The sequence below is a fragment of the Rhizobium atlanticum genome (genome assembly GCF_030182485.1).
In the GTDB taxonomy this organism is placed as follows: Bacteria; Pseudomonadota; Alphaproteobacteria; order Rhizobiales; family Rhizobiaceae; genus Rhizobium.
In genome coordinates this window covers 1-57,671 of record NZ_JAQJCJ010000014.1, presented here as the reverse complement: position 1 = coordinate 57,671, position 57,671 = coordinate 1, and the positions used below count along the sequence as shown (strand labels likewise).

50 protein-coding genes (1 of these 50 running past the window's edge) are annotated in these 57,671 nt (G+C 62.4%); 20 read left to right on the top strand and 30 right to left on the bottom strand.

Going from position 1 to position 57,671, the window contains the following annotated elements; translation table 11 throughout:
• Positions 1-643 carry the 3' portion of a 4-hydroxybenzoate octaprenyltransferase gene (ubiA, locus tag PH551_RS20625; protein ID WP_285194710.1) on the top strand. It extends 317 nt beyond the left edge of the window, so the window shows 643 of its 960 coding nt (coding positions 318-960); its start codon lies beyond the left edge, outside the window; its stop codon occupies positions 641-643.
• Positions 644-736: 93 nt separating this feature from the next.
• Here the strand turns inward: ubiA and PH551_RS20620 are convergent, their stop codons facing one another.
• A complete protein-coding gene (locus tag PH551_RS20620) occupies positions 737-1,303 on the bottom strand; it encodes a DUF6101 family protein (RefSeq protein ID WP_285194709.1) in 567 nt (188 codons plus the stop codon).
• 301 nt (positions 1,304-1,604) lie between these two features.
• On the opposite strand from PH551_RS20620, the gene PH551_RS20615 reads away from it, so the two are divergent.
• Positions 1,605-4,940 carry a DUF1217 domain-containing protein gene (locus PH551_RS20615; protein ID WP_285194708.1) on the top strand — a complete coding sequence of 1,112 codons (3,336 nt, stop codon included), beginning with the start codon at positions 1,605-1,607 and terminating at the stop codon, positions 4,938-4,940.
• Positions 4,941-5,170: 230 nt separating this feature from the next.
• On the opposite strand, the gene PH551_RS20610 is transcribed toward PH551_RS20615, so the two are convergent.
• The 3 genes from PH551_RS20610 to PH551_RS20600 all read right to left on the bottom strand — a co-directional run bounded on the left by PH551_RS20610 (position 5,171) and on the right by PH551_RS20600 (position 8,294).
• The gene (locus PH551_RS20610) at positions 5,171-6,607 is read right to left on the bottom strand and encodes an FAD-binding oxidoreductase (RefSeq protein ID WP_285194707.1); all 1,437 of its coding nucleotides are present in this window, start codon (positions 6,605-6,607) and stop codon (positions 5,171-5,173) included.
• A 29-nt stretch (positions 6,608-6,636) separates the two neighbouring features.
• A complete protein-coding gene (locus PH551_RS20605) occupies positions 6,637-7,617 on the bottom strand; it encodes an L-threonylcarbamoyladenylate synthase (RefSeq protein ID WP_285194845.1) in 981 nt (326 codons plus the stop codon).
• A 68-nt stretch (positions 7,618-7,685) separates the two neighbouring features.
• Entirely contained in the window at positions 7,686-8,294 is a 609-nt protein-coding gene (locus PH551_RS20600) for a DUF6656 family protein (RefSeq protein WP_285194705.1), read from the bottom strand.
• A gap of 403 nt (positions 8,295-8,697) precedes the next feature.
• On the opposite strand from PH551_RS20600, the gene PH551_RS20595 reads away from it, so the two are divergent.
• A complete protein-coding gene (locus PH551_RS20595) occupies positions 8,698-9,942 on the top strand; it encodes an aromatic ring-hydroxylating oxygenase subunit alpha (protein ID WP_085779976.1) in 1,245 nt (414 codons plus the stop codon).
• Between the two features lie 117 nt (positions 9,943-10,059).
• On the top strand, positions 10,060-10,527 hold the full coding sequence (locus PH551_RS20590) for a BA14K family protein (RefSeq protein WP_285194704.1): 468 nt from the start codon (positions 10,060-10,062) through the stop codon (positions 10,525-10,527).
• A 114-nt stretch (positions 10,528-10,641) separates the two neighbouring features.
• Here the strand turns inward: PH551_RS20590 and PH551_RS20585 are convergent, their stop codons facing one another.
• Positions 10,642-10,905 carry a DUF982 domain-containing protein gene (locus tag PH551_RS20585; protein WP_285194702.1) on the bottom strand — a complete coding sequence of 88 codons (264 nt, stop codon included), beginning with the start codon at positions 10,903-10,905 and terminating at the stop codon, positions 10,642-10,644.
• Positions 10,906-11,352: 447 nt separating this feature from the next.
• Positions 11,353-12,348, bottom strand: a complete 996-nt coding sequence (locus tag PH551_RS20580; RefSeq protein ID WP_221139129.1) for a transporter — start codon at positions 12,346-12,348, stop codon at positions 11,353-11,355.
• Positions 12,349-12,553: 205 nt separating this feature from the next.
• On the opposite strand from PH551_RS20580, the gene PH551_RS20575 reads away from it, so the two are divergent.
• The 3 genes from PH551_RS20575 (at position 12,554) to mcpU (ending at position 17,378) form a co-directional block, all read left to right on the top strand.
• Complete coding sequence (locus PH551_RS20575; protein ID WP_285194699.1) at positions 12,554-14,329, top strand: acyl-CoA dehydrogenase family protein; 1,776 nt, start codon at positions 12,554-12,556, stop codon at positions 14,327-14,329.
• A gap of 10 nt (positions 14,330-14,339) precedes the next feature.
• Entirely contained in the window at positions 14,340-15,092 is a 753-nt protein-coding gene (locus PH551_RS20570; protein WP_285194698.1) for a crotonase/enoyl-CoA hydratase family protein, read from the top strand.
• 204 nt (positions 15,093-15,296) lie between these two features.
• The gene (mcpU, locus tag PH551_RS20565; RefSeq protein ID WP_285194697.1) at positions 15,297-17,378 is read left to right on the top strand and encodes a methyl-accepting chemotaxis protein McpU; all 2,082 of its coding nucleotides are present in this window, start codon (positions 15,297-15,299) and stop codon (positions 17,376-17,378) included.
• A gap of 64 nt (positions 17,379-17,442) precedes the next feature.
• Here the strand turns inward: mcpU and PH551_RS20560 are convergent, their stop codons facing one another.
• On the bottom strand, positions 17,443-18,693 hold the full coding sequence (locus PH551_RS20560) for a class I SAM-dependent RNA methyltransferase (RefSeq protein WP_285194696.1): 1,251 nt from the start codon (positions 18,691-18,693) through the stop codon (positions 17,443-17,445).
• Positions 18,690-19,475, bottom strand: a complete 786-nt coding sequence (locus PH551_RS20555; protein ID WP_483315436.1) for a TlyA family RNA methyltransferase — start codon at positions 19,473-19,475, stop codon at positions 18,690-18,692. Before PH551_RS20555 ends, PH551_RS20560 begins: the two co-directional genes overlap by 4 nt.
• A gap of 225 nt (positions 19,476-19,700) precedes the next feature.
• On the opposite strand from PH551_RS20555, the gene PH551_RS20550 reads away from it, so the two are divergent.
• The gene (locus PH551_RS20550; RefSeq protein WP_285194695.1) at positions 19,701-21,644 is read left to right on the top strand and encodes a methyl-accepting chemotaxis protein; all 1,944 of its coding nucleotides are present in this window, start codon (positions 19,701-19,703) and stop codon (positions 21,642-21,644) included.
• Positions 21,645-21,913: 269 nt separating this feature from the next.
• Here PH551_RS20550 and dxs read toward each other — a convergent pair whose 3' ends face one another.
• The gene (gene dxs, locus PH551_RS20545; protein ID WP_285194694.1) at positions 21,914-23,830 is read right to left on the bottom strand and encodes a 1-deoxy-D-xylulose-5-phosphate synthase; all 1,917 of its coding nucleotides are present in this window, start codon (positions 23,828-23,830) and stop codon (positions 21,914-21,916) included.
• Between the two features lie 264 nt (positions 23,831-24,094).
• Between dxs and PH551_RS20540 the strand changes: the two genes are divergently transcribed.
• Positions 24,095-26,074, top strand: coding sequence for a phospholipase D-like domain-containing protein (locus PH551_RS20540; RefSeq protein WP_285194693.1), 1,980 nt, complete (start codon positions 24,095-24,097; stop codon positions 26,072-26,074).
• Between the two features lie 33 nt (positions 26,075-26,107).
• Here the strand turns inward: PH551_RS20540 and PH551_RS20535 are convergent, their stop codons facing one another.
• From PH551_RS20535 to PH551_RS20520, 4 genes are all read right to left on the bottom strand, one after another.
• Positions 26,108-27,031, bottom strand: coding sequence for a pirin family protein (locus PH551_RS20535; RefSeq protein ID WP_285194691.1), 924 nt, complete (start codon positions 27,029-27,031; stop codon positions 26,108-26,110).
• An 89-nt stretch (positions 27,032-27,120) separates the two neighbouring features.
• A complete protein-coding gene (locus PH551_RS20530) occupies positions 27,121-27,888 on the bottom strand; it encodes an SDR family NAD(P)-dependent oxidoreductase (RefSeq protein ID WP_285194689.1) in 768 nt (255 codons plus the stop codon).
• 87 nt (positions 27,889-27,975) lie between these two features.
• Positions 27,976-28,227, bottom strand: a complete 252-nt coding sequence (locus tag PH551_RS20525; protein WP_039618216.1) for an exodeoxyribonuclease VII small subunit — start codon at positions 28,225-28,227, stop codon at positions 27,976-27,978.
• A 2-nt stretch (positions 28,228-28,229) separates the two neighbouring features.
• Entirely contained in the window at positions 28,230-29,165 is a 936-nt protein-coding gene (locus PH551_RS20520; protein ID WP_085777183.1) for a histone deacetylase family protein, read from the bottom strand.
• 266 nt (positions 29,166-29,431) lie between these two features.
• Between PH551_RS20520 and PH551_RS20515 the strand changes: the two genes are divergently transcribed.
• Positions 29,432-29,833, top strand: coding sequence for an acyl-CoA thioesterase (locus PH551_RS20515; RefSeq protein WP_085777184.1), 402 nt, complete (start codon positions 29,432-29,434; stop codon positions 29,831-29,833).
• Between the two features lie 293 nt (positions 29,834-30,126).
• On the opposite strand, the gene PH551_RS20510 is transcribed toward PH551_RS20515, so the two are convergent.
• Positions 30,127-30,777 (bottom strand): GntR family transcriptional regulator, encoded by a 651-nt coding sequence (locus PH551_RS20510; protein ID WP_097597731.1) that lies wholly within the window; start codon positions 30,775-30,777, stop codon positions 30,127-30,129.
• 165 nt (positions 30,778-30,942) lie between these two features.
• Here PH551_RS20510 and PH551_RS20505 point away from each other — a divergent pair, with 165 nt between their 5' ends.
• The 3 genes from PH551_RS20505 to PH551_RS20495 all read left to right on the top strand — a co-directional run bounded on the left by PH551_RS20505 (position 30,943) and on the right by PH551_RS20495 (position 35,321).
• The gene (locus PH551_RS20505; protein WP_285194686.1) at positions 30,943-32,367 is read left to right on the top strand and encodes a malonyl-CoA decarboxylase; all 1,425 of its coding nucleotides are present in this window, start codon (positions 30,943-30,945) and stop codon (positions 32,365-32,367) included.
• Positions 32,364-33,878, top strand: a complete 1,515-nt coding sequence (locus PH551_RS20500) for a malonate--CoA ligase (protein WP_285194684.1) — start codon at positions 32,364-32,366, stop codon at positions 33,876-33,878. Before PH551_RS20505 ends, PH551_RS20500 begins: the two co-directional genes overlap by 4 nt.
• Before the next feature lie 93 nt (positions 33,879-33,971).
• Positions 33,972-35,321, top strand: a complete 1,350-nt coding sequence (locus PH551_RS20495; protein ID WP_285194683.1) for an SLC13 family permease — start codon at positions 33,972-33,974, stop codon at positions 35,319-35,321.
• A 93-nt stretch (positions 35,322-35,414) separates the two neighbouring features.
• On the opposite strand, the gene PH551_RS20490 is transcribed toward PH551_RS20495, so the two are convergent.
• Positions 35,415-35,801, bottom strand: a complete 387-nt coding sequence (locus PH551_RS20490) for an ectoine synthase (protein WP_085779980.1) — start codon at positions 35,799-35,801, stop codon at positions 35,415-35,417.
• A 232-nt stretch (positions 35,802-36,033) separates the two neighbouring features.
• Between PH551_RS20490 and PH551_RS20485 the strand changes: the two genes are divergently transcribed.
• Both PH551_RS20485 and PH551_RS20480 read left to right on the top strand, forming a co-directional pair.
• Positions 36,034-36,927, top strand: a complete 894-nt coding sequence (locus PH551_RS20485; protein WP_285194681.1) for a LysR substrate-binding domain-containing protein — start codon at positions 36,034-36,036, stop codon at positions 36,925-36,927.
• Between the two features lie 598 nt (positions 36,928-37,525).
• A complete protein-coding gene (locus PH551_RS20480) occupies positions 37,526-38,665 on the top strand; it encodes an acyltransferase family protein (protein WP_285194680.1) in 1,140 nt (379 codons plus the stop codon).
• 196 nt (positions 38,666-38,861) lie between these two features.
• On the opposite strand, the gene PH551_RS20475 is transcribed toward PH551_RS20480, so the two are convergent.
• The 3 genes from PH551_RS20475 to PH551_RS20465 are packed head-to-tail and all read right to left on the bottom strand — an operon-like array spanning position 38,862 to position 40,732.
• Positions 38,862-39,425, bottom strand: coding sequence for a biotin transporter BioY (locus tag PH551_RS20475; protein WP_285194679.1), 564 nt, complete (start codon positions 39,423-39,425; stop codon positions 38,862-38,864).
• Between the two features lie 24 nt (positions 39,426-39,449).
• The gene (locus PH551_RS20470; RefSeq protein ID WP_285194678.1) at positions 39,450-40,058 is read right to left on the bottom strand and encodes an energy-coupling factor transporter transmembrane component T family protein; all 609 of its coding nucleotides are present in this window, start codon (positions 40,056-40,058) and stop codon (positions 39,450-39,452) included.
• Positions 40,058-40,732 carry an energy-coupling factor ABC transporter ATP-binding protein gene (locus PH551_RS20465; protein WP_285194677.1) on the bottom strand — a complete coding sequence of 225 codons (675 nt, stop codon included), beginning with the start codon at positions 40,730-40,732 and terminating at the stop codon, positions 40,058-40,060. Before PH551_RS20465 ends, PH551_RS20470 begins: the two co-directional genes overlap by 1 nt.
• A gap of 312 nt (positions 40,733-41,044) precedes the next feature.
• Between PH551_RS20465 and PH551_RS20460 the strand changes: the two genes are divergently transcribed.
• On the top strand, positions 41,045-42,235 hold the full coding sequence (locus tag PH551_RS20460) for a winged helix-turn-helix domain-containing protein (RefSeq protein WP_285194676.1): 1,191 nt from the start codon (positions 41,045-41,047) through the stop codon (positions 42,233-42,235).
• A 321-nt stretch (positions 42,236-42,556) separates the two neighbouring features.
• On the opposite strand, the gene ribB is transcribed toward PH551_RS20460, so the two are convergent.
• Positions 42,557-43,660 carry a 3,4-dihydroxy-2-butanone-4-phosphate synthase gene (gene ribB, locus PH551_RS20455; protein WP_085777193.1) on the bottom strand — a complete coding sequence of 368 codons (1,104 nt, stop codon included), beginning with the start codon at positions 43,658-43,660 and terminating at the stop codon, positions 42,557-42,559.
• An 8-nt stretch (positions 43,661-43,668) separates the two neighbouring features.
• Entirely contained in the window at positions 43,669-44,766 is a 1,098-nt protein-coding gene (aroC, locus tag PH551_RS20450) for a chorismate synthase (RefSeq protein ID WP_285194675.1), read from the bottom strand.
• Positions 44,767-45,133: 367 nt separating this feature from the next.
• Here aroC and PH551_RS20445 point away from each other — a divergent pair, with 367 nt between their 5' ends.
• Entirely contained in the window at positions 45,134-45,394 is a 261-nt protein-coding gene (locus PH551_RS20445; protein WP_003569889.1) for a DUF1344 domain-containing protein, read from the top strand.
• A gap of 292 nt (positions 45,395-45,686) precedes the next feature.
• Here PH551_RS20445 and PH551_RS20440 read toward each other — a convergent pair whose 3' ends face one another.
• The 4 genes from PH551_RS20440 to PH551_RS20425 form a co-directional block, all read right to left on the bottom strand.
• Positions 45,687-46,277: a histidine phosphatase family protein gene (locus PH551_RS20440; protein WP_285194674.1), complete on the bottom strand. Its 591-nt coding sequence runs from the start codon at positions 46,275-46,277 to the stop codon at positions 45,687-45,689.
• A gap of 20 nt (positions 46,278-46,297) precedes the next feature.
• Positions 46,298-47,116 carry an enoyl-ACP reductase FabI gene (gene fabI, locus PH551_RS20435; protein ID WP_285194673.1) on the bottom strand — a complete coding sequence of 273 codons (819 nt, stop codon included), beginning with the start codon at positions 47,114-47,116 and terminating at the stop codon, positions 46,298-46,300.
• 121 nt (positions 47,117-47,237) lie between these two features.
• Positions 47,238-48,389 carry a DnaJ C-terminal domain-containing protein gene (locus tag PH551_RS20430; RefSeq protein ID WP_285194672.1) on the bottom strand — a complete coding sequence of 384 codons (1,152 nt, stop codon included), beginning with the start codon at positions 48,387-48,389 and terminating at the stop codon, positions 47,238-47,240.
• A gap of 330 nt (positions 48,390-48,719) precedes the next feature.
• Positions 48,720-49,178 carry an RT0821/Lpp0805 family surface protein gene (locus PH551_RS20425; RefSeq protein ID WP_064800911.1) on the bottom strand — a complete coding sequence of 153 codons (459 nt, stop codon included), beginning with the start codon at positions 49,176-49,178 and terminating at the stop codon, positions 48,720-48,722.
• A gap of 65 nt (positions 49,179-49,243) precedes the next feature.
• Between PH551_RS20425 and pdxH the strand changes: the two genes are divergently transcribed.
• Positions 49,244-49,864: a pyridoxamine 5'-phosphate oxidase gene (pdxH, locus tag PH551_RS20420; RefSeq protein ID WP_085777196.1), complete on the top strand. Its 621-nt coding sequence runs from the start codon at positions 49,244-49,246 to the stop codon at positions 49,862-49,864.
• 8 nt (positions 49,865-49,872) lie between these two features.
• Here the strand turns inward: pdxH and PH551_RS20415 are convergent, their stop codons facing one another.
• Positions 49,873-50,910: a polysaccharide deacetylase family protein gene (locus PH551_RS20415; RefSeq protein ID WP_285194670.1), complete on the bottom strand. Its 1,038-nt coding sequence runs from the start codon at positions 50,908-50,910 to the stop codon at positions 49,873-49,875.
• A gap of 216 nt (positions 50,911-51,126) precedes the next feature.
• On the opposite strand from PH551_RS20415, the gene PH551_RS20410 reads away from it, so the two are divergent.
• On the top strand, positions 51,127-52,410 hold the full coding sequence (locus PH551_RS20410) for a D-alanyl-D-alanine carboxypeptidase family protein (RefSeq protein WP_285194669.1): 1,284 nt from the start codon (positions 51,127-51,129) through the stop codon (positions 52,408-52,410).
• 76 nt (positions 52,411-52,486) lie between these two features.
• Positions 52,487-52,804, top strand: coding sequence for a nucleoside triphosphate pyrophosphohydrolase family protein (locus PH551_RS20405; RefSeq protein ID WP_285194668.1), 318 nt, complete (start codon positions 52,487-52,489; stop codon positions 52,802-52,804).
• 126 nt (positions 52,805-52,930) lie between these two features.
• Here the strand turns inward: PH551_RS20405 and PH551_RS20400 are convergent, their stop codons facing one another.
• The 5 genes from PH551_RS20400 to PH551_RS20380 all read right to left on the bottom strand — a co-directional run.
• On the bottom strand, positions 52,931-53,944 hold the full coding sequence (locus PH551_RS20400; RefSeq protein WP_285194667.1) for an inorganic phosphate transporter: 1,014 nt from the start codon (positions 53,942-53,944) through the stop codon (positions 52,931-52,933).
• Entirely contained in the window at positions 53,944-54,585 is a 642-nt protein-coding gene (locus PH551_RS20395) for a DUF47 domain-containing protein (RefSeq protein ID WP_285194666.1), read from the bottom strand. Before PH551_RS20395 ends, PH551_RS20400 begins: the two co-directional genes overlap by 1 nt.
• A 164-nt stretch (positions 54,586-54,749) precedes the next feature.
• Positions 54,750-55,241, bottom strand: a complete 492-nt coding sequence (locus tag PH551_RS20390; RefSeq protein ID WP_285194665.1) for a GNAT family N-acetyltransferase — start codon at positions 55,239-55,241, stop codon at positions 54,750-54,752.
• Positions 55,242-55,257: 16 nt separating this feature from the next.
• Positions 55,258-56,673, bottom strand: a complete 1,416-nt coding sequence (tldD, locus tag PH551_RS20385) for a metalloprotease TldD (RefSeq protein ID WP_285194664.1) — start codon at positions 56,671-56,673, stop codon at positions 55,258-55,260.
• Between the two features lie 462 nt (positions 56,674-57,135).
• Positions 57,136-57,671 (bottom strand): invasion associated locus B family protein (locus PH551_RS20380; RefSeq protein WP_285194663.1); only part of this gene is annotated, 536 nt, incomplete at its 5' end.

Here is a 57,671-nt window from a genome sequence, read left to right as displayed (position 1 = left end):
GCGCACCCGTTCGCGTCCGCTGCCCTCCGGCCGCGTCACCCGCGGCCGCGCGAAGATCTTCATCGGCATTCAGGCGCTGGTCGGCCTCTTCGTGCTCTTGCAGTTCAACTGGTTCACCGTCTTTCTCGGCCTGCTTTCGCTCGGCATCGTGGCACTTTATCCCTATGCCAAGCGCTTCACCGACTGGCCGCAATTTTATCTCGGCCTTGCCTTTTCCTGGGGCGCGCTGATGGGCTGGGCCGGCATTCTGGGCGGCCTCTCCTTTGCCGCCATCCTGCTTTATGCCGCCTCCGTCGCCTGGACGATCGGTTACGACACCATCTATGCACATCAGGACAAGGAGGATGACGAACTGATCGGTGTCCGCTCCACCGCGCGCCTCTTCGGCGATAAGACGAGGCAATGGCTGATCGGCCTTTATGGGCTGACGCTGGTGCTGATGTTTGCGGCCTTCGCGCTCGCCGGCGCCAATCTCATCGCCTTTCTGGCCTTGTTCGGCGCGGCCGCCATGTTCGCCTGGCAGATCATCCGCCTTGATATCAACGATCCCGCCCAATGCCTGGCGCTCTTCAAGTCGAACAACCGCGTCGGCCTGACCATCTTCGCCGGGCTGTTCTTTTCGCTTCTCTTTGCCATTCCCTGAATGGAATGGTTCGTGAAACGATAAACCCGGCGCGAGGGCCGGGTTTCGCTTCTTCCAGATCTTCCTGCCGAGATGGCACAGTCGCGATTTCGGTCAGTTGCGGGCGATGATTTCCTTGCCTTCGATCTTCATGGCGACGCCCAGCTGCCCGGTGGTGCGACGCACGAGGAAGCGCGGACGGCGATTGGCGAAGTAGGAATGACGGCGACGCGGCTTGAGGTCACTGGTGCGCAGCGCCCCGATATGGTCTTCGAGCGGCCGGGCGACGCCATCTGCCTCGACCATCAGCATCGGAATGCGGAAGGCCTCCGACCAGCTGCGCCAGTCGGCGGCGATGTCGCTGAGATCATGGGCAACGAGCAGCGGAATGCAGAGCTCGGGGTCGGCGTGGTGAAGTTCGAGCGTGACGGTTACCTCGCCGTCGCCATGGTCGATGGCGCGGGCGGCGACACCCTTGAAGACGCGCCTCGGCAGGGCAATCGAGAGCGGCAGACCGCTGGAGGGAAGGACTTTCCGCAGCACTGCGCCGCGTTCGTCTATCGTGATGCTGACATCATCCGAACAATCATGGATGGCGTAGCTGATTTGCTGCGGGAAGCGGGACGGATCGAGACGCAGCGTCGTGCCAGCCCAAGCGGGCTTCAAAACGGGATTGTTCATTTCATTCTACCCTTGTCTTACCTGAGAGCCGGTTTGCGGTCTTCTCCTCGGGACTTTTCGTCCTCTATGTCCGACAATAGGCGGGCGCCCTTCCGTACTGCTTAAAAATTGCGGTTAAGAAAACTTTGCCTCCCCTGATGGTTATCAAAACCGAATCCGGCAGGGTTTCCGGAAGGTGAACGGTGTGCTGACCTGAAATGGCGCAGTCGAAAGGTAAGTCTCGGGTAAGCTTTGCGTGGCAAAATGGACGCACCAGCAGTTCGTCGTTCTTTTAGAGATTTTGCCGAAAAGGGCGCTTTTCATGATCACGGCCTCCCTCGCTTACACGATCCTGTCGAAGGACATGACGTCGAGCTTGAACAAGGTCGCCTCGCAGGCGACGGTCAAGAAGGATGCCCAGTATTACGCGGACAATATCAACAAGGTCAAAGACGTCGACGACTTTCTCGGCGATTACAAGCTCTACAGCTACGCCATGAAGGCCTATGGTCTCGAGGACATGACCTATGCCAAGGCCTTCATGAAGAAGGTGCTCGAAAGCGATCTCACGGACCCGAACAGCTACGCCAACAAGCTCTCCGATACGCGCTACCGCGAGTTCGCGGCCGCCTTCAACTTCAATGCGCCCGAGAAGGACGTTCAGACCGACGCGCAGGAAGACGAGCTCATCGGCCTCTACAAGCAGTCCTTCGTCGATGCCGACAAGGCGGCGGCCACAGAGAGCACCTATTACAGCAACAATATCGACAGCGTGCAGACCGTCGACGACCTGGTCAACAACACCCGGCTGCGCACCTATGTGCTGAAGGCCTTCAAGATCGATCCCACCTATGCCTCGAAGGATTTCCTGCGGCAGGTGCTGACGAGCGATCTCAGCGACCCGACAAGCGTCGTGAACGCGCAGGGCGGCGACAAGTACAAGGCGCTTGCCGCCCAATTCAGCTTCAATGCCGACGGTACGGTCAACGGCAGCGCCCAGACCGCGACGCAGAAGGCGTCGATCATCGAGACCTATACGCTGAATAACCAGTCCGTCATCATCGACAATTCCGTCGGTTCCGATGTCGTCTATGTCAGCAAGACGGCGGCCGAATACAACCAGGCCTATTACACTGCCAAGATCGGCACGATCACCAATGTCGACGATCTCGTCGCCGACAGTCGTCTGACGTCCTATATCAAGACCGCCTACAGCATGGGCGCCGATTTCACCGCGCCGGCGCTGCGCATGGTGTTGACCGACCCCGGCTACGCCCAGCTGATGGGCTTCACCAATGTCTATAGCGCCTTCAATTTCAAGGCCGACGGCACGACATCGACAACGGCGCGTGCACAGACGATCGCCCAGTCGAACAAGCTGAAGGACGCGGCGGCAAGCACCGCCAATTATTATAGCGTGACCTCGCGGTCGAGCAGCATCACCAATGTCGACGACCTGCTCGCCGACAGCGTTCTGGCACGCTACATCAAGGATGCTTACGGCCTCGGCAGCAGTTTCAGCAATGCCGAGCTGAAGAGCATTCTGACGGACTCGACCTATGCCGCCGCCCAGGGGCATGCCGATCTCAATGCCGACTTCAACTTCCAGGCTGACGGCTCGATCAACGGGTCGGTGATTCAGACCGACGCGCAGCGCAAGTCGACCACCGACAAATCGGCGGCGAACGCAACGCACTTCAACAGCATGATCGGCAATGTCACCAATGTCGACGACATCATGTCCGATCCCGTCGCCGTCAGCTATCTCAGAACCAGCATGCAGATCGCCGACAGCGTCTCCGACGCAACGCTGAGGAGCTTCCTCGTCGATCCCTCGGCGGCCAGCGCCCAGGGCTACAGCGACGTCCACGATCTGTTCAATTTCAAAACGGACGGCTCGGTTGCGACCCTCTATGCCACCCAGAGCGCGGCGCAAAGCGCCAGCACGGCAAGCAAGGCCGACGATGCCGCCGTCTATTACCAGGCAACCATCGCCGGCATCTCGAATGTCGACCAGCTGCTGGCCGACCGGCGGCTGAATAATTTCATCCGCAACGCTTACGGCATCCCCTCGACCGTCAGCGATGTCGATCTGCGCGCTATCCTGACCGATCAGAGCGGCACCGGCACCTATGCCGACGTCGCTGCCGCCTTCAACTTCAAGGCGGACGGTTCGCTCGAAGACGGCATGGCGGCACAGACGTCCGCCCAGATCACCAACACGAAAATTGCCGCCACGGCGCGCACGGACGACTATTCCGCCCGGATGGCGACGATCTCCAATGTCGATGATCTCATCGCCGATCCTGCAATCACCAACTTCCTGAAGAGCACCTACAATCTGCCGTTCGATATCACGGACGCCGATCTCAGGAGCATCCTGACTGATGCGACCGCCGCCGCCGCGGCCGGCTATTCCGACCTCAATGCCGATTTCAATTTTGCCGCCGACGGATCGCTTCCCGTCGTCAGCTCGATCCAGACCGCAGATCAGGCGCAGACCACCAACGACAACTACATGGCGCGCTATGACGACGAGCGCGACGAGGCGATCGAAGAAGTTGCCGACAATTACAAGAGCATGATGGCAGACAGCAGCAGCCTCTTGAACTTTTCCGACGTCAAGACCGTCAATGATTTCCTGCGCACCAATCGAACGGCCGATTTCACCAGGAGCAACGACAACCTGCCGGATCTCTATCATGTCGCGCTGCAGGCCTTCGGCTTGACCGATCAGGACGTGCCGCGCTCGATGATGCGCAAGATCCTGACGAGCGATGCCTACGATCCGGACGGCTATATCGCCTCGCTCAAGGACGAGCGAATTACCAATCTCGCCCGCGCCTTCAATTTCGGGCCCGACGGCAAGGCGGCCGCACCCCTCCAGGCGCTGCCCGACGCGACCATGGCCAAATACGCCACCGACTACAAGGCGCATGTGACCATGCTGCTGAAGGCCGGGCCGGTAAAGGACAAGGCATCGAAGGACGCAACCGCCGAGGTGGATTATTTCGCCAAGGGTATGGCGAAAGTGCAGTCGCTCGACGATTTCCTCGCTGACAGCCGCCTGACCGATCTGGTGTTGAAGGCGAACAACCTCGACCCGAAGGATTACGACAAGGCGACGCTGAAGAAGATCTTCACTTCCGATCCCGACGACAAGAAGAGCTACCTCAACACCAAGGCCGATGCGCGCTTCAAGGATATCGTCGCTGCCTTCAACTTCGACAAGGCCGGCAATCTGACCCGTGCCAAGATCGGCGCCATTCAGAACAAGGCGGCCGAGGACAATACCCAGGAGCTCTACCTGCAGCAGACGCTGGAAACCCAGCAAGGCGAAACCAACGACGGCGTCCGCCTGGCGCTCTATTTCAGCCGCAAAGCCTCCAGCATCACCTCAATCTATTCGCTCCTTGGCGACAAGGCGCTTTATCAGGTCATCACCACGGCTTACAGCCTGCCGTCACAGATATCGGGCATGGACGTCGCCAAACAGGCCGATCTCATCAAGCGTTTCGTCAAGCTCGAGGATCTTCAGGATCCGAAGAAGGTCGACAAGCTGCTGCGGCGCTTCACCGCGATGTACGACGTCCAGAACAGCACCCAGCAGTCGCCGGCCCTGCAGATCCTGACCGGCGGCGGCACGCAGCAGGCGTAAGGTGGTTCGAGCAACGGGAAATTGCTCCGAGTTTCCCACGATCAGCAGGCTCAGGCCAAGACCGGCCATTCGTGTGGACGGCTGCCCCTCACCCTAACCCTCTCCCCGTAAACGGGGCGAGAGGACGTGCCCTGCGATGAGGTTGGCGGGAGACGGAGAGGCCGCGGCATATCCCCTTCGCCCCGCGTGCGGGGAGGACATGCCGGCAGGCGGATGAGGGGGGGCAAACCTCATAGCTCGAGACTGACGACCTTCCCGGGGTTCATAATATTGGCCGGATCGAAAGCCCGTTTGATGCGGCGCATCAGCTCGATTTCGATCGCCGGGCGGATCGCCGCCAGTTCGTCGCGCTTCAGCTGACCGATGCCGTGTTCGGCCGAGATCGAGCCGCCATGGGCGAGCACCAGCCCATGGACGATATGGTTCATTTCGCGCCAGCGGGCAATGAAGGCCGCTTTGTCGGCCCCGAGCGGCTGGGAAATATTGTAATGGATATTGCCGTCGCCCATGTGGCCGAAGGCGCAGATGCGGGCGCCTGGCATGGCCGCCATGACGGCGTTCTCCGCTTCGGCCATGAAATGCGGGATCTTCGACACCGGCACGGACACGTCGTGCTTGATCGAGCCGCCTTCCGGCTTCTGCGCATCCGACATGCTCTCGCGCATGTGCCAGATCGCCTTCTGCTGGGCGACGGATGCAGCGATAGCGGCATCCTGCACCAGCCCGGCCTCGAAGCCCTGCTCCAGCACGCCATTCATCATCCGCTCCGCCGTCTCGGCCGAGTCCGAGGTCGAGATGTCAATCAGCACGTACCAGGGGTAAGCTGCTTCCAGCGGGTCGCGCACGCCGTCGATATGGCGCGTGGTGATCTCGACGCCGAACCGCGGCATCAGTTCGAAACCGGTGAGCGAGGTGCCGCAGAGGCTGGCCGCAAGGTTGAAGAGGGCAAGTGCATCCTCGATAGAATTGAGGCCGGCAAACGCCACCTGATGGCCGAGCGGCTGAGGAAAGAGCTTCAGCACCGCGCCGGTGATGATGCCGAGCGTTCCTTCGGAGCCGATGAAGAGATCGCGCAGATCGTAACCGGTATTGTCCTTCTTCAGGCGGCGCAAACCATCCCAGATCTCGCCGGTCGGCAGCACCACTTCGAGGCCGAGGCAGAGCTGGCGCATGTTGCCGTAGGCAAGCACGGCCGTGCCGCCGGCATTGGTGGAGAGATTGCCGCCGATGCGGCAGGAGCCTTCCGAGCCGAGCGACAGCGGAAAGAGCCGCCCGTGCGCCTCGGCCGCTTTCTGCACATCGGCAAGGATCGCGCCGCCATCGGCGACCAGCACATTCGCCACCGGATCGACGTCGCGGATCCTCGTCATGCGTTCGAGCGACAGGATGATGTCGGCCCCGCCCGTACGTGGCGTCTGGCCGCCGACGAGGCCGGTATTGCCGGTCTGCGGCACGATGGCCGTTTTGGTCTCGGTCGCGAGCTTCATGATGTCGGAGACTTCCTCGACTGAACCGGGCTTCAGCAGGAGAGGGGAGGAGCCATGATAGAGCCCGCGGTTTTCTATCAGATGCGGCGCCAGATCGGCCTCGCCGCGAAGGGCGTATTTCTCGCCGACGATCGCGGCGAAGCGGTCGAGAAGATCGGTGGAAATGCCGGGGCTGCTCATTAGGTCGATCCTCTGTCGCTTCTATCAGGTCAATCAGTCGCGCGGGGCGCGGCGGCCCTTTGCAGGCGGTCGTTGATGGCTTCGCCGAGCCCGTCGTCCGGAATGGGCGAGAAGGCGATGCTCGACACGCCGCTGGCATCGGCCCGCTTCATATAGTCGAAAAGATTGGCCGCCGCTTCCGCCAGGTCGCCGCGCGGGCTGAGATCGAGGACGATGCGTGCCGCGCGCGCGCCTTCGACCGCGGCACCGCCGAAGGCGATCAGCGCTTCGCCGGGTTCCACCTTGGTCGCATTGAGGCGGACGCTGGCGCCCGGCGCATAATGCGAGGCGAGCATGCCCGGCGCCTCGATTGCCGCCGACGCCTTTTTCGCCCGCAGCAGCGGCTGGCCCGATACGCGCTCGATCTCGCGCGCCGCCAGCCCGCCGGGCCGAAGCAGCCGCAGCCGGCCGCCCTCCGCCTTGACGATGGTCGATTCGACGCCGACGGCGCTTGGGCCCGCATCGAGGATCAATGGGATTCTCGCCCCGAGATCGGCTTCGACATGGGCCGCACTGGTCGCGCTGATCGCGCCTGACGTATTGGCGCTCGGCGCTGCCAGCGGCCGTCCGAAGGCGCCGATCAGGGCGCTGGCGAAGCCCTTGGGCACGCGCACGCCGACGCTGTCGAGACCGGCGGTCGCCAGCGCATGGATCGGGCTTGCGGGCCTCAGCGGCAGCACGAGCGTCAGCGGGCCGGGCCAGAAGGCTTCGGCGAGCGCCCGCGACACGGGGTCGAACTCGGCATGTTGTTCGGCCATATCGAGATCGGCCATATGGCAGATCAGCGGGTTGAAGCGCGGCCGTCCCTTGCTCTCGTAGATGCGGGTGATGGCTGCCGGATTGGTGGCGTCGGCCGCAAGGCCGTAGACGGTCTCCGTCGGCATGGCGATGGCAAAGCCGTCGGAAAGAGCGGCACAGGCCGCTTCGAGCGCCGCCTGCCTGTCTGCCATGATGTCGATGATGCGTGCCATATGCTGCCCGTGTCCGTCTCCGGCAGTCATTAGGCTTTCCGTCGCCGGCGATCAATCGTCTTGTTCGCTCACATTTGCCGGATGATTTCGCGCAGCTGTTCGTTGCGGGCGCCGAGTAGCAGGATGTTGCGGATCGCTGCCTGCGGATCGTGGGTGCGAAAGAGCAGTCCGTTGCCGCGCACAGAGCGGTCGATCGTCATCTTTTCCGACGATTCCTCGCCCGGCTTGATCGCGACGGCAAAATACATCCGCGAATAGCCGACGTCGATTCGTTCGAAAAAGTTGTCGTTGTCGCCGATTTCGGAATAGAAATTGGCGATGTAGAAAGCCCAGCTCACCTCCTCGTAGCGGGCGAATTTGGTGCGCGCTGCGGTGACGTGGCAATAGCCGAGATGCGGGCTGTCCTCCAGCGTCCGGTGGAAGATAATCTTCGGAAACTGGATCGAGTGATGGAAGCCGTTGATGTGCTGATGCGTCTTCTCGCCGGCCGCCTGCAGCTTGCGGCCGGTCTTTGCGGCGACCTCGTCATGGGTGAGGTAGCGCCTTTCTTCGGCCAGCCAGTGGCGCCGGTCGCGGGGGATGCGGCCGGTGCGCAGGAATTCGGAATGGGCGGCGACCAGTGGCCGCTCCTGCGGCCGGATTACTTCTTTCGCGTCGAAATAGCGGAGTCTGGCCATGGTCTACATGCTTTGTCGGTCTGAGGTCGAAAGCAGGATAAGAGCGTATGCTTAACGCAGCATTAAGATGCGGCCGTCGCATCGGCCGGAAGCCGGCAATGTCGTAAATACGACAATCGCCGATACCGGAGAGCCGCCTTCTTTGCCGATCCGGTCTTTACGCAATGTCGCAATTGACGATAATTGCCTGCAGAGTCGGACATCGGGTCGACCGGGAGGGGCTGTTTTGAAGCCTCCGCGCTTGCTGTCGTCAATTTCGAAGCCGATGTCGCATTACAACCAAGCGGCGGGAATGCCAGGTGATTAAATGGCGCCATGAACAATTCTCCCGCAGGAGAAGGTTAGCAGGCGCGCTTCCATAGCCTTCCGCTGAAGGCGGCAGCCGGTGCACGAGGACATGAAGATGGATATTCGCAGCAACGTTTTACGTCAGCTCAAGAACCGCCGCGAGGGCTTCAGCCTCGAACAGCCGTTCTACACCGACGAGGATTATTTCAAACTCGACATGGAGATGATCTACTATCGCGACTGGCTGTTCATGGGCCATGATTGCGAGTTGCCGAAGCCGGGCGCCTATTTCACCGTCCAGATCGGCACCTATCCGGTCGTCATAGTCCGCGGCCGTGACAATGTCATCCGCGCCTTCCACAACAGCTGTCGTCATCGCGGCTCGCGCGTCTGCACCAAGGAGCACGGCTCTTCCGTGCGTCTCGTCTGCCCCTATCATCAGTGGACTTACGATCTCGACGGCAAACTTGCCTTTGCCCGTCACATGGGCGACGATTTCGACAAAACCGGCTTCAACCTGAAGCCCGTCCACTGCGAGAGCGTCGCAGGCTATATTTTCATCTGCCTTGCCGACGTCGCCCCGGATTTCAAGCCGGTGCGCGACACGATCGAGCCCTATATGGCGCCGCACCGGATCGGCGAGACCAAGGTTGCTTTCCAGAGCACGATCATCGAGAAGGGCAACTGGAAGCTCGTCTGGGAAAACAACCGCGAGTGCTACCACTGCGCCGCCAATCACCCGGAACTCTGCCGCACCTATCCGGAAGCCCCGAGCGTCACCGGCACAGACGGCGGCGCCGACGATCCGGAGATTGCAGGCCATTGGGCGCGCTGCGAGGCCGCCGGCCTGCCGAGCAAGTTCCAGATCTCGCCGGATGGTCAGTTCCGCACCGCCCGCATGCCGCTGATCGAGGATGCCGAAAGCTACACCATGTCGGGCAAGCCGGCCGTGCAGCGCCGGATCTCCGACGACATCTCGATCAATCGTATCGGCACGATGCTGCTCTTCCACTATCCGACGACGTGGAACCATCTGCTCGGCGACCACGCTATCTCCTTCCGAGTGCTGCCGCTCAGCGCCAACGAGACGGCGGTGACGACCAAGTGGCTCGTCCACAAGGACGCCGTGGAAGGCGTCGATTATAATCTCGAGGAACTGACGCACGTCTGGACCGAGACCAACGACCAGGACCGCCGGATCGTCGAAGAGAATGCCTTCGGCATCCACTCGCCCGCCTATGAGCCCGGCCCCTATTCGGCCGTGCACGAGGGCGGCGTCATGCAGTTCCTCGAATGGTATTCGAACTTCATGGTGAACCGCCTGCAGGGTGAAACGGCGAAAATCTCCGCCGTCGCCTGAGCGCGCCGGTTGACCCCGCTTATCCAAAAGCGGCCCGTTCCGGCCGCTTCTGGAACCATTTTCTCCCGAAAGCGTTGCAAGACCAAGCGGTTATCGCTGCTGAATGGAGAGAAAGAAATGATCGGCCTGAGAAACAAAATTGCGACCGCGGTATTGGCCGCCGCCGTCGTGCTGACGGGCTTCGTGCCGTCGCAAGCAATACAGATGCCGGCCGCGCCGCAGGTTGAAAAAAACTCGGCTGTCGAGAACGTCCAATACTACCGCGATTATTATCGGCCTTACCGCCGCGACTACTACCGGCCCGGCTATCGCCCCGGCGCCTACTACCGCCCCGGCTGGTATGGCGGCTATCGCGGCTATTCCTACTACCGCCCCGGCTATCGCCGCTATAACGGCTACTGGTATCCGCTCGCCGCCTTCGGCGCCGGCGCGGTCATTGCTGCTCCGCGCTACGCCGCGCCCGCGCCGCGCATGGGTTCGGCTCATGTCGCCTGGTGCGCGAACCGCTACCGGTCCTACCGCGCCTACGACAACACCTTCCAGCCTTATAACGGGCCGCGTCAGCAGTGCTATTCGCCTTATTGATAGGTCCCGAATGGCTGCCCGTCACCCTTCCCCTTTCCCGCAAACGGAAGAGGGGAAGGGCCAAACATGTGGAGCGAAGCGGAGGGCCGTGGCACGAAGCAACGGCGCAACAACTCAGTGAACGACGGTGATCACCGGAATGCCTGCTTCCTTGGCGGCACGGATAAGCGCGTACCGTGCGTCCTCAGCAGGAAGGTCCCCGTGGATCGCATCCCGGCAAGCCTTCACTGCTGTAAGATATTCTTCCCCGTCGTCGAACGGCCAGCAAGCCGTCAGCATCTGGGCCGCCTCCCAAAGGCTCGCGACAAGCTTGTATTTTTCCGGCCCGTTCACAACGAGCATCAGCGGGCTGAATTCTCCAGGTGTGTGCCACTTCATGACATTAGACCTCCCCACGGTGAACATATTAGTAACCGTGCAAGAACCGTTCCGCGCGAGGTGGTGGCATGAAGCAGCTGATCACGCGGGCACCGATCTCCGGGATTGCCCGCCATCGCCGTGGTCATAATCAGATGGACGAAGCGTCGCAATGCTGAGAGCGGCCGCGTCCCGCATGATGCGATAGCTGCAACGCCGCGCCATCCGCTGCGTCGGCGGCGAATTGGCAAGAACGTTAACCCACCCTCCGTCATCCTCGGCCTTGAGCCGCCTTGAGCCGAGGATCCATGCCCGGTGCTGGTGGAGGAGGCCTACGTGGATCCTCGAGTCAAGCCAGGTCAAGCCCTGGGATGCCGGAGCGTTGTGCGAGCTCTGTGGCAAGTACCGCGACGTTTGACGGAATAGGAGCGAGCTCGCACTCCGAGAGTCACGCCGAACCTTTCACCCTCAAAGAATATCCACCCGCCGCAGCAGCCACCAGGCGAAGACGATCGAGGCGATGATCAGGATGACGGCGTATTCCGTGCCGTAATCGCCGACGGCGAAGGGCAGGTTGGCGGTGTTCATGCCGAAGAAACCCGTCACCAGCGTCGGCGGCAGCAGGAAGGCGGTCATGATCGACAGAAGATAGAGGTGGCGGTTGGTCTCTGAGGATTGTTTCGAATCGATTTCTTCATGCAGCAGGCGGGCCCGGTCCTGCAGGGCATAGACATCGTGGTCGACGGTTTCCAGCCGGCTCGTCAGCCGCCGGGCCACATCGTCGAAGCCGAAGGGCATTTCGTCCTCGTCGGCTGCCCCGGCGCGGCGCATCAACGCCAGCACGGTGCGCAGATGCCGGTGCAGCCGCACCACGGTTCGCCGGACCGGCGCCAGCCGCCGGCGCTCGTCGCGCGGCGCATTATCGTAGACGATATCCTCGATCTGGTTGAGTTCCTCGGTGAGTTCGATGACGATCGCGATCAGCGTGCGCTGGAATTCGATCACCAGCAGTTCGAAGAGATCGACCGGTCGCGAGAATTTGCCTGGATTCTTCTCGATCAACGTGCGCGCGCGCTCGACGCTGCGCAGCGGCTGCAGCCTTGTGGTGATGATGAAGCGATCCGACATGGCGAAATGCAGCCAGCCGAGATTGTTGGTGTCCTGGTCGAAATCGCGCTGGCAATCGACGAGCGTGCCATAGAGCATCTGCTCGTCAACGGTCAGCGCCGCATGCGTGTCATGCGTCGTCAAGGCCGATCTCGCCTCCTCCGTCAGTCCGTCGAGCGTCTCGAGCAGGGCCGGCACACGGGCGTCGACGAGGTTGAGATGCAGCCAGTAGAAACAGTTCTCGGCGATCAGATCCGCCACCGTCGCGGTGTTGGTCAGCCGCACCGCCGTCTTTTCATCCGGCGAGAAACGATAGGCCCAGACGAAACCGGGTATGTTGACGGGCAATGTATCCATCGGTCGCCGATCCTTTGCGAGGGCGATATATTTGTCTTCAGTTCTCCATGCCGTCCATGGGCGCGGCTGTGCAAGAAGAAAGCGCCATGCGGTGGAATTATCGCATTGCGTCATATGAATCAAAATTGACGTTTACGTAAAAATCAACTAGCCCTTGCCGGGGAGGGCTTTGCATGAGGTGCAGGCACCCGACGGAGGAGAAAGCATGTACAAGGCGCCCGTTGAGGAAATCGCGTTCACATTGAAGCATGTAGCCGGCATGGGCGAGGCGATGTCGAACGGTCTTTTTGACGATCTCGGCGAGGATCTCGTCGACGCCATCCTGGCCGAGGCGGGACGTTTTGCCACAGAGGAGGTGGCGCCTCTCGCCGAGATCGGTGACCGCCAGGGCGCCCGCCTCGTCGATGGCGAGGTCCGGCTGCCGGATGGCTGGCGTGATCTCTACCGCAGCTGGATTGCCGGTGGCTGGAACGGCCTGACGGCGCCGGAGACTTTCGGCGGCCAGGCCTTGCCTGACATGCTGAATGTCGCGGCTCTCGAAATGTGGAATTCCGGATCCATGGCTTTTGCGCTCGCTCCGACGCTGACCATGGGTGCCATCGAGGCGGTCAGCACCCATGGCAGCGCCGCACTCAAGGAGAAATATCTGGCAAAGATGGTGTCGGGCGAGTGGACAGGCACCATGAACCTGACCGAGCCGCATGCCGGATCCGATCTCGGTGTCCTGAAAGCCCGTGCCGAACGCAGGCCCGACGGCAGCTATCGCATATCGGGTCAGAAGATCTTCATCACCTGGGGCGAACACGACGCTGCCGACAACATCATCCATCTGGTGCTGGCGCGGCTGCCGGATGCACCGGCCGGCACGCGCGGCATCTCGCTCTTCCTGGTGCCGAAATTCCTGGTGAACGACGACGGCTCGCTTGGGCCCCGCAACGATCTCTTCTGCCACGCGCTGGAGCACAAGCTCGGCATCCATGGTTCACCGACTTGCACGATGATCTATGGCGACGGCCGGTTCGGCGACGAAAAGGGAGCGATCGGCTGGCTGGTCGGCGAGGAGAACAAGGGGCTCGCCTGCATGTTCACGATGATGAACAATGCGCGCCTCGCCGTCGGCATGCAGGGCGTGGCGATCGCCGAGGCCGCCACTCAGAAGGCTCTGGCCTATGCAAGCGAACGCACGCAGGGCAAGGCCCCGGGCTGGTCGGGCGCCGGCATGAGCCCGATCATAGAACATCCCGATGTCGCCCGCATGCTCCTGACCATGAAGGCGCTGACCCAGGGCTCGCGCGCCATCTCCTATGCCTGCGCCCACGCGATCGACATGTCCCGCCGGGCACCCGACGGCCGCCATTGGCAGGAGCGTGCCGCGCTTTTGACGCCGATCGCCAAGGCTTTTTCAACCGATGCCGGCGTCGAGGTCGCCTCGCTCGGCATCCAGGTGCACGGCGGCATGGGCTTCATCGAGGAGACAGGTGCGGCCCGTTATCTCCGCGATGCCCGCATCGCGCCGATCTACGAGGGCACCAACGGCATTCAGGCGATCGATCTCGTTACCCGCAAGCTACCGCTTTCAAGCGGCGATCAGGTAAAAGGCTTCATCGCCGAGTTGAAGGGGATCGCCGACGATGTCCGCCGCTCGAATTTCGATGGTTTCGGCGAGACGGCCGCGCGGCTCGATGCAGCCGTCGCCGACCTGGAGCAGGCCACCACCTGGCTTCTGAAGGCGCTGGCAGATGACAGGACCGCGGAAGCGCTCGCCGGCGCCACGCCCTATCAGCGCCTGTTCGGGCTGGTGCTCACCGGCTGTTATCTTGCCAAGGGTGGCCTGGCCGAGAGCGGCGACGGCAAAGCCGAGGGCCGCATCGCGCTCTGCCGCTTCGCCGCTGAAAACCTGCTTGCCGAGACCGCAGCCCTTCGCGACCGGATCGTCAACGGCGCGGCAAGCCTTGCCGCCGCCCGCATTCTGCTTGCCTGAGGAGATCCCCATGACCGATCACATCATCGTCGATCAGCCTTCCGCCCATCCGGGCGTCCAGCTCATCCGCTTCAACCGGCCGGAAAAGAAGAATGCTTTTACGCGGGCGATGTACCGCACCATGACCGATGCGCTGAATGCCGCCAATGCGGACGCGAATATCAGGGTGACGGTGTTCCTTGGCACCGAAGGCAGCTTTTCGGCCGGCAACGACATCGGCGATTTCCTGGCCGCCGCCATGGGCGGCGGCATGGGAGAGGAACTGATCGATTTTCTCTACGCGCTCGTCAGATCCGAAAAGCCACTGGTCTCCGGGATAGACGGTTTGGCGATCGGCATCGGCACGACCCTCAACCTGCATTGCGACCTGACGATCGCTTCCGACCGCAGCCAGTTCCGCACGCCCTTCGTCGATCTGGCACTGGTGCCGGAAGCGGCGTCGAGCTTGATTGCTCCGCGCATCATGGGCCACCAGCGGGCTTTTGCCATGCTCGCTGCCGGAGAGGCCTTCAGCGCCGAGGAGGCACGGGAGGCCGGGCTTGTCTGGAAGGTGACGACGCCGGAAGAGGTTGAACGACAGGCACTGGCCGCTGCCTCAAACCTTGCCGCCAAGCCGCCCGAGGCGCTGCGCATCTCCCGTGAGCTCGTCCGCGGTCCGCGGGAGGAAATTATCGCCCGTATCGATGAAGAGGCTCGCCATTTCGCAGCCCGACTGAAAAGTGCAGAGGCGCGGGCCGCTTTCGAAGCTTTTATGCGACGTTGAGCCCCTATAATTTCATGGTTTTTGCTGAGATTTTAAGCTCCTTTTAAGTATAAGCTAAATAACTAGAGCGCGACGGATCCCCTCGGCCGTCCGGGCGCATGATGTGCTTGACCCCCTTGTTCAAATTCATCCAACGGTGTCGCCGCCCATGTCGCGGCGTGCTTAACCGTTGCGCCCCCGAATCTATTTGATGGAGTGCATGGCATGACAAAGAAGACCAATTTGATGACGCGCATCCTGGTTGCAGCGTCTGTCGTAGTCCTAGCTGCTTTCGCCGCCTTTTCCTATTACATCGATCACGTTCAGCGTAGCGTGACCACCGCTTCGATCGAAGCGAATATCGAGTCCTCTGGCGAGCAGGCCGCCTACAGCCTAGCCAACTGGATGAACGGGCGCGTCATCTTGACCGCCATGGTCGGTGATGCTGTTGGCAAGGCAGTCGATCGTGACGGTGTTCGCAATGTTCTGCAGAACAACGTGCTCGCCACCCAGTTTGTCAGCACCTACCTCGGCGATGAGCAGGGCGTCTTCACGTCGTGGCCGGACCTGCCGCTGCCGGCTGATTACGATCCGCGCAAGCGTCCCTGGTATCAGGATGCCGTCAAGGCAAACGCCCCCGTGCTGACCGAACCCTATACTGACGCATCCAGCGGCAATCTCATCATCAGCTCTGCCGTTCCGGTTTCCCGCGATGGCAAGCTCGCCGGCGTTGCTGCCAGCGATTTCTCGCTGGAAACCATGGTCAAGATGATCAAGGAGATCAATCTTGGCGGACAGGGCGAGGCTTTCCTCGTTAATAACAGCGGCCAAATTCTCATCCACCCCGATGCGAAGCTGGTAACGAAGACGCTGGCCGATGCCTTCCCGACGATCACGCCGACAATCGGCGGCAGCCTCACCGAGACCGAATTTGCCGGCAAACCGGTGCTTGTGTCCTTCGTGCCGGTCGAAGGTCTTCCGACTGTAAAATGGTATCTCGGCTTCGTGGTCGACAGCGACAAAGCCTTCGCGACGCTCAATCAGTTCCGCATCGCAGCCCTTGTCGCCACGCTCCTTGCCGTCGGCATCATGATTGCCGCCATGGCATGGCTGCTGCACGGCTTCGTCATCCGTCCAATCACAGCGATGACCGCTGCCATGCAGAAGCTTGCCGCCGGTGATCTTTCCGCCGCCATTCCAGGCGAGGAGCGCCGTGATCAGATCGGCTCGATGGCGGAGGCCGTTGCCGTGTTCAAAGCGAATGCCATCGACCGGGAGCGCTTGGAAGACGAAGCCGAGCAGGGCCGTTTGCTGACGGAGCGCGAGCGCCGGGAACGCGAAGCGCAGAAAACGCGTGAGGCGGCGGAAATCCGTGAGGCCGTCGATGCGCTTGCTGGCGCGCTCGGAGCACTTTCCGAAGGCAATCTTGCCCATCGCATCGAAACACCCTTTGCCTCCCACCTCGATCGCTTGCGCAGCGACTACAACACCTCCGTCGCCAAGCTGGACGCTGCCCTCCATGCCGTCGGCAGCAATGCCCATGCAATCGACGCTGGAGCGACGGAAATCCGTACCGCCGCGGACGGTCTTGCCCGCCGCACCGAACAGCAGGCCGCCTCCGTCGAGGAAACGGCTGCCGCTCTGGAAGAGATCACCACGACCGTCAAGGATACCGCTCGCCGCGCCGAAGAGGCCGGCAGTCTGGTTGGCCGCACACGCAACGACGCCGAACATTCGGGCGAGATCGTCAGCAAGGCCGTCGATGCCATGACCGGCATCCAGCAGTCCTCGGAGAAGATCTCAAGCATCATCGGCGTTATCGATGATATTGCCTTCCAGACAAACCTGCTGGCTCTCAACGCTGGCGTCGAAGCCGCACGCGCTGGTGAAGCCGGCAAGGGTTTTGCCGTCGTTGCCCAGGAAGTGCGCGAACTGGCACAGCGTTCGGCCCAGGCCGCCAAGGAAATCGAAGGCCTGATCACGACTTCGAATGCTCAGGTTCGTTCAGGCGTCACACTCGTCGGCGATACCGGCAAGGCGCTGCAGTCGATTGTTGCGCAGGTGCAGGAAATCAGCCGCCATGTCGAGGCGATTGTGATCGCCACGCGTGAACAGTCGACGGGCCTCGCCGAGATCAACACTGCCGTCAACACAATGGATCAGGGCACCCAGCAAAATGCAGCCATGGTCGAGGAACAGACGGCCGCCAGCCATGGTCTTGCCCAGGAGGCCGCGAAACTGATGCGGCTTCTGGCGCAGTTCAGACTCGGCGCCCAGGAAGCCTTGGCTGTCCGCCGCGCAGCTTGACAAAGGTTGTCATCGGAGATGCCCGCGCTCGCCGCGGGCGTTTCCGATTGCCGAATGACGCCGGTTACTTCTCCAGCGTCGCCACCACCTCGACATGCGAAGTCCAGAGGAACTGGTCGATCGGCGTGACGCCGGTGATGCGGTAGCCGCCCTCGACGAGGATCGCCAGATCTCGCGCCAGCGTCAGCGGATTGCAGCTGACGGCCGAGATCTTTTTCACTGCTGAACGGGCGAGCTCCTTGCACTGGAACTCCGCGCCGGCGCGCGGTGGATCGAAGACGACCATGTCATAGGGCTTCAGCTCCTGCGTCATCAGCGGACGTCGGAAGAGATCACGCCTTTCGACCGTCACCGGTTTCAGGCCTTGGGTTTTGCGGGCCGCCTGGTCGAGGGCGGCGAGCGCCTTGGCCTCGGCTTCGACGGCATGGACGCGGCCGATCCGCGCCAGCCTGAGCGAAAACGTGCCGGCGCCGGCGAAGAGATCGGCGATCCGCTTCGCCTTGCCGGCATGGGCGAGTACCAGTTCCGCCATCGCCTCTTCGGCCGGCTTGGTCGCCTGGGCAAAGCCGCCCGACGGCGGCGAAACAGAGACGCCGCCGAAATCGAGGAGCGGCTTCGATGGCTCGACCAGGATTTCTCCATTCACCGTCACGCGGGCAATGCCGCGCAAGGCCAGCACCGTCTCGATCGCCTTGCGCCGCTGCGGGTCGGAGAGCTTCTTGATTTCGTCGACAGCTACATCGAGTCCGGAGAGCGTTTCAAGCACGGCGATCCGGAAGGCTTCGGCGCTGGTCGCGAGCGACGCGGCGATCGCCTTGATCGCCGGCAGCCGGGCGACGATGCCCGGCGACGAGATCGGACATTCCTCGATGGCGACGATGTGGTGGCTTTCGGCCTGATTGAAACCGATCAGCATGTCCTTCTCGGTCCTGCGCGCCGCAAACACCACGCGCCGTCGCTCGCCCGGGTGAGCCGGGACGATTTCGCCGACCTCAGGCGTCAGCCCCTTGGATTTCAGCGCATCGATGACCAGCTGGCGCTTGAAGGCGCGGTAGGGGCCGTCGGCCAGATGCTGCAGCGTGCAGCCGCCGCAGGTGCCGTTGATGCCGTCCGGACCGAAATGCCGGCAGGGCGGCTCCTGCCGGTCGGGTGAGGGCGCTGCGATCGACATGATCGTGCCATGGCTCTTGACGCGGGCGATCGCCACGGTTTCCCCAGGCAGGGAAAAGGGCACGTAGACAGGCCCGCCGGCGTCGCTTGCGATCCCGTCGCCCTGGGTGCCGAGTTTTTCGATCGTGACGGTTTCGGTGCTCACGGTTTCAATCCTGCTAGAAGGTATTCCCGATTGCCGTCGCCGCCTGATATCGGGGAGGAGATGAGGCCGAGGCTTTTCCAGCCCATGTCCTCGGTGAACCAGCGCTCCAATTCGGATGCGACGGCCGGAGCAGACGAGGGATCCTTCAATAGCCCGCCCTTGCCGACCGCCTCGCGCCCGGCCTCGAACTGGGGCTTGACCAGCAGCACGGCGACAGCACCCGCCGCAGCGAGATCGAGTGCCGGAGCCAGCGCCAGCTTCAGCGAGATGAAGGAGACATCGGAGACGATGAAGGTGGCGGGCTCGCCGATATCCTCGGCGCTGAGACTGCGGGCGTTGAGGCCTTCGCGGTTCGTCACCCGCGGATCGCCGGATAGCCGCGGATGCATCTGCCCATGGCCGACATCGATTGCGGTGACGTGCCGGGCGCCCCTGAGCAGCAGCACTTCGGTGAAGCCACCGGTGGAGGCGCCGATATCGAGACAGTGATGGCCGGCCGGATCGAGCCGGAAATGGTCGAGAGCGGCCGCAAGCTTCAGGGCGGCGCGCGAGACGTAAGCCTGTGCCGGGTCGTCGATCTCGATATCGGCATCGTCGCCGAAGAGCGCGCCGGCCTTGGTTACCACCTCACCGGCGATCCGGACCGTGCCGCGCTGCACGGCGTCGCGCGCCCGAGAGCGGCTGGTAAAGAGGCCGCGGGAGACGAGAAGCTGGTCGAGGCGTTGGCTGTTTTGATCGGACATCGGCTGTGAATGACCGGCAAAGCCGCCGCTTGCAAGCATTTTATTCCTGCCGGTTGCAGGGCAATTCCTGCGACCCGCGATTTAAACAAATTTAAAGCCTGTCCGCATAGGGTCGGCACGATTGCAGCGGTTGGTCCGAACCGCTTCGTGCCATGAAGGCGCAGACGTCTTCCGCCGATCATGTTTCCAATTCCAAGTCTCTGCGGTTGCGCCTTGCGCGCGACTGTCTCTCGCCGCGCCGACTGTCGCCAGGAGAACTCACCGATGTCTGTTAAAAACATATCCTTGAATGGGAAGCTTGCGGCCACGTTCGCAGCCCTCATTCTGATCTTCGTGTCCGTTTCGTCTTTCGTCTATTCCAAGGCGACGGCATCGGCGGCCGCCTCCGCCGAGCAGGAAAAATCGGAGCTGCTCGTCAACCAGATCGACGATGCGCTGCAGGCCATGCTCGAGCAGGCGGTCAACCTGCGCGGCTTCATTCTCTTCCGCAGCGACAGCACCTATGGCGACGTCTTCGCCAATCGCGAGCGCATGCTGAAGGCAATCGCCGCTGCCAGGCAGACGGCATCAGGCGAGCCGCAGCTGGTTGAGATGATCGACGGCATGCAGAAGGCGGCCGACCTTTATTTCCATGAACTTGCCGAACCGCAGACCAAGGCGCGCAAGGAAACCGACATGCCGATCGAAGAGGTCGTCAAGATCGGCGTCAACGCCGCCAAGGGTCAGCTCGATGGTTTCCGCCAGGCGTCCGCCAAGATCAAGGCGACCGCCCGCGAAAAGTCGAATGCGCTCGCGGCGATCCGGGCCGAGGCCAACAGCGATCTGACGACGACGCTGCTTGCCGGTGGCATCGTCGCCTCGCTAGCCGCCGCCCTTCTTGCCTGGCTGATGTCGCGCACCATCGTCCGCCCGGTCGTCGGCATGACCGCGGCCATGGATCGGCTCGCCGGCGGCCAGAACGATATCGAGGTTCCGGCTGTCGAACGCGGCGACGAGATCGGCCGCATGGCCAAGTCGGTCCTGGTCTTCAAGCAGGCGGCGATCGAGAAGCTGCGTCTTGCCGGGGAAACCGACCGCATGCGCGACGATGCAGAGCGCCAGCGCCAGGCAAGCGATGAGCAGAAGGCGCGCGAAGAAGGCGAGCTCCGCTATGCCGTCGACGCTCTGGCCGGTGGCCTTGCCGGCCTTGCCGTCGGCGATGTCGCTGCCCGCATCCAGACGCCGTTCGCGCCGCAATATGACAGCCTGCGCAACGACTTCAACCACGCCGTCGAAAAGCTGCAGGCGGCACTTCAGTCAGTCGGCCGCAATGCCTCGGCGATCAATGCAGGCGCTGGCGAAATCCGCTCGGCTGCCGACGATCTTGCCCATCGCACCGAGCAGCAAGCCGCAGCCGTCGAAGAGACCGCTGCAGCGCTCGAGCAGGTGACGACGACGGTGCGCGACAGCGCCAAGCGCGCCGAGGATGTCGGCAATCTCGTCGAGCGCACCCGCCTCGGCGCCGAAAAATCCGGCGATGTCGTCCGCAAGGCGGTCTCGGCCATGCAGCAGATCGAGAAGTCCTCCGGCGAAATCTCCAACATCATCGGCGTCATCGACGACATCGCCTTCCAGACCAACCTCCTGGCGCTGAACGCCGGCGTCGAAGCGGCACGCGCCGGCGAGGCAGGCAAGGGCTTTGCAGTCGTCGCCCAGGAAGTGCGCGAGCTGGCGCAGCGTTCCGCCAAGGCTGCAAAGGAAATCAAGGACCTGATCACCAATTCCGGCACGCATGTGCAAACCGGCGTCACGCTGGTCGGCGAGACCGGCAAGGCGCTGGAAGCGATCGTCGCCGAGGTGCAGGAGATCAACCGCAACGTCAACGCGATCGTCACCGCCACGCGCGAACAGTCGATCGGCCTGCAGGAGATCAACACCGCCGTCAACAACATGGATCAGGGCACGCAGCAGAACGCGGCGATGGTCGAGCAGCAGACCGCTGCAAGCCATGCGCTTGCCCAGGAAGCAAGCGCCCTGGACGAGCTGCTGCGCCAGTTCAAGCTCGGAACCGAGCCTGCCGCTCCGGTCCAGAGGACGGCAGCCGCAACGCCGGCCTCGCGCCCCATCGCCTCACCGGCCCGCGCACTCGCCAGCAAGGTCACCAAGGCCTTCGGCGGCAAACAGGCGAGCGCTGCGGTTGCGGTTCAGGAGGACTGGACGGAGTTCTGAGAGCGCGCTTTCGGAAGGAACGGCTAAGGAAGAGGGCGGCGCAGTGATGTGCTGCCCTTTTTTCATAAAGATAGTGATGGTTCCCGCAGCCCCCTCATCCGCCCTACGGGCACCTTCTCCCCGAGGGGAGAAGGGGGAGTCGAGAGGTCGCCGCAAATCTCTTCTCCCCAGCGGGGGTCCGAAGGACGGGTCGAGACCCGTGGCTCGACCCCGGTTGGTGCCGGCAGGCGGATGAGGGGGCCACACGGCACGCCCTCAAATAAATCCACTTACCCGGCCACTCCAACGGCAACCCCGCGTCCAAGCGCCCGGAACACCGTCGAAACAATCCCGGCGCGATCCAATCCCGCATGAGCGTTCATCGCTTCGGGCTTGGCCTGTTCCATCCAGATGTCGGGCATGACGAGCGAGCGGATCTTCAGGCCGTTGTCGAGCAGGCCTTCGCTCGAAAGGTACTGCATCACCTGGCTGCCGAAGCCCCCGACCGAGCCTTCCTCGACGGTGATCAGCATCTCGTGGTGGCGGGCGAGCTGGCGGATCAGGTCGTGGTCGAGCGGTTTGGCGAAACGCGCGTCGGCGACCGTTGTCGACAACCCGGCGGCGTCGAGATCCTCGCCGGCAAGCAGACAGTCGGCAAGCCGGGTGCCGAAGGAGAGCAGCGCCACCTTGGTGCCTTCCTTGACGATGCGGCCCTTGCCGATCTGCAGGATTTCGCCGCGCGCCGGCATGTCGACGCCCACACCTTCGCCGCGGGGATAGCGGAAGGAGATCGGGCCGGCATCATAGGCGGCGGCCGTGCGCACCATATGTTTGAGTTCAGCCTCGTCGGCCGCCGCCATCACCACGAAGCCGGGCAGGGTGGCGAGGAAGGCTGTGTCGAAGGAGCCGGCATGGGTCGGCCCGTCGGCGCCGACGAAGCCGGCGCGGTCGATCGGGAAACGCACCGGCAGGCCTTGGATCGCCACGTCGTGCACGACCTGGTCGTAGGCGCGCTGAAGGAATGTGGAGTAAAGCGCGGCGAACGGCTTGTAGCCTTCCGCCGCGAGGCCGGCGGCGAAGGTCACGGCATGCTGTTCGGCAATGCCGACATCGAAACAGCGCGACGGAAAGGCTTCGGCCAGCTTGTCGAGGCCGGTGCCATTCGGCATGGCGGCGGTGATGCCGACGATCTTATCGTCAAGGGCGGCTTCCTGCACCAGCGCTTCGGCAAAGACGCTGGTATAGCTCGGTGCATTCGGCTTGACCCGCGCCTGCGCGCCGGTGATGACGTCGAACTTGTTGACGCCGTGGTATTTGTCGGCCGCCGCTTCCGCCGGCGGATAACCCTTGCCCTTCTGGGTGACGACATGGATCAGCACCGGTCCGCGGGCATTGTCGCGCACATTGCGCAGCACCGGCAGCAGGTGGTCGAAGGAATGCCCGTCGATCGGGCCGATATGATAGAAGCCCATCTCCTCGAACATGGTGCCGCCGGTGACGTAGCCGCGCGCGTGCTCGACGGCGCGGGTGATTGCCCGGTCGATGTTCTTGCCGAGATAGGCCGTCAGTTTCTTGCCGAAGTCGCGGAAGCCCATATAGGTGCGCCCCGAGGCTAGGCGGGCGAGATAGGCGCTCATCGCCCCCGTCGGCGGGGCGATCGACATGTCGTTGTCGTTGAGAATGACGATGAGACGGGCGTCGAGCGCGCCGGCATTGTTCAGCGCCTCATAGGCCATGCCGGCCGACATCGCCCCGTCGCCGATGACGGCGATGACGCGGCGGTCGGTCTTCTCCAGATCGGCGGCGATCGCCATGCCGAGGCCGGCCGAGATCGAGGTCGAGGAATGCGCCGCCCCGAACGGATCATATTCGCTTTCGGCCCGGCGGGTGAAACCGGAAAGGCCGTTTTCCTGGCGCAGCGTGTGGATGCGGTCGCGCCGGCCGGTGAGGATCTTGTGCGGATAGCATTGGTGGCCGACATCGAAGATCAGCCGGTCGTTGGGCGTATCGAAGACGCTGTGGATGGCGATCGTCAGCTCGACCACGCCGAGGCCGGCGCCGAGATGACCGCCGGTGCGCGACACCGCATCGATCATTTCGTCCCGGACTTCGCGGGCAAGCTGCGGCAGCTCGCGATCCTCGAGCTTGCGCAGGTCGGCTGGATAGATGACCTGGTCGAGCAGGGGAGTCTTCGGCAGTTGTGTCACGGGCGGGTGCTCTTTCTTGCTTTTCCTCGTTTCGCTTTATTCGATTAGATCGGGGCAAAACAAGTGCATTTCAGGAACCGAAGGTTTTCACCTTAGAGCATGGCGGAAAAAAGTGTGAGCGGTTTCGGAAGATATCACTTTCTATTTCTGTGAGTTGCATTTGCCTGATTTTGCCCGGGCGATCGAATGCGCGAAGCGCTGGCGAACAGCTTGAATATGACACGGAATGGTAGCAATGTTGCCGGACTGACTGGGGGACGGGTCATGGGAACGATTGTTGCAGCGCATGCCTATGTGAACAACGAGGTCGCCTATGTGGCCTGGGACATCGATGCCAAGATCGACGGGTGCCTCGGGTTCGAGGTCGTCCGCGTCTATCTCGACGAACAGGGTAACGTGTCGATAAGGTCCGACGGCAGCGAGGACCGGGTGACCTGCGCCGCCTGGGTCGCCTTCAAGGGGCAGCGTAATCCGCATTGGCTGCCGCAGACGACGTCGCTCTGGCCGGTGCAGAAGCTGTCCTGGCGCGACCTGACGCTGCGCAAGCGCCGCAACGAGATGAAGCGCCGACCGGACGAGGTCCGCGTGCGCTATGAAATCCGCCCGCTTGGCGACCTGAAGCCGGGCATGCAGGCCGCGCCCGATCCGACGCCTGAGATCGTCGAAATCAACAAGCGGGATGAAAAGGGCCGGCCGATCAAAAAGCTCGACGGCACCTTCGAGAAGATCGCTGTCAAGGCCTATGAGGGGCCTCCGCGGCCGCTCGGTTATCTCGGGCCGGCCGTCGCCTCCAATCCGGTGCATGTGACGCGCAAGCGTGGCCAGTTCGAGTCCACCTTCACCAACGGCATCCTCGCCGCCCAGTGGCTGCGAAACGTGCTCTTGGAGGACGGCGTGAAACAGCCGAACGAACTGATCGACATGATCTCCAATCCGGAAAACGGCATCCGCAAATATCTTGCCGGCGATGTCATTCCCATGCTCAAGGACTTCATGAATGCGCCTGGCCGGTTCCTTGTCGCGCTCTACGAGCTCGAGGATGAGGAACTGCTCGACCTGCTGCTTGCCAACAGGGACAAGCTCAGCATCATCCTCGCCAATACCGGAAAGGTCGGTGACGACTGGGATGTGCGCAATGCCCATGCACGCAACGCGTTGATCGAGGCCGGCGCCGAGATTCACCACCGCATGTTCAACAATTCGAGTCAGATCGGCCACAACAAGTTCGTCGTCCATATTCCGCCTGGCGGGGCGGATCGCAGCGTCTTCACCGGCAGCACCAACTGGACGGCGACGGGCCTTGCCGGCCAATCCAACAATGCGCTGATCGTCAGGAACGATGCCGTTGCCGCGGCCTATGTCTCCTATTGGGAGCGGATGCTGGAAGACAATGCAACGCTGGAAGAGCCGGTCGAATTCGACGACGGCATGCCCGACAACCAGCAGAGCAAGGCGTTCCGTCGCTCGAACGAAACGCCGTCCATTGTGCCCACCGGCAATGGCGCTTCGGTGGAAGCATGGTTCTCGCCGAACATGCAGAGCCGAAGGAAGGGCAAGGATACACCGCCCGACCTTCGCGAGGTCTACCGGCTGATGCGCCGCGCCGCGCATGCGGTGCTGTTTCTGGCCTTCTATCCCGGACAGTCCGGCAAGGATTGCATCGTCGGCGAGGCGATCGACATCGGCCTCAAGGATCAGAAGCTGATCGTCACCGGCGCCGTTTCCAGCCCCCAGGCCATGCCCAACTATGTCCCCGGCAAAAAGAACGATCCGGACGACGAGGACGACGATGTCGACGCCACCTCGCCGCATACGTTCGACGAGGCCAACGTCTCGATCGTCCGGGCATCGCGCATCGACGACCGGCAACTGCTGGCGGATTTCGGCGCGGAGGAACTGACGGCCAAGAAGGTCGGCGCCATCATTCACGACAAGGTGCTGGTGATCGATCCCTTATCGGATGACTGCGTCGTGGTCCTCGGCAGCCATAATCTCGGTTTCAAGGCCTCTTACGCCAATGACGAGAACATGCTGATCGTCAAAGGCGACCGCGCCCTTGCCGAGGCCTATGCGGTGCATATCCTCGATGTCTACGACCACTACCGCTTCCGTGCGGTCGAGGCGGAACTGAAGCGTCAAGGCAAGAAGGGCTGGTCGGGCTTCCTCAACGTCGACGACAGTTGGCTGGACGGCTACGTCAATCGCACGAAGGGGGCGCTGACGCGCTATTTCGCGATGGGCTGAATTCCCGAAGCTGACGGTGGCGATCCCGCGCCGTCATCCCTCCGGCAGAGGCACGAATTCTTCTTCGTCACCCGGCACGATATCGAAGCGGCCGGTGCGCCATTCCTCCTTGGCCTTTTCGATCCGCTCCTTCGAGGACGAGACGAAATTCCACCAGATATAGCGTTTCGAATTCAGCGCCGCGCCGCCGAAGAGCATTAGATGACAGCCGTCGCCGCCGGCTTCCAGCGTGATAGGATCGCCGGGCCGGAAGACCAGCAACTGATCGGCGGCGAAGCGATCGCCGGCGATGACGACCTCGCCCGACAGCATGTAGACGGCGCGCTCCTCATGGCCGGCGCCGAAGGGAAAGCGGACGCCCGGCTGCAGGTTGAGATCGACATAGAGCGTGTCGGAGAACGTGCCGACCGGCGACGTCATGCCTTCGAACGAGCCGATGACGACCCGGCCGCGCACCCCTGATGTTTCGATCAGCGGCATGTCGGTCTTTTCCGTATGGGCGAAGGAAGGATCGATCTCCTCCTTGTCGTCGGGCAGCGCGAGCCATGTCTGCAGCCCGGACATCAGCAACGGGTGGCCGCGCAGATTGTCCGGCGTGCGCTCGGAATGGACGATGCCGCGGCCTGCCGTCATCAGGTTGATGTCGCCGGGACGGATGACCTTTTCGGTGCCGAGGCTGTCGCGATGGCGGATCTCCCCGTCGAACAGATAGGTGACAGTGGAAAGGCCGATATGCGGATGCGGCTTGACGTCGAGCGCCTCATTGGGCTTCAGGATCGCCGGTCCCATGCGGTCGAAGAAGATGAACGGCCCGACCAGCCGCCGCTGCCGCGTCGGCAGCGCGCGCCGCACCTGGAAGCCGCCGATATCGCTGCTGCGCGGAATGATCAGGTTCTCGATCGCATCGCAGGCGAAGGCATCGCCGGGCAGGGGATCTTTACCGGGAAAGAAGGACATGAGGGATCTCCGCTTGCAGGGACGTCGACCACAGATAGTCCCTGCAGCGCCGCGCGTCCAACAGGATGTGCCGAAGAGGCTCCATGATGTCAAATTGCGGTGAAGCCGTTATCGACGAAGAGATGAGCGCCATTGACGAAGCTCGATTCATCGCTGGCGAGATAAAGGGCGGCGCGCGCCACGTCTTCCGGTTCGCCGATCCGTCCCTGCTGCGCGGCGATGGCGGCATCCGAAACATCGACGCCGAGCGCCTGCAGGTCGGCGACCTCGCGCAGCCCGTGCGGCGTGCGGATGAAACCGGGGCAGACGGCGTTGCAGCGGATGTTTCGGTCGCGGAACTCGACGGCGATGGCGCGGGCAAACATGTGCACCGCGCCCTTGGTGGTGTCGTAGAGCACTTCCATCGGGGTGGCGGCGACCGCCGAGATCGACGAGGTGCAGACGATCGATCCGCCGCCGGCGGCGATCATCTTCGGCAGCACCGCCTTGGTCATCAGGAACATCGAGCGCACATTGACGGCGTGCAGCCAGTCCCATTCCTGAAGCGTCGTCTCCAGGAAAGGCTTGATGACGATGGTGCCGGCATGGTTGAAGAGCACGGTCACCGCGCCATAGCGTTCCTCGACGCCGGCCACGGCGGCATTGACGGCGGCTTCGTCCGAGACATCGGCCGTCCAGCGGTCGGCCTCGCCGCCGGCATCACGGATCTGTTTCACCGTCTCGGCGGCCGCCTGGCCATTGCGGTCGATGATCGCAACGCGCGCGCCTTCGGCCGCAAACAGCTTCGAGGCAGCACCCCCCATGCCGGTCGCGCCGCCCGAGATGATGGCGACTTTGCCCTTCAATCTGTCCGTCATTGTTTGTCCCCTGATGGTTCCGGAAGGGGATCATAGATCGACCGAAAGCCGATCGCCAAGCGACTTCAAGTGCCGCGTTCGCTACGCTCAGGCGCCGTCCAGCGGCTCGACGCCCTGTGGCCTGCCGGCGCGGTCGAGCCTGATCTTTTCGATGCGGTTCTCGGCCGCCGAAAGCAGCGTCTCGCAATGTTTCTTCAGCGCTTCGCCGCGCTCATAGATCTCGATGGATTCATCAAGCGCCACGTCGCCGCGTTCCAGCCGGGCAACGATGCTTTCGAGTTCGGCGACCGCCTTTTCGAAGGAAAGGCCTGATACTTCAGGCTTGGCGCTGTCAGTCATTCTCAACCCTTCATCATTCTCAGAATATGCATGCCCGCCGATTCGGCCAGCCCCTCGAGATCATAACCGCCTTCGAGCAGGCTGACGACCCGGTTCTTCGCGTGCCGGTCGGCCAGTTCCAGGACTCTGCCCGTCGCCCAGTCGAAATCCTCACCCGTCAGATTGATCTGCGCCAGCGGATCACGGTGATGCGCGTCGAAGCCGGCGGAGATGATGATCAGATCCGGCCGGAAATCGTCGAGCGCCGGCAGCACGCGCGATTTGAACGCTTCGCGGAAATGGTCGCTGCCGACATTCGGCGAAAGCGGCGCATTGACGATGGTATTGTGCTTGCCCTTCTCCTCCTTGGCGCCGGTGCCGGGATAGAGCGGCATCTGATGCGTCGAACAGAACAGCACCGAGGCATCGTCCCAGAAAATATCCTGGGTGCCGTTGCCATGGTGCACGTCCCAATCGACGATGGCGACGCGCTCGGCGCCGTGCCTCTTCTGCGCATGGCGGGCGGCGATCGCCGCATTGTTGAAGAAGCAGAAGCCCATCGCCGTCATCTTCTCGGCATGGTGCCCGGGCGGACGCGCGGCGACGAAGACATTGTCGGCCTGGCCGGAAAAGACGTCGTCGACCGCCGCCATCGCCCCGCCGATGCCGGTCAGCGCCGCCTGCAGGCTCTTGACGCTGGCATAGGTATCGGCTTCGAGCTGGTTGATCCGATCCTCTTCCTCGGGAATCTCCCTTATGACAGCGGCAAGATGCTCCTCCGGATGGGCAAGCAGCACCGCATCCTCGCTCGCCTGCGGCGCCTGTCGGCGCTCCAGCCGTTCGAAATTCGGATGCTCCAGCGCGACGTTGATGGCGCGGATCCGGTCCGACCGCTCGGGGTGTCCGGCGGGCGTCACATGTTCCAGGAAGATCGGGTGTTCGTAAAGACGGGTGCTCATGGAGACACTCTATCGGCCGCTTCTGTCATGTTCCACAGCAGATGGGGCATCGCCCGCCGATTTCAACAAGTGCTCCCGCGGCGCTTGCGCACGCTCCGGGACGCGAACCGTTGCTCGCAATATTTGCTCCGATCGCATCGTCATACCCCCGGCGCGCCTTCGAGAACCTGCAAGCCAGGCTCTAACGCTTTGAATCAAATCTGTTTCGATCCAATGAATTATGCAGTAATGTCGGTTTGGGGGAATGTTGTAAGGCAGTATTGTTGATGAGTGAGTCAAAGCGTCCTGGGGTGACGGAAATACGCGTGCCGTTTCGCGATGTCGATATGAACGGCAAGATGTTCCTGGCCTCCTATATTTCTTACGCTGAATCCGTCATTGCGAGCTTCTGGTCGGCACGGCCCGATGTAGACGACGAACCGCTCTATAGCGCCAGCAAGATCTCCTGTATGCTTCACCGCCCGCTGCACCATGACGAGCCGGCAATCTTCACCGCCGCCATCGACAAGATCGGCGTGCGCTCCATCGGCTTTTTGGTTTCGATCGACACGGGGGAGGAGCGCGCAGCCGAGGTCGAGATCATATGGCAGGCCCGCAACAGAGAGGACGAGCAGCCGGCCTCCCTGCCGGAGGAAACGCGCGACTGGCTCTATGGATTTTTGGATTAGGGGCGTTGCGGCAGGTAGCGATGAAGGACGAGCGAGAGACCGGTCGGTGGGACGCCGACGACGTCGTGAAGTTCATGTATGGAACACAAAGAGCCGCGCTGCTTCTGGCGCTGCGGGATTTCTGGAAAGCACTTCGCTCGGCCTGGCCGAATAAGAAAAACACTTTCGATTCCCCGCATCGTGGAGATGAACCTCAAGAGTAAGAGCCCGGTGCTTGCGGTTTTTACGCAGATGGTTTCCTTGATCTCCGCGATGCGGCTCGGCTTTCCGCCGGCTGAAATTTGGGCCTCTCGTCATCTCGACGCCATGCTGGCCACCAGATCGCTGAACCTCTCGCCCTGAATGCCGACATGCGTTCGCAGCAGGCGGCGGGCGGCATCTCCATCTCCGGCAAAGATCGCGTCGACGATGGCGCAATGTTCCGAGAAGGAGGTCGACAGGCGATTGCGCACGCGCAGCTGGAGGCGGCGGTACGGCCGCAGGCGTCGATGCAATTGCTGGCATTGCTCCTCAAGGAAATCGCTGCGGCTTGCCGCGTAGATCGCCTTATGGAATTCCTCATTGTCATAATAGTAGGCATCGCTGTCGCCGGCGCCGGCCGATTGCTCGCAGCGGCTGTGGGTGGCGGTGATCGCTTCCCGGGAGGCCTTGTCCAGCCGGCGTGCGGCGAGCGATCCCGCCAGGCCTTCGAGTTCCGCCATCACCTCGAACATCTCATAGATCCGGTGCGGGCCGGGATCTATTACGATCGCACCGCGGCGCGGGCGGATTTCGATCAGCCCGATGGCGTCAAGCTGCATCAACGCCTCGCGCACCGGCGTTCGCGATACGCCGAACCGATTGGCAAGCACCGTTTCATCAAGCCGTTCACCGGGGGCGAACTCGTAGGAAAGTATCGCGTTCTCAATCTCATCCCGAAGCCACCGGCCGGCATTCTCTGACATTTGTCTCGCATCCTTCATACACAAGCGCCAATCTTGTATACACGAATGTTGACGCCGTGTACGAAAGATGACACTCTACATACTACCGATGAAGCTCGGCGATGGGAAGCAGATGGTCTGAATGGCCGCGCAATACGGCTGGTCTTCGGAAGAGAGGAGAATGGCATGCCCGAGGCGTCTTTCTTCACCGACATGCTGCAAAGCATCACGGATCACGGTCGCCAGCTTTTGTTTTCCGGCTCGCGCAACACACAGGCCGCCGCCAAAGCCGATCTTCAGACCCTCTGTGAAATGCTGCTGTCGAGCCGGGGCGAAGCATCCGGCATGGCCCTTGCGGCCGAGATACTCGATCGCTGGGAGGCCCTCGACAGCGGGGGCGCGCAGACATTCCTCCAGATGCTTCACGAAAAATTCGGGCCTGATGCGAGCAAGCTCGACCAGGCGATTGAACGCTACCGCACCGACAAGAGTTCGGCCGCCGTTATTGCGCTCCACCAAGCAGCCGAGCCGCGGCGGCAGGAGCTTCTGCGCCGGTTGAATCACGCTCCGAACGGCACCGCCACGCTCGTTCGCATGCGTCAGCAGCTGCTTGCTTCCAAAGACCGATCAGAAGCCTATGACGCGCTTGATGCCGACTTCACGCATCTGTTCGGCTCCTGGTTCAATCGCGGCTTCCTGACGCTGCGACCCATCGACTGGTCGACGCCGGCAAACATCCTGGAGAAGATCATCAAATACGAGGCCGTGCATGAGATCGCCAGCTGGGAGGAGTTGCGCCGTCGCTTGGCGCCGGCCGACCGTCGATGCTTTGCCTTTTTCCACCCGCGACTGGCCGACGAGCCGCTCGTCTTCGTTGAGGTGGCGCTTACCCGATCCGTTCCGAAGGCGATCGCCGATGTGCTCGATGAGGGCAGGGAGCAGATCAATGCCGACGAGGCGACGACGGCCGTCTTCTATTCGATCTCCAACTGCCAGGATGGCTTGCGCGGCATCTCCTTCGGCAATTTCCTGATCAAGCAGGTCGTGGAAGACCTGCGCCGCGACCTGCCCGGCCTGAAGAATTTCGTCACACTGTCGCCGGTCCCGGGCTTTGCCCGTTGGCTTGCCAAGGTGCGCGCCTCGGCAGACGGCCTGGTTCTATCCGAAGCGGCCCTGAAAACGCTGGCCTTGCTCGACGATCCGAACTGGCCCGGCAAGGAGAACGGCGCGGCCGAAGTGGAGCGCGTATTGCTGCCGCTTGCGGCCCGCTACTTCCTGACCGAGCGGACGCCGGAGGGCCGTCCCGTCGATCCCGTTGCCCGCTTCCATCTCGGCAATGGCGCGCGGCTTGAACGATTGAATTTCCTCGGCGACCGCTCGCCCAAGGCTATCCAGCAGGCGCACGGTCTGATGGTCAATTACCTCTACAAGCTCGACGACATCGTCGCCAACCACGAGGCGCTGGCGCAGCGCGGCGAAGTGATCGCCTCGCCCGCCGTCAAGAACCTGCTCAGCCAGAGCGATGACGGCCGCCGCGGCGGCCATGGCCAGCAGGGCTCTCGAGCATTCGTACAACTGATGAATTCCACGCTTGGAGGAGGGCGAAAGTGAGCAACCATCTTTTCGACGCCATGCGGGCCGCCGCGCCCGGCGACGCAGCGTTCATCCGGATCGATAGCACCCGCATATGGACCTATGACGACGCTTTCGCTCTTTCCGGCCGCATCGCCGGCGCGATGGACACGCTCGGCATCCGCCCCGGCGACCGGGTTGCGGTGCAGGTCGAAAAAAGCGTCGAGGCGCTCATCCTCTATCTCGCCTGTCTTCGCAGCGGTGCCGTCTACCTGCCGCTCAACACCGCCTATACGCTGGCCGAGCTCGACTATTTCATCGGTGATGCGGAGCCGCGTCTGGTGGTCGTCGCCCCGGCCGCCCGGGAAGGCGTGGAGACCATCGCCAAACGCCACGGCGCGATCGTCGAAACCCTCGACTCCGACGGTAGCGGCTCTTTGCTCGATCTTGCGCGCGACGAGCCGGCCGACTTTGTCGATGCCTCGCGCGCCGCCGATGATCTGGCCGCGATCCTCTACACCTCGGGAACAACGGGCCGTTCGAAGGGAGCGATGCTCACCCATGGAAATCTGCTCTCCAACGCCTTGACCCTGCGGGACTACTGGCGCGTCACATCAGATGACCGGCTGATTCATGCCCTGCCGATCTTCCACACGCACGGGCTCTTCGTCGCCACCAACGTCACGCTGCTCGCCGGCGCCTCGATGTTCCTGCTGCCGAAGTTCGACGCCGATGAGGTCGTTTCGCTGATGCCGCAGGCAACGATGCTGATGGGCGTGCCGACCTTCTACGTGCGTCTCCTGCAAAGCTCGCGCTTCGACAAACAGGCGGCGGCCAACATTCGCCTGTTCATCTCAGGCTCGGCGCCGCTGCTGGCGGAGACGCATACCGCGTTCCAGGCGCGGACAGGCCACGCGATTCTCGAGCGCTACGGCATGACCGAAACCAATATGAACACGTCGAACCCCTATGACGGAAAGAGGATTGCCGGGACGGTGGGCTTGCCGCTGCCTGACGTGACGGTGCGGGTGACCGATCCCGCCACCGGACAGGTGCTGCCGCCTGAAGAAACCGGCATGATCGAAATCAAGGGGCCGAACGTCTTCAAGGGCTATTGGCGCATGCCGGAGAAAACCGCGGCCGAATTCACCGCCGACGGCTTCTTCATCAGCGGCGATCTCGGCAAGATTGATCGGGACGGCTATGTCCACATCGTCGGCCGCGGCAAGGATCTGGTGATTTCGGGCGGCTACAACATCTATCCGAAAGAGGTCGAGAGCGAGATCGACCAGATCGACGGTGTCGTCGAAAGCGCTGTGATCGGCGTGCCGCATCCCGATTTCGGAGAAGGCGTCACCGCCGTCGTCGTGTGCAAGCCTGGCGCCGTCCTGGATGAAAAGAGCATCGTCAGCGCTCTTCAGAACCGCCTCGCGCGCTACAAACAACCCAAACGCATCATCTTCGCCGAAGACCTGCCGCGCAACACGATGGGCAAGGTTCAGAAGAACATCCTGCGGCAGCAATACGCCGATCTTTACACCAGGACGTAAGGCGACCGCCCTCAGGGAGGAGGACGCGCCGGCATCCGCATCAAACTTGAACGCAACAGCTACGGCGCTGGAGGCGCCGGAGGGAGGGGAATCATGGGTATTGAAATACTGGCCATAGGCCTGCTGGTCGCGATGTTCATCATTGCGACGATCCAGCCGATCAACATGGGCGCGCTTGCTTTTGCCGGCGCCTTCCTTCTCGGCTCCATGACCATCGGCATGAAGACCGGCGATATTTTTGCCGGCTTCCCGAGCGATCTGTTCCTGACGCTGGTCGCCGTCACCTACCTCTTCGCCATCGCGCAGATCAACGGCACCATCGACTGGCTGGTCGAATGCGCCGTGCGCCTGGTGCGTGGACGCATCGGCCTGATCCCATGGGTGATGTTCCTCGTCGCCGCCGTCATCACCGGTTTCGGCGCGCTTGGGCCGGCCGCAGTGGCCATTCTCGCCCCTGTGGCCTTGAGCTTTGCCATTCAGTACCGCATTCACCCGGTGATGATGGGTCTCATGGTGATCCACGGCGCCCAGGCAGGCGGCTTTTCACCGATCAGCATCTATGGCGGCATCACCAACCAGATCGTCGCGAAGGCCGGCCTGCCTTTCGCTCCGACGTCGTTGTTTCTCTCGAGCTTTTTCTTCAACCTGGCGATATCAGTGCTGGTGTTCTTCGCCTTCGGCGGCGCAAAGGTCATGAAGCGCGCGCCGGCAACATCACCTGGCCCCTTGCCCGAACTGCATCCCGAAGGCGTGTCGGCCTCGATCAGGGGCCACGGCGGCACGCCGGCCAAGCCGATCCGGGAGCATGCCTACGGCACGGCGGCCGATACGGCGGCGACGCTGCGTCTCAACAATGAAAGAATCACCACCCTGATCGGCCTGACGGCGCTCGGCATCGGCGCCCTGGTTTTCAAGTTCAATGTCGGTCTGGTCGCCATGACCGTCGCCGTTGCGCTGGCGCTGCTGTCCCCGAAGACCCAGAAGGCGGCCATCGACAAGGTCAGCTGGTCGACCGTGCTTTTGATTGCCGGCATCATCACCTATGTCGGAGTCATGGAGAAGGCCGGTACGGTCGACTATGTCGCGAACGGCATATCCAGTCTCGGCATGCCGCTGCTGGTGGCGCTCCTGCTTTGCTTCACCGGCGCCATCGTCTCGGCCTTTGCATCTTCGACCGCGCTGCTCGGCGCCATCATCCCGCTTGCGGTTCCGTTCCTCATGCAGGGGCATGTCAGCGCCATAGGCGTGGTCGCGGCCATCGCCATCTCGACGACGATCGTCGACACCAGCCCCTTCTCCACCAATGGCGCCCTCGTGGTTGCCAATGCGCCGGATGACAGGCGAGAGCAGGTCCTCAAGCAGCTGCTGATCTATAGCGCGCTGATTGCCATTATCGGCCCGATCGTCGCCTGGTTGGTGTTCGTCGTGCCGGGGCTGGTTTGACGGCCACCGCCGAACCCATCGCTTTCCGCCACGGACCATCGCCCGCGGCGGCGAAAAACCTGAACGGCGTGGTGTGCGGGCGGGGCGGCCGGCTCAGTATTCCGAACCGCTTCTATTGCTTAGATCGTGACGTTCCGTGCCATTCAATGGTGGATTGAAGACGCTGACGAGGATGAGATCCTCATCCTTGCCACCCCGCAAATAGTGCCGATCGTGTTTGTCGAGAACGTAGATATCGCCGGCGCGGATGGGGAAGACATTGCCGTCCATATCCTCGACCTCGCCTGCTCCCTGGATGCAGTAGCAGGCCTCCAGATGGTTGCGGTACTGCAGCAGCGCTTCGGTGTTGGCGCGAACAACGGTGTGGCAAACCGTAAACCCCATCCCGTCATCCCTGGTCAGCAGACGATGGCTTGTGCCATTGCCCCAATCGACGAAACGCTCGGTCTGCTCGACTTCTCTCAGGCTTCTCACAAACATGTTCGTCTCCTCGCGAATGGCAGAGATGTGTTGATCTCCGTGATCCATTAGGCACTGCAGCCGCGACTCTTTCAAATGATCTAATTTGAGAGACTTGTTAGAATATTCTACACATAATCTGGCGCGGGCCGAGGGCGAGCGGCTATTCTCCGGCATGTTCGGAGCGATACTAAAAGATTTGACATATCGGGCGGCCAATGGATCCTGCTGCTTATGTGAGGAATTCGAACATATGCAACTGCCGCCGCTGAACGCATTGAGAGCCTTCGAAGCAACCGCCCGGCTCATGAGTCTTTCAAAGGCCGGAGACGAACTGCACGTGACCCATGCCGCGATCAGTCACCAGATCAAACATCTGGAGACATGGATGGGACGCAAGCTGCTGCAAAAATCCGGACGCGGCGTTGCACTGACGCCGGCGGGCGCCGAATATTACCTGGCCGTTTCGGGCTCGCTCGCTGCCATCGCCCACGCCACCGGCAACATGCGCAGAGACCACAATATGCGTTCGATTACCGTGGGATGCATTCCTTCGATCGCGTCGCGCTGGCTGGTTCCGGCACTTCCATCTTTCCGGGAGAGCGATCCTGATCTTGATGTCAGGATCGTCTATGCAAAGGCGGAAGAGCGCTTCGATGACGAAAGCCTGGATGTTCTCATTACCATGGGAGAAGACGTGTCAGGGGGACGGGAGAGCCGCCTGCTTTTCTCCAGGCGCAACCAGCCGGTGGCCAGCATTCATTATCTGGCAAAGCGAAACTGGACGGCCGACGGCGTTCCCTTTGCGGCAGCCGAACTGCTGCACGATGAATCCATGGACGGCTGGAAGGAATGGTTCCGAAAGGCTGAGATAACGGCGCCCGACCCGCTTCGCGGGCCGATATTCCAGGACTTCAACATTCTTGCCACGGCGGTAATCGCTGGGCATGGCGTCGCACTATGCCCTGTCGAAGTGTTCCGGCGAGAGATCGATCGCGGCGACCTCGTTGTGCTCTCGGACATTTCGACGGCAGAGACTCAAGGCTATTACCTGATCACCAGCTCCTGGGCGAAGAAGCCGGTTCGCCGCTTTGCGGAATGGTTCACGGCGGAGTGTCAATCCGGCGGCCCGCCGACCATGGAATAGGCTGGAAACCACGGGGCCCGGCTCGTTTCGACCCGAGCTGAAATGTCATGAAAGTTTCATATTGGTGCTATTGCGGCGATTGAAAAATAATCTACACTTTTGATCAGGAAACGCGATTTCCTGAAGCAAACGAAAGGAAACTGATTGGATTCATATCTTCTGACGACCATGCTCGTTGCAGGCCTACTGGCCTTTGCCCTGACCGCGGTAAGAGCAGGAGCAACCGCCCACACCAGCGCAAACACCAGGCGAAGTCCGGGTTCAGGTAGCGACGGCGGAATTGGGTTCGAGGTCTCTGATGACGGTGGCTGCGATGGCGGCGACGGAGGTGGCGGGGACGGTGGAGGAGGAGACTAGATCAACGGAAATCGATGGAACGCCCGACCGCCTCAAGGCGGTTTTTTGTTGCCCGAACTCCACTCCGTACCAGGCCTCCAAATAGGCCGGAATGTCAGGCCCGCTCGAGGATTGCGGAACTGATCTGACGGGCGAATAGACGAACGGATCCGACACGCAATCCAATTTATGGGTCGTCACAGGAAACTTGAGCCCTATGTCTGTCGAGGCGGGCTGGGCGAAGGTGTTGGAGACAATCAATATGGCTAAATCTGCGGCGGGAAACCCGTATATTTACGGGATCGACGCACTGCGCTTTGCATGTGCCCTGATGGTGACAGTGTTCCATCTCGGATTTACTTCCTGGGCCTCGCCTTTATATCTCAGACCGTACAAAATGCCGGCGATCGAGAATGTCGCCCAGCCCGGATGGGTCGGCATCGAATTGTTCTTCGTCATATCGGGCTTCGTCATCGTCAATTCCGCCGCTTCCGCCAGCGCCCTGTCATTTCTCAAGGGGCGTATTCTGCGGCTCTATCCGGCGGTATGGATCTGCGCATCGCTGACGCTGATCGTCATTGCCACACAGGACGTCAACTGGCGCATCCTCATGAACTATCTGCGCTCGATCACGCTCTATCCCGGGGGACCCTGGATCGATGGCCAGTATTGGACCCTGGCATGCGAGATTTGCTTCTACGCCATCGTCTTCATCATGTGCGCGACCGGGCAGAAGACGAGGATGTCCGCCCTGGCGCTCGGCCTGTCGCTGGCCAGCGCGGCTTTCATCGCGCTGTCTTACGCCGTTCCCGATGCAGCCATACAGGACATGTTCACCGAGACCGCCTGGCGGGCCATCCCCTTTTACTACGGCTGCCAATTTGCCGTCGGCATCTATATCTGGCTGCTGTCCCAAGGCCGGATGAGTGGGATAACCTGGCTGGGCTTCTTCTGCGCCTTGGCGGCGGGGGGCGCCCAGATCTACATGGCCGGAGAGAACAGCAGCGACCGCACGCTCACCGCAGCGGGTCATTCTTTCTCCTCCTTTCCCGCAATCGCAATCTGGCTGGCTGGATTGATATCGATCGTCGCAAGCGTCGGCTATGCCAAGCGGATCAGCCGTCTGCCAACCCTGTTGCTTCGATCGGTGAAAACCTTCGGCGCGATGACTTATCCGCTCTATCTCCTGCATCTCGCCATCGGCGTCCAGCTTCTCGACTGGCTGACCGCCCGCGGAATGGCGCCGCTGCTGGCACTGGCTTTGGCCGTCGCGATCATCTGCGCCATGTCGCTTGCCGTATGCAAATGGGGAGAGCCGCCGATGCGGAGCCTTTTGCGAGGATTGCTCGATCGGCTTGGGCAACGGGCTGCCGTTTTTCTGGCGAGGGAGTCTCGGGTCTAGGGGTAAAATCGAGGAGAGGGAGTAGGCCCGAGGCGCAATGATGTCCGAATTCCTCCTTCTCGGCTCTTGCCTCGACCTTGACCCCACTCTCCGTCCTGCTCGGGCTTGCCCCGAGCATCCATGCGACATCCTCTAATACGCAGTGGCCACCTTCGGTGGAAGGCGGCCACTGACGGTATGGATAGGCCCTAAACGCTCAAGCGCGCGCCGGCAGCAGGGGATAGCCGACCATGACCGCGCGCCCAAGGAGGGCGGCGACGACGGCCTTGATCACATCGCCCGGAATGAAAGCCATGGAGCCGACGAAGGCTTTCGTGAAGCCGAGGCCTGCGACGGTCGCGAGATAGGTGATGCCGAAGGCGTAGAGCACGACGATGCCGCCGATCATGGCGGCGAGGAAGAAGCTCACCGTCTGCACCAGGCCGGATTGCCCGTGGTTGACCAGGCGCTCGCTGAGATAGCCGGTGACGAAGGCGGCAAAGATCCAGCCGACGAGGAAGCCCGCCGTCGGCGAGGCGAAGATTGCAAGGCCGCCGCGACCGCCGGAAAGCACCGGCAGGCCGATCGCGACCAGGAGCAGCACGATCAGCACGGCGATCGCGCCGCGCCGGGCGCCGAGCACGACGCCGGCCATCATGACGCCGAGCGATTGAGCGGTGATCGGCACCGGAATGAAGCCGAGCGAGATCGGCGGCAGCAGGCCGAGCGCCACGATGATCGCGGCAAAGAGGGCGGTAAGGACGAGGTCGCGGGTGCTCATCATGAACTCCGTATTAAAAAATCGTTAACTTCCATGCCGCCGAATGCAGCGCGCGTCAATCGCCGCGGCGACATTATCCGCGTCCTTCAGCGTCAGAATGATCAGCGGCGCAAGCATACTTGTCGGCCGGACCTTCAGCCCACGCGCCATGTGCGCCTCGCGGATCGCCTGGTAACGGTTGACGATCTCAGGCACGAAGCGCAGCACCAGTCCGAGAGCAAGGCCGATATCGTCGGCCTGAACCCGGCCGGTGCGTTCGAGCGGGCGGGCAAGCGCCGTCACCTCGTCGATGAACTCGGTAATTGAAGTCGTCGCCGTCACGCTGGCGGCGAGAAGCATCAGCGCCGTCAACCGTAGCACGGGCACGAGCGCCGCCTGCCAGGGATTGAAGATGAAGTTTAAGAGGGCGGCGACCGCAATCGTCAGGAAGATCGGCCGCAGCCGTCGCAACGCCTCGCCGAGCGGCAGGCCGACCGTGCCGTAGAGCACCGCCGCCACCAGGACGCCGCCCGAGAGCAGGAGGAGATTGTGGCCGATGAACAGCAGGATGGCGAAGGCCGTCAGCGACAGGAGCTTTACCCGCGGCGAGAGCCGGTGCATCGGGCTGTTGCCTTCGACGTAGAGTGTCTGCATCAGGCGGCGATCTCCCGATAGCGGGCGACCGCTTCGGCCGCAGGCGCATCGGCGGCAAGCCGCCCTTCGTGAAACACGAGCACCCGATCGAAACCGGCGATCAGCTCAAGGTCGTGGGTGATGACGATGGCGCTTTCCGGCAGTCCGGCGATGATCCTCTCGACCAGCGCCCGGTTTTTGAGATCGAGCTGGTTGGTCGGCTCGTCGAGGATGAGAATGCCCGGGCCGGTCGCCAGCACCGAGCAGAGCGCCGCCAGCTGGAGCTCGCCGCCGGAAAGCTCGTGCGCCCGGCGATCGGCCAGCGCCTCGGCGCCGAAGCGGGCCAGCACGCCTTGGACCCTTGCCTCGATCTCAGCCTTGCTGAAGCCGCGCCGCTTCAGCCCGAAGGCGATGTCGTCCTTGACGATCGGCAGGATGATCTGGTTCTGCGGCGACTGGAAGATGAAGCCGACATCGGTGACAACAGTCTTCTCGTCGGCCGTGTCGCGGCCGTTGACCATGACGCGGCCAGTAGTCGGCTTGGTCAGCCCATTGATCAACCGCGCAAAGGTGGTCTTGCCCGAGCCATTCAGTCCGATGATGCCAATCCGTTTGCCGGTGATGCCGAGCGTCAGCGGCTCGAGCGCCACCCGCGCCCCGAAACTGACACCGGCGCCTTCGAAGCGAATATCCAAACTAATTCCCTCGCATTTTCTACCGGAGGGGTTGCCGATGCCGGCCCCTCATCCGCCTGCCGGCACCTTCTCCCCGTAAACGGGGCGAAGGGACCATGCCGCGCCCTCTCGGTTCCCCGCGGGCCCCTCGCAGGGCACATCCCCTCGCCCCGTTTACGGGGAGAGGGTTAGGGTGAGGGGCAGCCATTGGCGCCAACCCGACAGCAGTGCTTCTATACGGGGAAGCTAGGATGATGAAAGCGCAAATCGCGATGCCGACATTTGGGCGGATAATCGGGTGGCTAGGAAGATTTTCCGCGTTATGATGGATGCATGACGAATCTGCTGTCCAATTCCGATGCCCGCCGTGTCTTTCTTGCCAAGCAGGGCCTCAGCGCCCCACCGAACCGCGCCTTGACCAAGGCCGGCCTGCTGCAGTTGATCCACGATCTCGGCTTCGTCCAGGTGGACAGCATCCAGACGGTGGAGCGGGCGCATCATCAGATCCTGTTTTCCCGCAACCAGACCTATCGGCGCGAGCATCTGAAGGCGCTGCTCGAAAAGGAGCGCGCGCTGTTCGAGCAATGGACGCACGACGCCTCCATCCTGCCCAGCGCCTTCTTCGTCTATTGGAAGCACAAGTTCCGCCACCAGGAGAAAGTCCTCGTCGAGCGCTGGCGCAAGTGGCGCGGCGAGGGTTTCGAGGCGGCTTTCGAGGAGACCTATGAACGTGTGCGGCGCGACGGCGCGATGCTGGCGCGCGACGTCAAGGCCGATGGCCACGTCTCCGGCGGCTGGTGGAACTGGCATCCGAACAAGACGGCGCTCGAATATTTCTGGCACACCGGCAAGTTCGCCATCGCCGGCCGCTCGAATTTCCAGAAGATCTATGATCTGACCGAGCGCGTTATCCCCGCTGAATTCCGCGAGCCGGAGGTGAGCCGCGAAGACTTCGTCGATTGGGCCTGCCGCAGCGCGCTTGCCCGCCTCGGTTTCGCCACCCACGGCGAGATCGCAGCCTTTTGGAACCTGGTCTCGCCCGACGAGGCCAAGGGCTGGGTATCAGCCCATCGTGACGAACTGACCGAAGTGCTGATCGAACCGGCGCCCGGCGGCAAGCCTCGCCCGTCCTGGGCCTTTGCCAACTTTCTCTCGACGCTCGACACCTATCCGGACGCTCCGCCGCGCATCCGCGTGCTCAGCCCCTTCGACCCGATGATCCGCGACCGCAACCGCACCGAACGCCTGTTCGGCTTCTTCTACCGCATCGAGGTCTTCGTGCCCGAAGCCAAGCGTGAATATGGTTATTACGTCTTCCCGCTGCTCGAAGGCGACCGGCTGATCGGCCGCATCGACATGAAGGCCGATCGCAAGAAATCGACGCTCGACGTCAGGCGACTCTGGCTGGAACCGGGTGTCAAGGCTTCAACCGGGCGGCTGGAGAGGCTGGAGGCCGAGCTGGATCGGGTGGCGCGGTTTACTGGCGTCGAGAAGGTGGTGCTTTTGGAGGGGTGGAGAGGGTAGTCGAATTGCTCTCTGCCCGTCTCTCGCCTTTACAAGGAAGGCCGTCATTAGAGCCGGCCGAATGAAGGCGTTTTTGTACGCCGACGGCGATTTTAGGCAACAACGCCAACCACACTCTCCGTCATCCCAGGCCTTGAGCCTGGGATCCATGCGGCTGCTGCTGATGGATGCGGCGTGGATGCTCGGCTCAAGGCCGAGCATGGCGGAGAGTGGGGTGCACACGAGAAAACCATTCACCGCGCAGAGACCTGTTGCCAATGCCATCCGCTAGCGAAATCAGATAGCCAGTCATGCCTTGATGAGGAAGGGGAGGGCCTCCCCTCAGCAGATCTCCGTCTTGCTGATCTTGATGCCGAAACCTTCCAGGCCGACATAGTGGCGCTCGCGGCTGGTGAGCAGCTTGATCGAGCTGACGCCGAGATCCTTGAGGATCTGGGCGCCGAGGCCGATTTCCAGCCATTCGCTCTCGCGCGTCTGCGCCTCGGCATGGGCTTCGCGGCCCTGGTTGCGGGCCTTGCGGCCATTGTCGTAATGGCCGACGCCGACGGAGCCCTCGCGCAGATAGACGATGATGCCGCGGCCTTCGGCGGCGATCTTCTCCATGTAGAAGTCGACCGGGCTGTTCTTGCCGAAGAGATCCTCGGCGACATTTTCCGGATGCAGGCGCACCGGAATGTCGACGCCGTCGCGGATGTCGCCGAAGACGACGGCGAGATGCTGCATCGGGTCCCAGGGCAGGGCATAGGTGTGGGCCTTGGCCTTGCCGAACGGCGTGTCGATGTCGAAGCTCGCGCCGTGCTCGACCAGCGTTTCCTTGCGCTGGCGATAAGCGATGAGGTCGGCGACGGAGACGAGCTTCAGCCCGTGCTTCTCGGCGAAATCGACAACCTGCGGCCCGCGGGTGACGGTGCCGTCGTCATTGACCAGTTCGGAGATGACGCCGATCGGCGGCAGGCCGGCGAGCCGGCAGAGATCGACGGCCGCTTCCGTATGGCCCGAGCGCATCAGCACGCCGCCTTCGCGCGATACCAGCGGGAAGATATGGCCGGGACGGACGAAATCGGCGGCCCCGACATTCGGATTGGCGAGGTTGCGCACCGTCAACGTCCGGTCGTCGGCCGAGATGCCCGTCGTCGTACCGTGCTTGAAATCCACCGAGACGGTGAAGGCGGTCGTGTGGGCCGAATCGTTTTCCGCCACCATCGCGTTGAGGTTGAGGCGCTTGGCCTCTTCCTTCGGCATGGGTGCGCAGACGATGCCTGAGGTGTGGCGCACGATGAAGGCCATCTTCTCCGGCGTGGTGTGGACGGCGGCGACGATCAAATCGCCCTCGTTCTCGCGGTCATTGTCGTCCATGACGACGACGATTTCGCCGGCCTCGAAGGCCCTGATGGCGTCGACGACGCGCTTCTGATCGTAAGACATGGACGCTCCTATTTCAGACGGCCTGTCTGGCCGCGGTCGCGAAGATAATGATCGGCAATGGCGCAGGCGACCATCGCCTCGCCGATCGGCACGGCGCGAATGCCGACGCAGGGGTCGTGCCGGCCCTTGGTGCGCACGTCGACATTCTTGCCATCGGCGTCGATCGACTGGCGTTCGGTCAGGATCGACGAGGTCGGCTTGACGGCGAAACGCGCCACGATTGGCTGTCCGGTCGAGATCCCGCCGAGAATACCGCCGGCATTGTTGGAAAGGAAGATCGGCGTTCCGTCATTGCCCATGCGCATCTCGTCGGCATTGTCTTCGCCTGAGGTTTCGGCGGCGGCAAAACCATTGCCGATCTCCACACCCTTGACGGCATTGATCGACATCAGTAGCGAGGCGATGTCCTGGTCGAGCTTGGAATAGATCGGCGCGCCGAGACCTGCGGGCACGCCTTCGGCGATCACTTCGATAACAGCGCCGATGGACGAGCCGGCCTTGCGGATGCCGTCGAGATATTCCTCCCAGACCGGCACGATTGCCGCATCCGGCGAGAAGAACGGGTTTTGTCCGACCTGGTCCCAGTCCCAGTTGCTGCGGTCGACCTTGTGTTTGCCGACCTGCACCAGGGCGCCGCGCACGGTGACACCTGGCACGACGAGGCGGGCGATGCCCCCGGCCGCAACCCGGGCGGCGGTCTCGCGCGCCGAGGAGCGGCCGCCGCCGCGATAGTCGCGAATCCCGTATTTGAGGTCATAGGTATAGTCGGCATGGCCGGGCCGGTATTGCCGGGCGATCTCGCCATAATCCTTGGAGCGCTGGTCGGTGTTCTCGATCAGCATGGAGATCGGCGTGCCTGTGGTCGTCATCGTCTCGCCGTCGGCATCGAGCATGACGCCGGACAGCACCTTCACCAGATCGTCCTCGCGCCGCTGCGTCACGAAGCGGGATTGGCCGGGCTTGCGCTTGTCGAGCCAGACCTGGAGGTCTTCGAGCTTGAAGCGCAGACCTGGAGGGCAGCCGTCGACGACGCAGCCGAGCGCCGGACCATGACTTTCGCCCCAGGTGGTTACGCGGAAGAGGTGACCGAATGTATTGTGTGACATGTGTTCCCACGGCGGCGCCTGAACGCCGGTCGCCGCCGGCCGCGCCATTGCTTGAAAAGGCGCGACACTCATAGGCCAAAAAACCGCCGAGGCAAAAGCCTTTATTTGCGTCAAACCGGCAGCGGCGGAAATGCTGTTTCGCTCCTTTGCGGCATGGCCGTCACGAAGCCAGCCGCCATCCAGTTCCGGCCGCAGCAGCGGCGAGATCAGCGAGGCAACGGGCGTGGTTAACGCAGCGCCTTGATTATGTTTAAAATGCCATTCATCAATTGGGCGGGAAAAGCCATTCTTACGGGCAATTTTCGCCATATTCAGGAGATTATCTGTGGCCAGTGTTCTCGTGCAGCGTTTCAAGAGGATTGTTGCCATGCGTTTCGTCGTCGCCACGCTTTTGGCCACAGCAAGTTTCCTGTCGCCGATGAGCGGTTTTGCCGAGAGCGCCGATGTCGAGGCGACGATCAAGAAGGTCGACACGGCCAATCTCGTGCTGACGCTCGACGATGGCAAGACCTATCAGGCGCCGGAGGAATTCAATTTCGACGGCCTCGAAGCCGGCGTGAAGGTCATCGTCTTCTATACCGAGGTCGACGGCAAACGCGTCATCAACGACCTCGATATCGTCAAGTAGGCAGTTTCCGGAGAATGGTCGTGTGAGGTTGGCGCCAATGGCTGCCCCTCACCCTAACCCTCTCCCCGCTCGCGGGGCGAGGGACTTGCCCCACGAAAGCGAGTGGACCGGAGAGGGCGCGGCATGTCCCTTCGCCCCGCGAGCGTGGGTCCGGAGGACGGGTCGAGACACGTGGCTCGACCCCGGTTCGGTGGCGGCAGCCGGATGAGGGGCTCATATCGGCGATCTCCCCCGGGCCAAACAACTCGCTCCCATCCCAATCCGACCAGCACTGAGCGCAGCGCCCTGATGCCTACAGCCAGACGATCGTCCGCTCGCGCGTATCAATCCTGACGATCCGGTCCTGTGGTATACCGCCTTCGGCGGCGGTGCTCTTAGGCAGGTCGGCAATCGCCTGGAACAGCGTGCGGATGACGCCGCCATGGGTGACGCAGACAGTCGGGCGATCGACGGAGCGCAGCCATGCGCTTGTGCGCCAGGAGAGGATCTCGTAGCTCTCCGCATCGTCACCGGGTGGAATGAAATCCCATTTCGAGGCATTGCGTTCGGCCACCCGCTCGGCCTGCGTCGCCCTCAGTTCCTTGAGCGTCGAGCCCTCCCAGTCTCCGAAGGAAATCTCCACCAGCCTCGGATCGGTGCGATAGGCAAGCGGCGGCAGTCCCATGGCGGCGCGCATGATCTCCATCGTTGCGCGCGTGCGTCCGAGCGGGCTTGCGACAAAATCGAATTCGCCCACGGTATCGCCGAGGATCTTGGCCAGCTCGATGCCGTTCTGCCGGGCCTGTTCCAGGCCGATGGCGTTCATCGGCACATCCTTCTGGCCCTGCAGGCGACGCTCGGCATTCCAGTCGGTCTGACCGTGTCTGATCACGTAGATGAGCACGGTCTCGACTCCGGGGGGACTTAGTCCTTGACGACCGAAATATCCGGCGCGTCGACCGCCTTCATGCCGATGACATGATAGCCGCTGTCGGCGTGATGCACTTCACCGGTGACCGAGCGCGACAGGTCGGACAGCAGATAGAGGCCGACGTCGCCGACTTCCTCGATGGTGACCGTGCGGCGCAGCGGGGCATTATATTCGTTCCACTTCAGAATATAGCGGAAATCGCCGATGCCGGAGGCGGCGAGCGTCTTGATCGGCCCGGCCGAAACGGCGTTGACGCGGATGTTCTGCGGCCCGAGATCGACGGCGAGATATTTGACGCTCGCTTCGAGCGCGGCCTTGGCGACGCCCATGACATTATAGTTCGGCATGACCTTTTCGGCGCCGTAATAGGTTAGCGTCAGCATCGAGCCGCCGTCCGTCATCAGCTTCTCGGCGCGGCGTGCGACCGAGGTGAAGGAGTAGACGGAAATCTGCATCGTCTTGGTGAAATTGTCGGGCGAGGTGTCGATGTAGCGGCCGGTCAGTTCGTCCTTTTCGGAAAAGCCGATCGCATGCACGAGGAAATCGATCTTGCCCCACAGCTTTTCGACATTTTCGAAAACCGCGTCGATGGTGGATTCGTCGGCGACATCGCAGTGGCCGACGAGCGTCGCGTCGATCTCGGCTGCAAGCGGCTCGACACGCTTCTTCAGCGCATCGCCCTGATAGGTGAGCGCGACTTCTCCGCCCTGCGCATGAATGGCCTTGGCAATACCCCACGCAATCGAACGATTGTTGGCGACACCCATGATGACGCCGCGTTTGCCTGCCATGAGGCCGGATGCTTGAGCCATATTTCGCTCCCTAGGATTCTGATCGATCCTGCCTATGGCATAGGCCGTTAATCGGTTCAAGCTTGGCCTGGATCATCAACTGTTAGGGATCGTAACAAAGGGTGCGAATGTCATAAGAATTTCACAGGAACAGGCCTTCGCGCATGCTCCGCATGAGATCTGTGATCTTGTCGTCGGGTTTTTCCCACAGGATGATGCGCAATTCGACGACGAGATCGCCTCTGCTGCCGTCTTCCCGCGGCAATCCCTGGCCGGGAATCGCGATCGTCTTGTCCGAGCCCGACCATGCGGGAACGGTGATATCAAGCGGCCCGGCCGGGCCGTCGATGCGCGCCTCGGTGCCGAGCACGGCATTCTCGATACTGATCGGCAGCACGGCGTGCAGGTCGAAACCATCGACGGTGAAGCGCGGATCGGGGGCGATGCGGATATTGACGACGGCATCGCCGCGCTGCATGCCCGGCAGCTTGAAGCCCTGTCCCTTGAGCCTGATCTCGTGCCCATCCGTGGTGCCGGCCGGCAGCACGAAGCCGATTTCGCGGCCCTCCGGCAACGACGTGTTGATCCAGCCGCTTTTCAGCACGTCGTCGACCGTGACCGTCGCCGTCGTCACCTCGTCCGGCGCTTTCTCGAGGCCGCTATCCTTGGCGCCGGTGAAACGGCGCACCAGCGATGTCAGGATGCTGAGCGGCAGCGACAGGTTGGCGGCATTGTTTGATGTCTCGCCGGGTTCCTCCTCGGCTTCGGGGGCCTCGCCATCCACACGTTTGCCCGCTTCGGACTGCGTCTGGCCCTGCGTCTGCGTCTGCTGGGCGCGGCCCTGCGCCTGGCCGCCTGCCGCAGCGCGTGTCTGCGCGCCGAAAATGCGCTCGACCATCTCTTCGGCACCTTCGCCGGTGCCGGTCTGCTGTTTTGGGCCTTCGGCCGCGGCCTTCTGGGCAGCCCGCGCAAGCTCTTCCATCACCCGCTCGGCATTGGCCTGCGCCGCCTTGGCGCGGGCCGCAGCCTCGCGCGCCGCCTGGCGCTGCTGCATGATCGTCTGTTCCTGCTTCTTGGCTTCCGCCACCCGCACGGCATTGTCGAACAGGCTGCGTTTGCGCGGATCTCTCAGCGTTTCGTAGGCGCGGCCGATCTCGGCGAAGCGGGCAGTCGCCGTCGGATCGTCCTGATTGTGGTCGGGATGGGCTGCTTTGGCCATGTTGCGCCAGGCCGCCTTGATCTCTTCTGCCGCCGCGTCGCGCTTGACGCCCAGAATTTTGTAAGGATCGCGCATGTCAAAACCGCCGGTGTTGCGATGCGGGTGACGCCTGTCATTGCCCGGCATCCCCGCCCAATATCGAAGTTCAATATCAACATGTGAGGCGCCACCGGCCACAAAGGCACGCATAGCCACTCTCGACACCGATCGTGCGGCCGAGTTGCTAATCACTTCTTATTTCCGTGGAGAGATGGGGAGTGTTTTGCCGGAAATGGTTAGCTCTTTGCTAAGCATTCGCGACAAAGCAGGCGGCCGTTAACTGTCGCGCGCCGAATCGGTTCCGGCAGATCAAATTTCCCGCCGGACTTTAACTTTCACGCCGGAAATTAGCTTTCCCGCCGGAAATTAACTTTCCGGCTGGAAGCTCAGCAGCTGCCAGTTGCCGCCGCCGACGAGGCAGGTCTTGCCGTAGAATTTGGCGATCCCGACATAGGAATGCCGCGTCGTGCGGAACTGCCGGCAGACCTGGCCCGACTCGTTGTTTTCGACGATCGTATCTATGACGCCGGCGCTGCCGGTCGATGCATTCGCCCAGGGAAGCGGCTGGCCTTCGAGCTTGTGCACATCGGCCGAGGTCACGGCGTTGCGCACTGTCATCTCGTCCGAAAGCGTGTCGGTGCTCGGCGGCGTCTGCGGCACGGTGCCGGTGGCCACCGACCGGTCGACCTTGGCTTCGCTCAAGAAATCCATCCCGCCCGCGAGGCAGCCGGAAAGCGACAGCATTGCGGCGCCGACAACCAGGAAGACGCTGCTGCGTTGCCGCAGGCCCTTTGTATGGCGATATGACTTTGCTATGACTTCCACCCTGCGTCCTGTCCAGTTATCAAAAGCTGGGCGAGTTTTGAATAATCCGGGGCATTTGAACCAATATGTCGGCAAACGAGTTAACAAGCGGTGACTTTACCGAAAGTGGCGAGCCCTTCAAGCTCTTTGCCGAATGGCTGAAGGAGGCGGAGGCCTCCGAACCGAACGATCCCAATGCGGTGGCGCTGGCAACGGTCGATGAGCATGGTCTTCCCAATGTCCGCATGGTGCTCCTGAAGGGATTCGACGATGACGGTTTCGTCTTCTACACCAATTTCGAGAGCCAGAAAGGTCGCGAAATCTTGGGGCAGAAGAAAGCCGCCATGTGTTTCCACTGGAAAAGCCTGCGCCGCCAGGTGCGGTTGCGAGGACCTGTCGAGATCGTGAGCGACGCCGAAGCCGACGCCTATTTCAAGACGCGGGCGCGCGGCAGCCGCATCGGCGCCTGGGCCTCCAAACAATCGCGTCCGCTCGAAAGCCGATTCGCGCTGGAGAAGGCGGTGGCGGAATACACCGCCCGCTACGCCATTGGCGAGATACCCCGGCCTCCCTATTGGTCGGGCTTCCGCATCCGGCCGACCTCGATCGAATTCTGGAAAGATCAGCAGTTCCGCCTGCATGACCGCATCGAATTTCGTCGCCCATCCCCAGTCGGGGCCTGGGAAAAGGTACGGATGTACCCTTAGCTTACCCTCTACCGGCCCATCAGTTTCAGCGGAATGCCGGAAGCAAGCGCCGAGACGTAGCGCCGCTTCTGGTAGTAGCCGTTCAGCGACATGCGCGGGAGATAGCCGATCTTGCCGGTCGCCGGCAGCCCCGGCTGCGTCGTGACCGCGACCGAAAAGCCCAGCCGGCCGGCAAGTGTCTCCTCGCGGGCGGTCGCCGCCTCCGGCGTGCCGTAGGGATAGGCAATCGCGGCGGGACGGGCGCCGGTCAGCGCCTCGACATAATCGGCCGAAACTTCCATCTCGATCCGCGCTTCGGCCTCCGGCAGGCGGGCAAGCGCGCGATGGCTGATCGTATGGGCGCCGAGCGTTGCAAGCGGATGTCGGGCGAGCCGCTGCAACTGCACCGGTCCCATCACCAGATCGCGCACGATATCGGTCGGCTCGATGCCGTGTTCCCGGGCCAGCATATCGAGGGTGGCAACGGCGCGCGCCTCGTCGAAGCGGTGGATATACCCGGCGAAGCGGTCGAAGGCATCCCATTGCTGCCGCGGGTCGGCGAGGGCCAGCCGCTCGCTGCCGTGGCCGAAATCGAAGCGGATTTCTTTTGGCCGTCGCAACAGGACGGCGAGCGTTTCCCACCAGATGCTGTGGGAACGTTCGGCATAACCCTTGGTGACGAACACCGTGAAAGGCGCCCGATGCCGCTCGAACACCGGCAGCGCATGCTCCATGTTGTTGATGTAGCCGTCGTCGAGCGTAAAGGCCGCAAACGGCCGGCCGCCCTCGGGTTCGGCCAGAAGCGCCGGCAGCTGGTCGAGCCGCACGAAGCGAAAGCCGTCGCGCGTCAGTCGCCTGAGCGCCGCATCGAGAAAATGCGGCGTTATTTCAAGATGCGCGTTCGGCGCAAAGGCGTGGGGCTCGTGCGGGCGGACATGGTGCAGCGTGAAGATGACCCCGCGCCCGCGCGCCTGCCGCATCAGGCCGGCCGCGGCGATCAACGAGGATGCCTCGAGCCCGGCGCCGATCGCCACGCGTTTTGCCAGTCGCTTCAATTGCCCCGTCATGCGCCGCCCATTGTCGTTTGCCACAAACTAGCAACGGCGGCTTAAGCCTTGCTGAATCCCGCTTTCACACAGCTTCTTTCGTTTTCTGTTAACCAAGGCGATGAAAAGACTAGAAAAATCGTAGGCGTTGCCGCAAAGTCGCGCCAAACTTCCGGCTTCTGTCACATTACGACACATGGCCGGCCCATCGAGAGCCAGCGCATCAGGGGGAACTCCATGAGAAAGCTATTGGCGGCTGTTTTGACCGTAACGCTGGCCGTTTCGGCGCCGCTTGCGGCTCTTGCCGGCAGCGCCTCGCTGGTCCTCGATGCCCGCACCGGCAAGGTCCTCGCCTCCGAAAACGCCGATACGCTGAACCATCCGGCCTCGCTGACGAAGATGATGACGCTCTATCTCACCTTCGAGGCGCTGAAACGCGGCAAGATCGCCTGGGATACGCCGATCCAGATGTCGAAATACGCTGCCGCGCGGCCGCCGACCAAGCTGGGCGTCAAGGCCGGGGGCACCATAACAGTGCGCGAGGCAGTTTATGGCATGATCGTCAAATCCGCCAATGACGCCGCTGCCGCGATCGGCGAGACGCTCGGCGGTTCGGAGGCCGGCTTTGCCCGGATGATGACGGCCAAAGCCCGCCAGCTCGGCATGAGCCGCACCGTCTTCGTCAATGCCTCTGGCCTGCCGGACAGCCGCCAGGTGACGACGGCGCGCGACATGTCGACGCTCGCCGTGGCGCTGATCAAGAATTATCCCAATGAATACCGCCTGTTCTCGACGGCAAGCTTCAGTTTCCGCGGCAAGACCGTGCGCGGCCACAACAATCTCATGTACCGCTACCAGGGCATGGACGGCATCAAGACGGGTTACACCAACGCATCCGGCTTCAACCTCGTCAGCGCCGTCAGAGACGGCAACCGCCGCGTCGTCGGCGTCGTGCTCGGCGGCCGCACCGCCCGCAGCCGCGACGCCAGGATGGAAGCGCTGCTCGACCGCTATCTCGGCCGCGCCTCGTCATCCGGCGGCGCCAGGCTGATGGCGAGCGTCGGCGCCAGGGAACCGGTCGAAGTCGCGTCTGCGGCTGACTCTTCCGATGTTCCGGTGCCGCTCAACGCCCGGCGCCCGGACGAAGATCCCGCAGCCAAGAGCCTGGCTTATGCCGATGACGCCGTCGTGCCGCTGGAACGTCCTGTCGCCATGGACGAGATCCTGAATGCCGGCAAGACCGGCAAGGCTCCGGCCGAGAAAACCGACGGCACCTGGCAGATCCAGATTTCGGCGGCCCCCAGCGCCGATGCGGCGCGTGCGCTTCTTGCACAGGCCCAGTCGGAAGGCGGCGCACCGCTGGTTTCCGCCTCGCCCTACACTGAGGCGGTCGGGCAGGGGGCGAACCGGATCTATCGCGCCCGCTTCGTCGGCTTCGCGAGCAAGGACGCCGCCGCCTCCGCCTGCGATGCGCTGAAGCAGCGCTCCTATGACTGCGTGCTGCTGCCCGACCACAGCTGATCCCAGCGGCATCATACTCGGCTCTGGACAAGCAGCGGGAATCAGCGTCTCCTCCATAAACAAAAGGAGAACATCCATGCTGCGCCGTCTCGCCGACCAGTTCGAAGCCGCTTCCGCTGTCCATGTCGCCGAGAGCGGCATCGAGCGGGATGACGACTGGTTCCTTTTGAAGCTGCAGGAGGAAATGGGAGAGCTCACCCAGGCCTGGAACCGGCTGACCGGTCGGGGCCGTGCCAAAGGCCGCTCTCCCGAGGATATCAGGCGCGATCTCGCAGACGAGACTGCCGACCTGCTCGGTCACCTCCTGCTGTTTGCTCGCCGTAACGACATCGACATCGCCGCCGCGATCGAACGGAAGTGGCGGTTTCAGCCGGCACAGACGCCCAACACCTAAGCGCCACGTCAGCTGTCCGATCGACTAGAGCGGTTCAGGTTTTCACGGAAGCGCTGAACCACTCTAACTTTTTGTTTTTACGCAATTCCGGACGGCAAACCGCTTCGCACTTTTCCTGGAATTGCTCTAAGAGAGCTGGCTCAACAGGCTCACGAGCCAGAACGAAACTGCCGAAATCATTGCCGCGGCCGGCAGGGTGATGATCCATGCGATCACGATGTTGCCGGCAAGCCCCCACCTGACGGCGGAGACGCGCCGGGCGGCGCCGACGCCGATGATGGCGCCGGTAATGGTATGGGTGGTCGAAACGGGGATGCCGAGCCAGGTGGCGCCGAACAGCGTCAAGGCACCGCCCGTTTCGGCGCAGAATCCTTGCATCGGGTTCAGCCGGGTGATCTTCGAGCCCATCGTATGGACGATGCGCCAGCCGCCGAACAAGGTGCCGAGCGCCATCGCCGCCTGGCATGAAATCACCACCCAGAGCGGCACGTGGAAGCTGCCACCGAGATAGCCTTGCGAGTAAAGAAGCACGGCAATGATGCCCATGGTCTTCTGGGCGTCATTGCCGCCGTGACCGAGCGAATAGAGCGATGCCGACACGAATTGCAGAAAACGGAAGGACCGGTCGACGGCAAAAGGCGTTTGCCGGATGAAGGTCCAGGTCACCGCCAGAATGAGGAACAATGCCAGCAGGAATCCGATCAACGGCGACATGACGATGGCGCTCGCGGTCTTGAGAAGGCCACTCCAGACGATCGAACTCAAGCCGGTTTTGGCAAGGCCCGCACCGACCAGCCCGCCGACCAGGGCATGGGATGAACTGGAGGGAATGCCGAAGATCCAGGTTACGACATTCCAGACGATGGCGCCGATCAAGGCCGCGAAAATCACCTGCGGTGTGACGATCGCCGGGTCGATGATGCCGGTCCCGAGCGTCTCGGCCACATGCAGGCCGAAGAACAGGAAGGCGATGAAATTAAAGAATGCCGCCCAGAAGACCGCATATTGCGGCCTCAGGACCCGTGTCGAGACGATTGTTGCGATCGAGTTGGCCGCATCATGCAGGCCATTGAGAAAATCGAACAGCAGCGCGACGCCGATGAGGCCGACAAGAAGCGGAAGAGCGAGGGCGGCATCCATCAGACATTCTCGATCACGATGCCGCTGATCTCGTTGGCGACGTCTTCGAAACGGTCGACCACCTTCTCCAGCTCGCCGTAGATCTCGCTGCCGATCATATAGGCCATCGCATTGCCGGCGCCGTGCCGGCGAAACAGATCCTTGAGCCCCTGCTCGTGCAACTCGTCGGAGCGCCCTTCCACCCGCGTGACCTGCTCGACGATCGCAGAAAGCCGCGGCGCATTGGCGCTCATGCGATCAAGCAAGGGAATGGCCTCGGCGATGAGATTGGCAGCTTCCACAACGGTCTTGCCCATCTCCTGCATCCCCGGATCGAAGCTGGTCTGCTCGAAGAGCCGGATGGTTTTGACGGTCTTGTGCATCATGTCGATCGCATCATCCATGGATTGGATGAGATCCTTGATGTCTCCACGATCGAAAGGTGTGATGAAGCTCCGCCGGACGGCCTGCATGACTTCGCGCGTTATATCGTCGGCCTGATCTTCCAACCGCACGATCGTTTCGCATTGATGCTCGATCTCTATTCCCGACAGCAACCTGTCCAGAGCCTGTGCGGCGTCGACGATCGTTCTGGAATGTTGTTCGAAAAGGACGAAAAACCGGTCTTCGCGCGGCATCAACTTCCGAAACCAACCCAGCATGAACACCTCGTGATTTTTGATCTGCGCTATGGATGACGAGCCGTCCTAAACCCTATCCCGTTGAAGAGATAGGGCCGAGTTTCGGTTTGTGACAGTTTTATGACAATTGTGGCGCGACAGGAACATGGCCATTACCGGCCGTCGACCCTTTGCAGCATCTGCAGTCAGCCGACCTTATACCGGTAAAACTTGGTGTCCACGGTCATCAGCGGGAAGGAGCGGGGCAGGGCGCTCTTGGCAATCTCGGTAAAGCCGTTCTTCTCGTAGAAGCGATGGGCGGCAACGAATTTGTCCGTGGTGCCGAGGAAGATGTCGGTGAGGCCGGCATCTCTGGCGTGGTCGAAGAGGCGCTCGAGAAGCCGCGCCGCCACGCCGTGCTCGCGGCCGCGAACCTCGGCGGCGACGAACATCTTGCGCAGCGCTGCCTGATTATTACCGATGTCCTTCAGCCCGAGCGTGCCGACGATCGCGCCGTCCTTGACGGCGACCCAGAACTGACCTTTGCCGGACTGGTAGAAATCCGGGATGACCCGGAGATCCGGCTGCGCATCGGCTGTGATGTCGATGCCGAACTCCTCGCGCTGAATCGGCAGGATCACCGACAGCACGTCATCGGCATCGCCGGCGGCAAAGGGTCTGATTTCGATCTCTGCCATGATCAAATACTCCGCCTCAGGTCTGCGTGCCGCCGACGGTGATCTGATCCATGCGCAGATGCGGCTGGCCGACGCCGACCGGAACCCATTGGCCGGCCTTGCCGCAATTGCCGATGCCGGTATCGAGCTTCATGTCGTTGCCGATCATCGACACCCGCTTCATCGCATCCGGGCCGTTGCCGATCAGCATCGCCCCCTTGATCGGCGCGCCGAGCTTGCCGTTCTCGATCAGATAGGCCTCGGTGCAGCCGAAGACGAATTTGCCGGAGGTGATGTCGACCTGGCCGCCGCCGAAGGAGACGGCATAGATGCCCTTCTTCACCGAGGCGATGATCTCATCAGGCGTCTTGTCGCCGCCGAGCATATAGGTGTTGGTCATGCGCGGCATCGGCACGTGGGCATAGCCCTGGCGGCGGCCATTGCCGGTGGGCGCCATGCCCATTAGCCGGGCATTCTGCCGATCCTGCATGTAGCCGACCAGCTTGCCGTTCTCGATCAGCACGTTGTAGCCGGACGGCGTACCCTCGTCGTCGATGGTGATCGAGCCGCGGCGGTTGTCGATCGTGCCGTCATCGACGACGGTGACGCCGGGCGCGGCGACGATCTGACCGAGAAGGCCTGCAAAGGCCGACGTCTTCTTGCGGTTGAAATCGCCTTCCAGCCCGTGGCCGACGGCCTCGTGCAGCATCACGCCCGGCCAGCCGGAGCCGAGAACGACGTCCATCGTGCCGGCCGGCGCATCGATCGCCTCCAGATTGACGAGTGCCTGGCGCAGCGCCTCGTCGGCGCCATATTGCCAGCTGCCCTCGGCGATGAAATCGCCAAAGCCGATGCGCCCGCCGCTGCCGTAAGAGCCGCTCTCCTGCCGCTCGCCTTCACCGACTACGACGGAAATGTTGATGCGCGTCATCGGCCGGATGTCGCGGACACGGTGGCCGTCGGCGCGCAGGATGTCGACGACCTGCCAGCTCGCCGCGACCGAGGCGGTAACCTGCCGCACCTTGTCGTCCTTGCCTCTGATATAGGCGTCGATGTCCTGCAGGACCTTGACCTTCTCCTCGAAGCTCGGCTGGCCGATTGGGTTCTGGTCGCCGTAGAATTTCTTGTTGGTGCCCTGGGGAGCGGCGGCATAGCTGCCGGAATAGCCGCGCGTCACCGCGCCGACCGCATCGGCCGCCCGCTTCAGCGCCGCCACCGAGAGGTCGCCGGCATGGGCATAACCCACGGCTTCGCCGGCAACGGCGCGAAGTCCGAAACCCTGTTCCGTATTGAAGCTGCCGCCCTTCAGCCGGCCATTGTCGAAGGTCAGCGCCTCGGCCTGGGCATGCTCGATAAACAGCTCGCCGTCATCGGCGCCGGCGAGCGCCTCGGCGACGAGACCCCGCATCGTGGCCTCGTCGGCATCGAAAAGCGTCAGGAGATCGGTGGTCATGGTCTGGCTCCAATGGCATGCGTTCGGGAATGCGCTTGCGCCTTAGATAGGGCTCCTGTTGATAAAGAGTGAAGCCCTGCGGTGGAATTATTATTGCTGGAGTTGGAATGGCAAGTTGAGAGGGGAATTGTCTCGTACGAGGTATTATGCAGCAACGGCACTCTAACCTTCGTCGTACCATGCCACCGAACTTGGGATCATGGGCGCCTCCGAGTGCGGCGTGGATGCTCGGGTCAAGCCCGAGCATGACGGAGTGTGAGGCGACATGCGGAGTAACACATGGAAGGCGAGGGAAGAGCACCGGCCATGCGCTGTCGTCGAGTTTGGCGGCAGCCCACCCCAACCTCCGTCATCCCAGGCCTTGAGCCTGGGATCCATGGCTGCCTCGCGGGCCCCGTGAAATGCTCGGGTTTGAAGGGAAGCGGAGCTGCGCTCAGCGTTCGAAATCCGGGCCAGCCGCCCTCACGGCAGCGCGTCAAAACCTTCGGCGAAGCCCTTGAGGTCGACGGGGATGCCGATGCCTTCTTCCGGGGTCTGGAAGACGATGAAGGTGGCCTGGGCGCCGCTGCGGAAGGTCTTGAGCAGTTCGTCCTCCAGCACGACTTCGGCATAACAGCCGTCGGCGAAGCAGCGGACGAAATAGGCGCGGCCGATATCCTTGCCGTCGACATTGAGGCCGAGGCCGTTCGGCAGGAGCACGCCGAGCGGCGCCAGCACGCGCAGGATCTTCGATTTGCGGTCGGCCGTCTTCAAGACGACGACGGAAAGCCCGACCTCCGGCCGGTCCTCGGCGATGACATTCTGCATCAGCGCGCATTGCTCGGTCGCCGCGCCGGCCGGCTTGTCGCAGACGACAGACCATGCGCCGTGATTGGATTTCACTGTGCCCGGCGCCTGCGGCTGGGTCTGGCCGGGCGTCACCTGGATATTCGGGTTGGCAGCCGGGGGCTGCTGGGCCGGGGCAGGGGCCGCCGGTGCAGGGGTGGCCGGTGCAGGGG

Bases quoted from the DNA above. Each gene is read 5' to 3' on its own strand.
- PH551_RS20400 (WP_285194667.1), bottom strand. From the start codon at position 53,944: ATGGATGCCGCCCTCGCTCTTCCGCTTCTTGTCGGCCTCATCGGCGTC.
- pdxH (WP_085777196.1), top strand. From the start codon at position 49,244: ATGTCGGCAAACGAGTTAACAAGCGGTGACTTTACCGAAAGTGGCGAG.
- PH551_RS20430 (WP_285194672.1), bottom strand. From the start codon at position 48,389: ATGCGCGATCCTTACAAAATTCTGGGCGTCAAGCGCGACGCGGCGGCA.
- PH551_RS20585 (WP_285194702.1), bottom strand. From the start codon at position 10,905: ATGAAGTGGCACACACCTGGAGAATTCAGCCCGCTGATGCTCGTTGTG.
- PH551_RS20485 (WP_285194681.1), top strand. From the start codon at position 36,034: ATGCAACTGCCGCCGCTGAACGCATTGAGAGCCTTCGAAGCAACCGCC.
- PH551_RS20570 (WP_285194698.1), top strand. From the start codon at position 14,340: ATGACCGATCACATCATCGTCGATCAGCCTTCCGCCCATCCGGGCGTC.
- PH551_RS20490 (WP_085779980.1), bottom strand. From the start codon at position 35,801: ATGTTTGTGAGAAGCCTGAGAGAAGTCGAGCAGACCGAGCGTTTCGTC.
- PH551_RS20610 (WP_285194707.1), bottom strand. From the start codon at position 6,607: ATGAGCAGCCCCGGCATTTCCACCGATCTTCTCGACCGCTTCGCCGCG.
- PH551_RS20505 (WP_285194686.1), top strand. From the start codon at position 30,943: ATGCCCGAGGCGTCTTTCTTCACCGACATGCTGCAAAGCATCACGGAT.
- PH551_RS20520 (WP_085777183.1), bottom strand. From the start codon at position 29,165: ATGAGCACCCGTCTTTACGAACACCCGATCTTCCTGGAACATGTGACG.
- PH551_RS20600 (WP_285194705.1), bottom strand. From the start codon at position 8,294: ATGGCCAGACTCCGCTATTTCGACGCGAAAGAAGTAATCCGGCCGCAG.
- ribB (WP_085777193.1), bottom strand. From the start codon at position 43,660: ATGTCTTACGATCAGAAGCGCGTCGTCGACGCCATCAGGGCCTTCGAG.
- PH551_RS20615 (WP_285194708.1), top strand. From the start codon at position 1,605: ATGATCACGGCCTCCCTCGCTTACACGATCCTGTCGAAGGACATGACG.
- PH551_RS20525 (WP_039618216.1), bottom strand. From the start codon at position 28,227: ATGACTGACAGCGCCAAGCCTGAAGTATCAGGCCTTTCCTTCGAAAAG.
- PH551_RS20410 (WP_285194669.1), top strand. From the start codon at position 51,127: ATGAGAAAGCTATTGGCGGCTGTTTTGACCGTAACGCTGGCCGTTTCG.
- PH551_RS20405 (WP_285194668.1), top strand. From the start codon at position 52,487: ATGCTGCGCCGTCTCGCCGACCAGTTCGAAGCCGCTTCCGCTGTCCAT.
- PH551_RS20605 (WP_285194845.1), bottom strand. From the start codon at position 7,617: ATGGCACGCATCATCGACATCATGGCAGACAGGCAGGCGGCGCTCGAA.
- PH551_RS20515 (WP_085777184.1), top strand. From the start codon at position 29,432: ATGAGTGAGTCAAAGCGTCCTGGGGTGACGGAAATACGCGTGCCGTTT.
- PH551_RS20575 (WP_285194699.1), top strand. From the start codon at position 12,554: ATGTACAAGGCGCCCGTTGAGGAAATCGCGTTCACATTGAAGCATGTA.
- PH551_RS20595 (WP_085779976.1), top strand. From the start codon at position 8,698: ATGGATATTCGCAGCAACGTTTTACGTCAGCTCAAGAACCGCCGCGAG.
- PH551_RS20495 (WP_285194683.1), top strand. From the start codon at position 33,972: ATGGGTATTGAAATACTGGCCATAGGCCTGCTGGTCGCGATGTTCATC.
- PH551_RS20555 (WP_483315436.1), bottom strand. From the start codon at position 19,475: ATGCTTGCAAGCGGCGGCTTTGCCGGTCATTCACAGCCGATGTCCGAT.
- PH551_RS20535 (WP_285194691.1), bottom strand. From the start codon at position 27,031: ATGTCCTTCTTTCCCGGTAAAGATCCCCTGCCCGGCGATGCCTTCGCC.
- mcpU (WP_285194697.1), top strand. From the start codon at position 15,297: ATGACAAAGAAGACCAATTTGATGACGCGCATCCTGGTTGCAGCGTCT.
- PH551_RS20460 (WP_285194676.1), top strand. From the start codon at position 41,045: ATGACGAATCTGCTGTCCAATTCCGATGCCCGCCGTGTCTTTCTTGCC.
- PH551_RS20445 (WP_003569889.1), top strand. From the start codon at position 45,134: ATGCGTTTCGTCGTCGCCACGCTTTTGGCCACAGCAAGTTTCCTGTCG.
- PH551_RS20415 (WP_285194670.1), bottom strand. From the start codon at position 50,910: ATGACGGGGCAATTGAAGCGACTGGCAAAACGCGTGGCGATCGGCGCC.
- PH551_RS20590 (WP_285194704.1), top strand. From the start codon at position 10,060: ATGATCGGCCTGAGAAACAAAATTGCGACCGCGGTATTGGCCGCCGCC.
- PH551_RS20530 (WP_285194689.1), bottom strand. From the start codon at position 27,888: ATGACGGACAGATTGAAGGGCAAAGTCGCCATCATCTCGGGCGGCGCG.
- aroC (WP_285194675.1), bottom strand. From the start codon at position 44,766: ATGTCACACAATACATTCGGTCACCTCTTCCGCGTAACCACCTGGGGC.
- PH551_RS20390 (WP_285194665.1), bottom strand. From the start codon at position 55,241: ATGGCAGAGATCGAAATCAGACCCTTTGCCGCCGGCGATGCCGATGAC.
- fabI (WP_285194673.1), bottom strand. From the start codon at position 47,116: ATGGCTCAAGCATCCGGCCTCATGGCAGGCAAACGCGGCGTCATCATG.
- tldD (WP_285194664.1), bottom strand. From the start codon at position 56,673: ATGACCACCGATCTCCTGACGCTTTTCGATGCCGACGAGGCCACGATG.
- PH551_RS20550 (WP_285194695.1), top strand. From the start codon at position 19,701: ATGTCTGTTAAAAACATATCCTTGAATGGGAAGCTTGCGGCCACGTTC.
- PH551_RS20510 (WP_097597731.1), bottom strand. From the start codon at position 30,777: ATGTCAGAGAATGCCGGCCGGTGGCTTCGGGATGAGATTGAGAACGCG.
- PH551_RS20580 (WP_221139129.1), bottom strand. From the start codon at position 12,348: ATGGATACATTGCCCGTCAACATACCCGGTTTCGTCTGGGCCTATCGT.
- PH551_RS20480 (WP_285194680.1), top strand. From the start codon at position 37,526: ATGGCTAAATCTGCGGCGGGAAACCCGTATATTTACGGGATCGACGCA.
- PH551_RS20475 (WP_285194679.1), bottom strand. From the start codon at position 39,425: ATGAGCACCCGCGACCTCGTCCTTACCGCCCTCTTTGCCGCGATCATC.
- PH551_RS20395 (WP_285194666.1), bottom strand. From the start codon at position 54,585: ATGCTGGGTTGGTTTCGGAAGTTGATGCCGCGCGAAGACCGGTTTTTC.
- PH551_RS20620 (WP_285194709.1), bottom strand. From the start codon at position 1,303: ATGAACAATCCCGTTTTGAAGCCCGCTTGGGCTGGCACGACGCTGCGT.
- PH551_RS20470 (WP_285194678.1), bottom strand. From the start codon at position 40,058: ATGCAGACACTCTACGTCGAAGGCAACAGCCCGATGCACCGGCTCTCG.
- PH551_RS20540 (WP_285194693.1), top strand. From the start codon at position 24,095: ATGGGAACGATTGTTGCAGCGCATGCCTATGTGAACAACGAGGTCGCC.